This window comes from Roseateles sp. T103, from assembly GCF_057219915.1.
This window is the reverse complement of sequence record NZ_JBXVVS010000003.1, coordinates 166,429-220,596: the sequence shown is the minus strand read 5'-3', so window position 1 is coordinate 220,596 and position 54,168 is coordinate 166,429. Positions and strand designations below refer to the sequence as shown.

Here is a 54,168-nt window from a genome sequence, read left to right as displayed (position 1 = left end):
AGCTCGCGCACCTTGTCGTAGTCGGACTTGAGCTCGGCGATGAAGGCCGCAGCACGCTCGTCGGAGAGCAGCTCGGTGCACACGCCCACCGAGCGCGAAGCATCGGGCACATAGACCACCGGGCCTTCGTAGTGCGGGCTGATCTTCACCGCGGTGTGCACGCGGCTGGTGGTCGCGCCGCCGATCAGCAGCGGGATCTTCTTCATGCGGAAGTACTCGTCGCGCTGCATCTCGGCGGCGACATGCTGCATCTCTTCCAGGCTTGGCGTGATCAGGCCCGACAGGCCGATGATGTCGGCGCCTTCCACCTTGGCCTTGGCGAGGATGTCCTGGCAAGGGACCATCACGCCCATGTTCACCACCTCGTAGTTGTTGCACTGCAGGACCACGGTGACGATGTTCTTGCCGATGTCGTGCACATCGCCCTTGACGGTGGCGATGACGATCTTGCCCTTCGGCCTGACATCGCCGCCGGCGGCCTCGAGTTGGCGCTTCTCTTCCTCGATGTAGGGAATCAGCTTGGCCACCGCCTGCTTCATCACGCGGGCGCTCTTCACCACCTGGGGCAGGAACATCTTGCCCTGGCCGAACAGGTCGCCGACCACGTTCATGCCCGCCATCAGCGGGCCTTCGATCACATGCAGCGGCCGGCCGCCCTTGGCCTGCACCGCCTGCCAGCATTCCTCGGTGTCGGCATCGATGAACTCGGTGATGCCATGCACCAGCGCGTGCGAGAGGCGCTCCTCGACCGTGCCGGCGCGCCAGGCCAGGCGCGCGCTGTCGTCCTTGGCCGCGCCCTTGGCACGCTCGGCCACCTCGATCAGGCGCTCGGCCGCATCCTTGCGGCGATTCAGCACCACGTCCTCGACGCGTTCGCGCAGCTCGGCATCCAGCTCGTCGTAGACGCCGATCATGCCGGCGTTGACGATGCCCATGTCCAGGCCCGCCTTGATCGCGTGATAGAGGAACACCGTGTGGATGGCTTCGCGCACCGGGTCGTTGCCGCGGAAGCTGAAGGACACGTTGGACACGCCGCCACTCACCTTGGCGCCGGGCAGGTTCTGCTTGATCCAGCGCGTCGCCTCGATGAAGTCGACTGCGTAGTTGTCATGCTCCTCGATGCCGGTGGCGATCGCGAAGATGTTGGGGTCGAAGATGATGTCCTCGGGCGGGAAGCCGATCTCCTCGACCAAGATCTTGTAGGCGCGCGCGCAGATCTCGATCTTGCGCTCGAAGGTATCGGCCTGGCCGGTCTCGTCGAAGGCCATTACCACCGCGGCGGCGCCATAGCGACGCACCAGCTTGGCCTGGCGGCGGAACTCGGCCTCGCCTTCCTTCAGCGAGATCGAATTGACGATGCCCTTGCCCTGGATGCACTTCAGGCCGGCCTCGATCACCTCCCACTTGGAGGAGTCGATCATGATGGGCACGCGCGCAATCTCGGGCTCGGACGCGATCAGGTTCAGGAATCGCACCATCGCGGCCTTGCTGTCCAGCATGGCCTCGTCCATATTGATGTCGATGATCTGCGCGCCGTTCTCGACCTGCTGGCGGGCGACGGCCAACGCCTCCTCGAACTGACCGTTGAGGATCAGCCGCGCGAAGGCCTTGGAGCCGGTGACATTGGTGCGCTCGCCGATGTTGACGAACAGGCTGCCCTCGCCGATCTGCACCGGCTCCAGGCCGGACAGCTTCATCGGCGGCGGGGTCTGCGTGGGGCTTGCGGTGGACGACATGGCGGCGGTCTCGGCAGGAAGATACAGACAGAGGCAGCCGCGCAACTCACCGCGGCCACTGATGCAAAACGTGGATCGGCGAGCGTCGTTGTGGGGGCGGAACAGCGCCCCGGGTTCGAGCCTGGCGCCGCGGCATCTGGCCGCAGCGTCGCAACGCTCCTCGAACGTGGCGGATTTTACGCGCGCCACCCGGTCCGGATCGGCGCCGCTCAAGCCCGGCCCCCGGGACGCCGACAATCACGATGAGAGATGATGCGCCCCAGCCGGCCATCGACCGACTGATCTGCAGTAGCCGCGAGCCCCCTTGGAACTGATCCACCTCCCTCCATCCGCCCTGCGCTTCGGCCAGGTGCTGGAGTTCTCCATCTACGATGCCGGCGGCAAGCTGCTGCTGGCGCGCGGCCAGGTGCTGCGCAACACGCCGCTGGGACAGCAGCTGATCGCCAACGGCGGCTGGGTGCAGCCCCATGAAACCAAGGAGTACCAGCGCGCCGTCGCCCATCAGGCTGACACGCTGATGCACCGGGGCGCGACGCTGGGTGCAATCGCCTCGGCCCGTCCGGACTACAAGTACGAGCGGCCGCCGACGCCGCAGTTCACCGGCCTGCAGGCCTGGGCCGACCTGCAGCTGCGCGCGCACAGCCTGCTGCGCGATCCGCGGCCCGAAGACTTCCTGCGCCGCTTCGACGAACTGCTGCAGGACATGCAGGGCCGCCTGCAGCAGCAGCCGGATGCGACGCTGCTGCTGCTGATCTTCGAGGCCGGCCAGAGCTACGAGCACTACAGCGCCCGGCACGGCCTGCTGACGATGGCGCTGGCCGAGCTGTGCGCCCGCCAGCTCGGCTGGGCCGAGGATCTGCGCGAGGTGCTCGCCCGTGCCGCCTTGTCGATGAACATCGCCATCACCACGCTGCAGGACCGGCTGGCCGCACAAACGGACCGCATGAGCGAGCTGCACCGCCGCGAAGTCGCCAGCCATGGCGACCGCGGCGCCGAGTTGCTGCGCAGCCTGGGCGTGCAGGATTCGCTGTGGCTGCAGGTGGTGCGGCTGCACCACGAAGCCGGCCCAGGCCCGCTGGAGGGCCGCAGCATGCCCGAGCAGATGGCCCGCCTGCTCAAGCGTGCCGACATCTACGCGGCGCGCCTGAGCCCGCGGCGCACGCGCAAGGCGCTGTCCGCGGCGCAGGCGGCGCGCGCGGTCTATCACGACGAGATGCAGCAGCCCGATGCGGTGGGCAACACGCTGATCAAGGCCATTGGTCTGTACCCGCCCGGCGCGCTGGTGCGCCTGGCCAGCGGCGAGGTCGGCATCGTGATCAAGCGCGGCCACAGCGCCAACGAGCCCATCGTCGCCTCGCTGCTGGGCAAGAGCGGCGCGCCGTGGAGCGAACCGGTGCGCCGCGACACCCGCCTGGCCGCGCAGGCCATCACGGCCTGCCTGGCGCCTCACGAGCTCAAGCTGCTGGTCAGCCTGGAGAGGCTGCTGAAGCTCTGAACGCCCGAGCGCTCAGGCGGCGGCCGGTATCAGCTCACTGAAGAATTTGTGGCCGCAGGCCCGCGGCTTGTAGGCCGAGACGCTCTTGGCGATGGCCGCGATATGCGCCGGCGTCGTGCCGCAGCAGCCGCCGGCGATATTGAGGAAGCCCGCCTGCGCGAACTCGCCCACCAGGCGCGCGGTGACGTCCGGCGTCTCGTCGAAGCCGGTGTCACTCATCGGGTTGGGCAGGCCGGCGTTCGGATAGCAGCTGATCGCCGTGTCGCCCGCCGCCTTGGCCAGCTCCTCGATATACGGGCGCATCAGCGTGGCGCCCAGCGCGCAGTTCAGGCCCACCGCCAGCGGACGCGCATGGCGCACCGAATGCCAGAAGGCCGTCACCGTCTGGCCGGAGAGGATGCGACCCGAGGCATCGGTCACCGTGCCGGAGATGATCACCGGCAGGCGCTCGCCGCTGTCTTCCATCAGCTCGTCCAGCGCAAAGATCGCCGCCTTGGCGTTCAGCGTGTCGAAGATGGTCTCGACCAGGAACAGGTCCGCGCCGCCGTCCAGCAGGCCCTTGCCCTGCTCGTAGTAGGCGGCCTTGAGCGTGTCGAAATCGATATTGCGCGCGCCGGGGTCATTGACGTCGGGGCTGATGCTGGCCGTGCGCGGCGTCGGGCCCAGGGCGCCAGCGACGAAGCGCGGCTTGTCGGGCGTCGAGTACTTGTCGCAGGCGGCGCGCGCCAGCTTGGCGGCCGCCACATTCATCTCGTAGGCGATGCCAGCCAGGTCGTAGTCCTCCTGCGCCACCGAGGTGGCGCCGAAGGTGTTGGTCTCGATGATGTCGGCGCCTGCAGCGAGGTACTGCTCGTGGATCTCGCTGATCACCTCGGGCTTGGAGAGCACCAGCAGGTCGTTGTTGCCCTTCAGATCCTTGGGATGATCGGCAAAGCGCGCGCCCCGGTAGTCCTGCTCGCCGAGCTTGTAGCGCTGGATCATCGTGCCCATCGCGCCGTCCAGAATGACGATGCGCTGTTGCAGAATGTCGGGCAATGAGGCGCCGCGCGTGTAGCGCACGGCCGGAGGCTGGACCTGATTCATGCCTTCATTGTAGGAGGGCGGGCTGTTCCGGACCCGCCCTGCGGTGTCTCGCAACCCTTCCCGCCGATGAAGCACCTTTCGCCCAAAGAGGCTCACGCCTTTCTCTCGCAGCACCCCGAAGCGCTGTTCCTGGACATACGCATGGAGCTCGAGTACCTCTATGTCGGCCACCCGCCGGGCGTCGTGCACGTGCCCTGGTACGAGTACCCGGAGATGAAGTCCGACCCCGAGCGCTTCGTGCGCCAGGTCAGGCAGGAGGCCGGCGAAGACCTCAGCCGGCCGGTGGTGCTGCTGTGCCGCTCCGGTGCGCGCACCATTCCTGCGGGTCAGGCGCTGGAGGCTGCCGGGTTCACCGAGGTGATCAACGTGCTGCACGGCTTCGAGGGCGACCGCGACGACAACTTCCAGCGCGGCACACTCAACGGCTGGCGTCACGACGGCCTGCCCTGGGAACAGATGTAGCCGGCTCAGCTCGGCAGCGCCAGCACCACGGCCGCTGCCGGCAGCAGCGCCCAGGCCTCGCCGCGCAGGCGCAGGCCGCTGGCCGGGCCGCAGAAACCGACGACCACCTCGCCGCCGGGCAGCTTGAGCGCCACCTCGCCGCCCTCGCGCGCGCGGCTGGTCCGCTCCACCCGGCCCAGCAGGCAGTTCTCCGTCCCACCAGTCTGGTCGGCCGGGGTGGCGCTGACCTCCACCGCCGTGGCCTTGAAGAGGGCCAGCAGCCCCTGCCCCGCTGCCAGACCGAGCAGCTGCGCGCTTTCACGGGTGATGCGCGCATGCAGCAGGCTGCCATCGGCCAACGCCACGCTGGCGCGCAAGGCGCCGCGTTCGGGGTGCAGGCGGTACAGCGTGCAGGGCAGCTGGTTGCGCATGCTGGTGCGCAGCGACAGGCCTCGCGGCAGCACTGGTGCAGACTGGGCTGCAGGAGGTGCGAGCGCCGCACGGCGCGCCTGTTCCAGCCTCGCGGCCGCTTGCAGCAGCTGTTCGCCCGCCGGCGTGAGCTTGGCGCCGCCACCGCCGCTGCCGCCCACCGCCTTCTCCACCAGCGCGGCACCGGCCAGATTGCCCAACGTATCGATCGCCTGCCAGGCCGCCTTGTAGCTGACCCCGCAGTGCCGCGCCGCTGCCGAGATCGAGCCGGTCTCGCCCACCGCGCGCAGGATCTCCACGCGCTTGTCGATCAGCGGGTGGGCCAGGGCCTGGTGCAGGCTGGACGATGGTCGCTTGGGCATGGATGGGGCTGGCTATACTTTCGCTATTCCTTCCATGAATAGCGAGTTCGCGATGACGGCATTGTGGCGGATGGCGGCCGGGCTGGCGCTGTCCTTCGGCGCCCTCGCTGTGGCGCAGGCAGCTCAGGTGCGCGTCGCAGTGGCAGCCAACTTCAGCGCGCCGATGCGCGAGATCGCTGCCGCCTTCGAGCGCGACAGCGGCCACGAGGCGGTGCTCGCCTTCGGCGCCACCGGCGCCTTTGCCGCGCAGATCCGCAACGGCGCGCCTTTCGACCTGCTGCTCGCCGCCGATCAGCGCACGCCGGAGCAGCTGGTCGCCGAGGGCAACGCGGTCCCGACCAGCCGCTTCACCTATGCGATCGGCCGCCTGGTGCTGTGGAGCGCACAGCCCGGTGTCGTCGATGCGCGCGGCGAGGTGCTGAAGCAGCCTCAGCGCTTCGCGCGCCTCGCCGTGGCCAACCCCAAGCTGGCGCCCTATGGCCAGGCCGCGATGGAAACGATGGACAAGCTGGGGGTGCTGGAGGCGCTGCGGCCCAAGCTCGTGCAGGGCGAAAGCATCGCCAAGACGCTTCACTTCGTCGCCAGCGGCAACGCCCAGCTCGGCTTCGTCGCGCTCGCGCAGGTGCAGGCGGACGGCAAGCTCAGCAGCGGCTCGGCCTGGATCGTGCCCGCCGAGCTGCATGCGCCGATTCGCCAGGATGCGGTGCTGCTGCAGCGCGGTCGCGACAACGTGGCGGCCACCGCGCTGCTCAGCTATCTGCGCAGCGAGCCGGCGCGGCGCATCATCGCTGCCTACGGCTACGGGCACGAGCGATGAGCGACTGGTTCGGCCCCGATGCCTGGCCGGCGCTGGCGCTGACGCTCAGGCTGGCGACGTTGACCACGCTGCTGCTGCTGCTCATCGCCACGCCGCTGGCCTGGTGGCTGGCCAACAGCCGCTCGCGCTGGCAGGCCCTGGTGGGCGCGCTGGTGACGCTGCCGCTGGTGCTGCCGCCCACGGTGCTGGGCTTCTATCTGCTCGTCGCGCTGGGCCCGCAGGGGCCGTTGGGCCAGTTCACGCAGGCGCTGGGCCTGGGCACGCTGTCGTTCAGCTTCAGCGGACTGCTGATCGGCTCGCTGGTCTACTCGCTGCCCTTCGCGGTGCAGCCCATCCAGCGCGCCTTCGAGGCCATGGGCCCGCGGCCGATGGAGGTGGCCGCCACGCTGCGCGCCAGTCCGCTGGATGCCTTCTTCAGCGTCGCGCTGCCGATGGCGCTGCCGGGCCTGCTCAGCGCCGCGGTGCTGAGCTTTGCCCACACCATCGGCGAGTTCGGCGTGGTGCTGATGATCGGCGGCAACATCCCCGGCCAGACCCGCGTGCTCTCGACGCTGATCTACGGCCATGTCGAGGCGATGGAGTATGCGCAGGCCCATGCGCTGGCGGCGGCGATGCTGCTGTTCTCCTTCGTCGTGCTGGTGGCGCTGAATCTGCTGAACCGGCGCGGCAGCCGGGTGCTGGCATGAGCCAACGGACCGGCGAGCACGACGGTGAAGTCCGGCTGCAGCTGCAGCGGCCGGGCTTTGCGCTGGATGTCGCGTTTGCCCTGCCCGGGCAGGGCATCACCGCGCTGTTCGGCGTCTCCGGTTCTGGCAAGACCACGGTGCTGCGCAGCATCGCCGGGCTCGAGCGCGCAGCGCGCGGTCTGGTGCGCCTGGGCACCGAGACCTGGCAGGACGATATGCAGGGCCTGTTCGTGCCCACCTGGCGCCGTCCGCTGGGCTATGTGTTCCAGGAAGCCAGCCTGTTCGAGCATCTCGATGTGCAGGGCAATCTGCGCTACGGCCTCAAGCGCAGCGGCGACGCGGCGCAGGGCGAGGCGACGCTGGCCCAGGCGATAGCGCTGCTCGGCATTGCCCATCTGCTGCAGCGCCGGCCAGCCGAGCTTTCCGGCGGCGAGCGCCAGCGCGTGGCCATCGCGCGTGCGCTGGCGACCCGGCCGCGCCTGCTGCTGCTCGATGAGCCGCTGGCCGCGCTGGATGCCGCGCGGCGCCAGGAGATCCTGCCCTGGCTGGAGCGCCTGCGCGACGAGCTGGCACTGCCCATGCTCTACATCAGCCACTCCGCCGAGGAGGTGGCACGGCTGGCGCAGCAGCTCGTCGTGCTGCGCGAAGGCCGGGTGCTCGCCCAGGGCCCGGTCGGCGACGTGATGAGCGGCGACGCAGCCGGCGAGCTCTTCGGCGAGGAGATGGCCTCGCTGATCGAGGGCCGCATTGCTGCCCGCGACGCCGCCTATGCGCTGATGCGCGTGGACTTCGCCGGCGGCAGCGTCTGGCTGCGTGACCAGGCGCAGCTCGCAATCGGGCACCCGGTGCGCCTGCGCCTGCTGGCGCGCGATGTCAGCGTCACGCTGGACGAGCCACAGCGCAGCAGCGTGCAGAACCACTGGCCTGGCCGGGTCGAAGCCATCCTGCCCGACGGCCATCCCGCGCAGGTGCAGCTGCGCCTGCGCTGCGGCGACACAGCGGTGATCGCGCGCCTGACCCGGCGCGCGGTTGACCAGCTGGCGCTGTCACCGCAGCAGGCGGTCTGGGTGCAGGTGAAGTCCGCCGCCCTGGTCGGCTAGGGCCGATCGACTGCACAGCGACGGCCTGCGCCGCTTCAGCTCTTGCCGCCCGGCAGCTCGGTACGCGCCACTGCCATGCGGTTGCGTCCACCGCGCTTGGCCTCGTAGAGCGCCTGGTCGGCGGCTTCCAGCAGGGCTTGCGAATCGCGTCCGGCTTTCGGATAGACGGCGATGCCGATGCTGACCGAGAACGGCGTGCGTATGCCCTCCATCGGCTCGCGCAGCGCAGCCAGCAGGCGGCTGGCCGTTTCCAGCGCGCTGAGTTCGTCGGCATCGCAGAGCAGCACCCAGAACTCGTCGCCGCCGCTGCGCGCGGCGACATCCGATGCACGCAGCGTGCCCTGCAAGCGTCGCGCCACCCCCTGCAGCAGCTGGTCGCCGCGCGCATGGCCCTCCGCATCGTTGACAGCCTTGAAGTTGTCCAGGTCCAGGGCGAGCAGCGCCAGGCGGCCGGACTCGCGCTGCGCCCGGGCAATCTGGAACTGCAGGAGTTCCAGAAACAGCGCCCGGTTGGCTAGCCCGGTCAGCGGGTCATGGTCGGCCCGGTGACGCACTTCGGCCATCAGCTCGGCGGCCTTGAGGATGGCCTGGCCCACCGCCTCGGCTTCGCGGATCTGCACCGCCGGCAGACCCACCGGGCCACCCTGTCCCAGGGCCAGCGCGGCGGCATTGAGCTGCTGCACCGAGCTGAGCACACGACTGGCCAGGCGCCAGGCCAGCCACAGGCCGATGCCGAACAGCGTCAGCGCAGCGAGCAGGATGCCGAGCATGCGATAGAGATCGGCCTCCAGCGCCGCCCGCGGCGCCCCGACTGCAACGGTCCAGCCCGAGTACGGCCCGCGCTGGTACGAGCTCAGCACCCGCATGCCTTCCTTGGTCAGCGACTCGCCCGCGCCGCTGGCCGGGTTGGCGGCCAGGCGCGCACGCAGTTCCGCCGTGGCCTTCTGGCCGACGAAGCGCTCGGCGTCCCGGCTGCGCGCCACGATGTTGCCTGCGCCGTCGATCAGCGCCACCAGCCAGCCTTCGGGCAAAGCCTGGCGCATGAGGATCTCGTTGAGCCGTTGCGGGTCCAGGCCGATGTTGAGGCTATAGACCACCGCCCCGTCTCGAGTCACCGGCACCCCCATCGCGATCGCCGGCTTGCCGGTCAGCGGGCCGATGAACATATCGGTCAACACCGGCTGCGCCGAGGCAAAGACGCGCTGCAGCTGCGGCGGGGTGCCCTGGGCCGGCAACGGGCTGCCCCAGGGACGCAGCGTGTTGAGCAGCTGGCGCCCCTGCGCATCGGTGAGGATGTAGTTGTAGACCAGCTGCGAGGGCAGCGCATCGCGCGCCGTCTGGTGGAAGGCTGCCAGATCGCCATAGCGCAGCGACTGGGCGGTGGCCAGCACGCGCAGGCCCGATTCGATCGAGGCCAGCTCGCGATCCACCTCGGCCGAGATCTGCCGCGCCAGGCCGCCGGTCACGCCGTAAACGCGCTCCTCATGCAGGCGGTAGTTGTCCTGCACGAGATAGCTGGCCACCGCCAATGCCGGCAGCACGCACAAAGCCACCAGCCACAGCAGGCTGCTGCGCAACGAATAGCGGCGCAGGCCAGTCGCCGCGGCACTGCCGTCGCCAGGTGCGTCGGTCGCTATGGTCAAGACGGCTGCGCCTTCTTGACTTCGTGCAGCCTTGTTCTGCCTCACATCGAGCACGGCCCTGCCTCCCTGAGATGGGTACATCCGCAAGACAATGCCCCCTGCGCTGGACCGCAGGGAACCGACGTGGCCACCCCGTCTCTAGAGAACGGTGACGGCAGCCGCGCATGCCGCCGAGTCTAGCGGAGGCCGCAGCGGCCCGGGGGCCGGGCTTGTGCAAAGGCAGGGGGATTTGCGGTCAGGGCTGGCGAAGCGCGCGGGCGGCTCGCTCGGTGCGACCTCTGCCCTCCCGCTTGCAGGCGGTCGGGGCTTCGGCAGGCGTCGCACAGTGCGCAGGCACTGTGCTCGGTCCGACCTCAGTCCTCGAGCATCAGCAGGGCTTCGTCGCGCCAGTACTCGGCCGCCGAGTAATAGCCCTCCCAGACGCAGCCCGTGCAGCCGCGACCGCAGCAGCCCACCGGCTCGGGAGGCGGCTCGCGCAGCTCGACACCGCGGCTCGCAGCCTGCCGCCGCAGGTGCTCGAACACCGCGAGGGCGGTCTCGCGGTCGGTGATGGGAAAGTTCACGGCTGTATCGGTCGCATGACGGGCCGCCAGCATAGCGGCCGCGTCGAAACCCTGCAGCGGGCCGTGATCAGAGCAGGCCGCCGACAGGTCCGCTCTCGAACAGACCCTCGAAAAGCGCGGTGCTCAGGTAGCGCTCGCCCGAGTCGGGCAGCACAACGACGATGGTCTTGCCGGCGTTCTCGGGTCGCTTGGCCAGCCGTACCGCAGCGGCAGTGGCTGCACCGCAGGAGATGCCTGCCAGGATGCCCTCTTCGCGCGCGAGCCGGCGCGCATAGTCGAGCGCCTCCTCGTTGCTGACCTGCTCGACGCTATCGATCAGTGACAGGTCCAGCACCTCGGGCACGAAGCCGGCGCCAATGCCCTGGATCTTGTGCGGACCGGGTGCGAGCGCCTGCCCGGCGCGGGTCTGGCTCAGCACCGGACTGGCCTCGGGCTCGACGGCGACCGCCTGAATGGCGCGGCGCTGGCTCTTCTTCAGGTAGCGCGTCACGCCGGTGATGGTGCCGCCGGTGCCCACGCCAGCCACGAAGATGTCGATCTTGCCGCCGGTGTCCTCCCAGATCTCCGGGCCGGTGGTGGCCTCGTGAATGGCCGGGTTGGCCGGGTTCTTGAACTGCTGCAGCAGCACGTACCTGTCCGGATCGCTGGCAACGATCTCCTCGGCCTTGGCGATCGCGCCCTTCATGCCCTTGGCGCCCTCGGTCAGTACCAGCCTGGCGCCATAGGCGAGCAGCAGCTTGCGCCGCTCGATGCTCATCGTGTCGGGCATGGTCAGCGTGACCGGGATGCCGCGCGATGCGGCGACGAAGGCCAGCGCAATGCCGGTGTTGCCGCTGGTCGGCTCGACGATTTCCTTGCCCGGGACCAGCAGCCCGCGCTTCTCGGCATCCCAGACCATCGCCGCGCCCAGGCGGCACTTCACCGAATAGGCCGGGTTGCGGCCCTCGATCTTGGCCAGCACGGTCGCAGCAGCACCGCCCGTGATGCGGTTCAGGCGCACCAGCGGCGTACGGCCGATGGACAGCGAGTTGTCGTCGTAGATGCGGGTCATGCAGTCCTCGTTGCGGCCGTCAATTGCCGGCGTAAGGCTGCCGAGCGTGCCACAGCCGCGGCAGGGATCAAAGACGTTTTTCGAGATTGCTTATGCACACCAGGGGCATCGCGGCGCAGTGCGGCGACTGCCGCTGCCGCGCGGGCAGAGCGGCCCGATCGCCCGGATCACGGCTGCGGTCCTGCCGGAGCTGTCCGTCGCGGTCGTGCTCACAGGCCGCCGAAGACCTTCTTCAAGATCGCGCTGCCGGTGCCCACCGGGTCGCGGCGGATCTTCTTCTCTTCCTCGCCGATCATCAGGAAGAGCCCGTCGAGCGCGCGACGCGTCACATAGCTCTGGATATTGGCGTCCTCAGGCTTGACCAGGCCGAAGCTCATCGCCTTGCCAGCCACGGCGTTGTACTTGTCGGCCAGCGCCACCTTTTCGGTGGCCTTGCTGACGATGGGCAGGAACTTGTCGGTCAGCGGCGCGCGCGTCTTGCGCGCGAAGAACTGAGTCACCGCGTCGTCGCCGCCGCGCAGGATCTGCAGGCCGTCCTCGACGCTCATGCTCTTCACCGCATTGACCAGCAGCGGCCTGGCCGCCGGCACCGCGGACTCGGCGGCGCGGTTCATCGCGGTAACCAGCTCCTCGACCTTGTGGCCCTGGCCCATGGCCTTGAGCACCTTGGCCGCGTCCTTCAGATAGCCGGGCAGCTCGATGCGCACCAGCGGATTGCCGAGGAAGCCGTCCTGGCGGCCGAGCAGACCGACAGCGGCATTGGCGCCACGCTCCAGCGCCGCGCGTATGCCGCTGGCGGCGTCGCCTTCGGTGAGCGCCCAGGCCGGCAGCGGCGCGGCCAGCAAGGCAAGGGCGACGGAGGAAAACTGGCGGCGCCTGATGGTCGGCATGACGGGGCACTCCTCAATGCGGGGCCTCATCTTGCCACCTCGGCCACGCAGCTCAGGCCATGCGTCCGGCCGCTTCGGCAGCGGAGCTGGCGTCGGGCTCGGCCAAGGACAGCACTTCCTGATCGATCGCGCCGAACACACTCTGGCCGTCGCGGCCCTTGGCGTCAATGCGCACGGTGTCGCCGAACTTCAGGTAATCGCTGCGCGCCTCGCCGCTCTCGATGATTTCCAGGCCGCGCTTCTCGGCGACGCTGCCGAAACCACGGAGCAGATCATCGTTGCCGACCGTACCCGCTCCGACCAGGCTGCCGGCACGCAGCGGCCGCAGCCGCGCGGCCTGCGCGATCAGCTCGCCGAAATGGAACTTCAGATCGCTGCCGCCGGCATCCAGCAGGCCGACCTTGCGGCCGTTCCACATCGTCTGCACATTGAGCTGCACGCGGCCCTTGTGCCAGGCCTCGCCCAGCTCGTCGGGCGTCACCGCCACCGGCGCGAAGGCCGTGGCCGGCCGGCTGTGCAGCAGGCCCTGGCCACCAGCCAGCTCGGCCGCCTGCAGGCTGCGCAGGCTCCAAGCATTGGCCAGCATCAGCAGGCGCACACCTTCGAGCGCCTGTGCGGCCGGCACGCCCTGCGGCAGGTCGCCGGTCAGCGCCACCAGGCCGGCGCCGAAGTCGATGCCCAGCGCTTCCGACGCGAAGCGCGCGCGCTGCTCGGCGCCGAGCAACTCGTCGCTGGCGCGCTGCGCCAGCAGCGGCTCGCGCGCGTCAGCAGCCTGCAGGCCGAGCGCCGCTGCCACGCGCTGCGCATGCGCCGGATAGGCGTTGCTCGCCTCGACATGATGAAAGGCGCGCGGCAGCGGCGCCATGCACAGCTTGGGATCGAAGGCGAAGGGATGACGCAGCCGGCCATGGTTCAGTCCGGTATAGATCTCGTCGAGCTGCGGCGCGATGAAGTTCCAGTCGTCGAGCAGCTGCTGCAGACGGGTGGCGATGCCGTTGGCGAAGTGCGCCGTGCTGAGGTCGCGCGAGACGACGATCAGTTGCCCGTCGAGCGATCCATCCTTGTAGGTGGCAAGTTTCATGTCATCGTGAGTGCTGTGGGTGCGCCGCGGCGGCTGGCGCTCCAGCATTGTCCGATGATCCGCCGCCCTGACCTGCCCGATCGCTCCGGCATCGCGCTGCTGCTGCGCCGCGGCCGGCCGGCGGCGCTTGCGCTGCTGCTCGCGCTGCTGGGTCATGCGGCGCTGCTGGCGCAGTGGCGCCTGCCGCCGATCAGCGTCGGCCAGGGCCTGGCGCCGGCGGCGCTGGCGGTACGCGTGGCCACCGCGCCAGCAGGATCGATGGCGCCTCCGCCTGTGCCCTCGGCCGCTCCGGCGTCGATGCGCGGCCAGCCGTCGCCCCCTCGTCAGAACCAGCCATCCACGCCTTCGACCCATCCACTTGCCGCGCAGACCGAGACACCCGCCAGGGTCGCCGCACTGCATCCACTGCCGCCGCAGAGCTGGACCTACCGGCTGGTCGAGCGCGGCCAGCAGGGGCAGGCGCTGCTGCACTGGCAAATCGACGAGGACAGCGGCCGTTACACGCTGCGCCTGGAACGCACACTGCCCGACCGCCCGACCACAGCCTGGCTCAGCACCGGCCGTGTCGATGCGGTGGCGGGGCTGCAGCCGGAGCGCTTCGCGACGCTGCGCCACGGCCGCGAGCAGCAGGCGACCAACTTCCGCCGCGAGCAGGGCCTGCTCAGCTATTCAGCCAGCACCGCGCTGCTGCCGCTGCCGACAGGCGTACAGGACCGCCTGAGCCTGTGGCTGCAGCTGGCGGCGCTGGCCCAGGGGCGGCACCCCCTTCATGCGGGGCTGGCGATGGCGATTCCGGTGGCCGGCCTGCGCGGTGCCGAACTGCCGCATTGGCGCTTCGTCGTCGAGACCGATGAACCGCTCGCAGTACCGGGCAGCGCCACCCCGATCAGCGCATGGCGCCTGGCGGGCTCGCCGGAGCAAGTGCCCGAGCAGCGGCTGGAACTCTGGCTGGCTCCGGCGCTGCACTACCTGCCGGTGCGCCTGCGCTGGAGCTGGGAAGGCCAAGAGCGTAGCGAACTTTTGCTGCTGTTCGACGCCCAACCGTGATCTTGTGACGCTCCTGCCACAGCACGGAAGACCTTGCTCTGACGAGTCGGGGGCGTTTCTGCCAGTATTTGGCCGTGGACAAGTGCAGCGCATGCAGTTCCCGCTGCTCTTGAAAGCACGTAGCCCGACCACAGCTACCAGCCCAAGGAGTACGACGCCATGCACATGCTCTACAACTCCAGCAGCTTCATCGTGGTCCAGTTCGACGTCCCCGTTGCCGACCATACGGTCAGCGAGGAGATCAGCGAAGCCGGCCTGCTGCTCAGCCGCGAAGGCTTCGAGATCGTCGACAAGTTCGCCCGCCGCGAGATCTTCATCGAGGGCGCGCTGGCACAGCAGTTCCAGGAAGGGGTCGAGACGCTGATGGAGACGGATCCGTCGGAAGACGAACTCGACGACTTCATCGAGCGCTTTGCCAACCTTGGCCAGCAGCCGGTGATCGTGCACTGAGCGCCTGGCCGGCGACAAAGCCGGCCAAGCGTCGATTCCGCACGCATCGGCGTGCCGCGCCGCGCTTGGCCGCCGGCCCAGCCTCTTGTCAGCGCGCCGGCGCTGCGCGAAAGTCGGTCGGCGCGCGACGCAGAACAAGAAGACAGACATCCCACGCCGGGTGGCCGTCGCGCAAGGAGTCGTGCCCATGCGCAAGCGTCTCGCCGACAGCGGCAGCAGCAGTAGCAGCAGCAGTCATAGCGTCTGCAGCACGCGCGTGCTCGCCTCGCCCGGGCTGAAGGAAGCGCCGGTGCTGGACCGCATGTGCTCGCACTTCGTGCTCACCCTGACCGTCAAGCACGGCTCGCGCTTCAGTCTGCGACGCGACTTCAACGGCCTGCTGTCCTTCACCGGCCGCCATCTGGTCTGGCCGCTGCGCGTGCTGCAGCGCCTGCGCGCCTATCTGGCGCAGCGCTGTCAGGGCAACGAGCTGTGGCGGGGCCACGAGGCCCTGTCGGACGAGGCCTTCCTGAACCGCCACGGCGTGTGGAACGGACCCTTTGCCGAAGCCACGCTGTTCTTCTACCTGGACGAGTACATCAAGGACGCGCCCAAGGACATGATGGCCCTGCTGGCCACCACCTGCGACTACCTGGATCGCCAGCTCAAGCGCGAATCCACGCTGGTGGAGAAGAACATCGATGCGCTGGCCGGCCTGCTGCAGCTGAACCCCGCCGAGCGCGCGCTGCTGCTCTACGGCACGCTGGCGCGCTATCAGCGCGAGCTGCGCGGGGCGCTGGTCGAATTCAAGGTCAACACCGCACAGGAGGCCTATGCCGCGATCGCCGCGGTGGCCGGCGTCGATGCGCAGGACGTCGCCGAGGCGCTGCGCGCCGGCTCGCGGCTGGAGCGCATCGGCATGGTGGAGAACCTGGTCTCCGAGCACAACATCACCGATCTCGCCGACCTGATGAAGGTCAGCGACCAGCTGCCGCCGGTGCTGATGCGCGAGTACCGCGACCCCGACGACCTGATGGCGGTGTTCACGCGGCCGGCGCTGAAGAGCGAGCTGGCGCCGCGCGACTTCGAATTCGTCGCCGAGGACCTGCAGGTGCTGGCGACGCTGCTGCGCGAAGCCGTGGCGCGCGGCCAGGCCGGTGTCAACGTGCTGCTCTACGGCCCGCCCGGCACCGGCAAGACCGAGCTGGCCAAGGTGGCGGCCGAGGCTGCCGGCCTGCAACTCTACGAGGTCGAGTACGCCGACCGCGACGGCCACTCGCTGTCGGGCCGCGACCGCTACCGCTCATTGCAGATCAGCCAGCAGTTCCTCAAGGCCAGTCGCAGCGTGGCCCTGCTCTTCGACGAGGTCGAGGACGTATTCCCGCCGCTGTCCACCGACACGGTGCAGCTGATGGCGCGGCTCGATGCCGCGCTGGACGCGCCGGCCTCGGGCTCGGTGTCGGGCAAGGCCTGGGTCAACCAGATTCTCGAGACCAATCCGGTGCCGGTGATATGGGTGACGAATCGCATCGAGCAGATCGACCCGGCTTTCCGCCGCCGCTTCCAGTACCACCTGGAGCTGAAGTCGCCGCCGCCAGGCGCACGTGCCGCCATCGTGCAGCGCGCGCTGGCCGACATGCCGGTCAGCGCCGAGTTCGCCGCGCGCCTGGCCGAGCGCCGCGGCCTGACGCCGGCGCAGATCCGCACCGCGGTGCGCTTCGCACAGCTGGCCGGCCCGCCCGCGGCGGCCGAGGCATTGATAGCGCGCCAGCTGCTCAATGCCGACAAGGCCCTGGGTCATGACGCGCAGCCCGGCCATGGCGAACGCCGCATCGTCACCCGCTATGCGCTGGATCTGCTGAACTGCGAATCGCGCTTCGAGATCCCGCGCATCGTCGAGGCGCTGAAGCGCCGCGGCAGCGGCCTGCTGTGCTTCTACGGACCGCCGGGCAGCGGCAAGACCGCGCTGGCCGAGCACATCGCGCAATCGCTGGGCCGGCCGCTGATGGTGCGCCTGGCCAGCGACATCGCCAGCAAGTATGTCGGCGAGACCGAGCAGAACATGGCGCGGATGTTCGAAGCGGCCACGCAGGAGAACGCGGTGCTGCTGCTCGACGAGGCCGACAGCTTCCTGCGCAGCCGGCGCATGGCCGAGCGCAACTACGAGGTCAGCGAGGTCAACGAGATGCTCGCCGGCATGGAGCGCTTCGCCGGCGTGTTCATCTGCACGACCAACCTCTTCGACGAGCTCGACGAGGCGGCGCTGCGCCGCTTCGCCTTCAAGATCCGCTTCAAGCCGCTGACCGAGACGCAGCGCGAGACGATGTTCCGCGCCGAGGCTGAGGTCGAAGCCTTGAGCGCTGCCCAGCAAGAGCGCCTCGCCGCGCTGGACCAGCTGACGCCCGGCGATTTCGCCGCGGTGCGCCAGCAGGAAGAGATCCTCGGCGAGAACCTCACGCCGGACGAGTTCCTCGCCCAGCTCGAGGCCGAGCACCGGCTCAAGCCCGAGGTGCGCTCACGCAGAGGCATCGGCTTTCGCTGACCCCTGGCTGCTCAAGTTGAAAAGGCGTCCTCCAGCCTCTTGAAGCCCTTGATCTCGATCGGGTTGCCGAAGGGGTCCAGCAGGAACATCGTCCACTGCTCGCCGGGCTGGCCGGCGAAGCGGATCTGCGGCGGCATCACGAACGCCACGCCAGCGGCCTGCAGCTTGTCGGCAAGGCGCTGCCACTCGGGCAGCTCGAGGATCACGCCCAGGTGCGGCATCGGCACCAGCTTGTCGCCGACGCGGCCGGTGGCTGCGGTGGCGAAAGGCTCGCCCAGATGCAGCGAAATCTGGTGACCGAAGAAGTCGTAGTCCACCCAGGTCGGCGCGCTACGGCCCTCGCGACAGCCGAGCAGACCGCCGTAGAAGGCACGGGCCTGCTCGAGATCACGAACATTGAAGGCAAGGTGGAATAGGCTGCGCATGATCGAGGTCGTCCGGAATGGAGCGGGAGAATCGGGCCAATCCGTGGCATCGTAGCGGCATGGCTCCCAGCACCCACAAGGAATTGCCGCACACCGTCAAGCTCGTCACCATCTGGCTGCTGGTGACGCTGGCCGTCTTCCTGGGCATCAAGGCCTGGGAGCATCAGAGCGCTCAGGCACGCATCGAGCTGCACGAAGGTCGCATCGTGCTGCAGCGCGGGCCGGATGGGCACTTCCACTGGCGGGGCCGCATCAACGGCATCGAGGCCGACTTCCTGGTCGATACCGGTGCCACCGGCACGGTGCTGCCGCGCCGCCTGGCCGAGCAGGCCGGGCTGCAGCTGGAGGCGCCGGTGCGCACCCACACCGCCGGCGGCGTGGTCGAGGGCCATATGGCCCGCGCCGATCTGGAGCTGATGGGCGGCGTGCGCGCCGAGCGGCTGCCGGTGATGGTGCTGCCCGATCTGTCCAAGCCGCTGCTGGGCATGGACCTGCTGGCCAAGCTGCGTTTCGTGCAACAGGGCGGCACCTTGAGCATCGAGCGGCCGCACTGACTGACGTAGGATGCGCGCAGGCCAACCCCCTTGCAGGAGCCGCGATGTCCTCCGATAGCAGCAGCTTCGTCAAACTCGTTCCCGGTTTCGACTTTCTCCAGGGTCTGGTGAAGAGCGCCGGCGCCGCACTGCCCGGCATCGGCCAGTGGGTGGCGCCCACCATAGACCCTGACGAACTGGAAAAGCGCATCGAGGAACTGCGCACCGTGCAGTTCTGGCTGGAGCAGAACGCGCGCACGCTGGGCGCCACCATCCAGGCCCTGGAGGTGCAGCGCATGACGCTGTCCACGCTGAAGACCATGAACGTGCCGCTGGCTGATCTGCGCGATGTGCTGGCGACGCCCACCGCGATGGGCCAGGCTGCAGCGGCGGCCGCCAGCAGCATGCCCGGCCTGATGGCGGGTGCCGCGACGACTGCTGCGAAGAAGGCTGCAGCGCCAGCCCGCAAGAGCAGTCGCAAGACGCCCCCCGGCCCGGCTGCGTCCGCTGCAGTGCCGCCCGCAGCGGCCGTGGACCCGATGCAATGGTGGTCGGCGCTGAGCCAGCAGTTCACGCAGATCGCCACGCAGGCGATGAAGGACAGCGCCGCCGACACGGCGAAGAACATCGCCGGCGCCCTGGTCAAGGGTGGCGTCGATGCCGCCGGCGAGACGCTGCGCAAGGCCGCCGGTGTGCCAGGCGCCATGGTCGACGCAGCGGCGCGCACGGTGGCCGGTACCGTCGCAAGCGCCGGCACCGCGGCTGCTCGCACAGCCGCGAATGCAAGAAGCCGCAGCAGCACCGGCAGAGTCGCCAAGCCCAAGGCCAGCGCGGCGCGACGACGCTGACGCGCCGCCTGCTCAGCGCCGCCAGATGGATTGCGGACGCAGCAGCCCCTGATTGATCAGCAGCCCCAGCAGCACGGCTGCGGTGCCGACCCACTGCAGCGGCAAGGGCTGCTCGCCGAACACCGCCGCTGCGGCCCACAGACCGACCACCGGCACCAGCAACGACCAGGGCACGATGCGGCCCGGACTGTGTCGCTGCAGCAGGCGCGTCCACAGGCTGTAGGCCAGCACAGTGGCGAGCAGCGCGAGATAGAGCACGGCGCCGACGCCGCGCACGTCCAGACCGGCCAGTTGCTGCTGCAGCGCCACCGGGCCGTCCTGCCAGGCCGCCAGCGCGAAGAAGGGCACGATGGGGACCAGACTGCTCCAGACGATGAAGCCCAGCGGGTCATAGCTTCCGTGCTGCGCTGCCGCGACGCGGCTGACCAGGTTGGACACCGCCCACATCAGCGCGGCGCCCAGCGTCAGCACGAAGCCGATCAGCGTCATCTGCCCCGGCCCCTGGCCGTGCGCGCTGGCGATCGCCACCAGACCGGCCAGCGCCACCGTCAGGCCCAGCCACTGGCGTGGCAGCGCACGCTCGCCCAGCAGCGGCACAGCCAGCAACAGCGTGAAGAAAGCCTGCGTCTGCATCACGACCGAAGCCATGCCCGCCGTCATGCCCAGTTGCAGCGCGGTGAACAGCAGGCCGAATTGGCCCACCCCCTGGGCCAGGCCATAGCCGACGAGGTAGCGCATGGGCAGCTTTGGCAGCCGCACGAAGAGCAGCAGCGGCAGCGCCGCCACGCTGAAGCGCAGCGCGCCCAGCAGCATCGGCGACAGCCCCTGCAGGCCCAGCTTCATGACGACGAAGTTCAGGCCCCAGATCAGCACGACAGCCAGCACGCGGGCCACATCGCCCGCGGACATCGGCGTATGCGCGGCGCTCACAGCGGCCGGCCCTGCTGCTGGCGTGCCGCGATGAAGGACTGCAGCGCCTCGCGGCTGCTCTTGCGCGGCCGGTAGCCCAGCTCTTCCTTCAGCCGCTGGTTGGCCAGCACCGGACGGTAGCGCAGGAAATCGAGCTGCTCGGGACCGTAGCGCGAGACGCCCAGCCGCGAGCCCAGCCACAGCGCCGCGCGCAGCAGGCCCGGCGAAAACTGGCGCGTGCGCTTGCCCAAAGCGGCGGCGATCTCGTGGATGCTCAGCGCGCCGTCGCCAGCCACGTTGAAGCAGCCGGCCTTGCCCGTCTCGATGGCATGCAGGAAGGCGCCGACCACGTCCTCGTCCCAGATGAAGACGAAGGGGCTGTCACTGCCGCGGATCGCGATCAGCCGAGGTTTCTCGAACAACGCGGTGATCTGGTTGTCCACCCGCTCGCCGAGGATGGTGCCGATGCGCAGCACCGTCTGCTTCAGCTGCGGATGCGTGCGGCGGTACTCGGCCAGCATCTCCTCGACCAGGCGCTTGTGGTGCGCATAGGCGAAGACTTCGTTGCCGCGCAGCGCGTCGTTCTCGTCCAGCCAGGCCGGGTTGTCTGCGTGGTAGCCATAGGCCGCACCGCTGGAACTGACGAGGATGTGCTGCACGCCGTGGGCGACGCAGGCCTCGAGCACATGGCGCGTGCCGCCCACGTCGACCGCGTACTCGAACTCGCGATTCGAATCGCGCCCCGGCGTGACGATGGAGGCCAGATGCACCACGGTATCGAAGCCGTGGTGCGCCATGCTGGCCATCACGCCGGCGGCATCGCGCACGTCCTGCTGTTCGTAGATCACGCCGGCGATGCGGCGCTCATCGGCCACCGCGCGCACGTCCTGCGCGACAACGTAATGGCCCTGCGCGGCCAGCGCCGCCACCAGGCTGCGGCCGAGAAAGCCGTCACCGCCAGTGACGAGGATGCGTTTCGATGCGTTGGCGCTGCTCATTGCGGTCGCCCCTCGGCCGGCTTGCGCCCCCACCAGCTGGCCAGCGCCAGGCCGGCGATGATGTCCCAGAAGCCCCAGACGCCGGCCACCACCGCCATGCCGCCCAGGCCGCCGAAGAAGCCGAAGATCAGCACCAGCCCCAGACCGGCGTTGCGTATGCCCACCTCGATGGAGACGGCGCGACGCTCGTACTCCTTCAGCCCGGTGAGGCTGGCGCAGACATAGCCGATGCCGAAGGCCAATGCGTCGTGCAAGACCACGGCGACGATCACCAGACCCACGTAGTCGAGGAAGTAGCGCCAGTTGCCGGCCACCGCGGCGAGGATGAACAGCACCAGGCAGGCAAAGCTGGCGATGCGCGCCGGCTTCTTGATGCGCTCGGTCAGCGCGGGAAAGCGGTTCGCGAAGGCGATGCCGAGCACGAAGGGCAGGCCGATGATCGCAATGATGTGCCCGCCCATCTCCAGCGGGTCCAGCGCGATCGAGCGCAGCAGCGGCGCAGCCGTGGGATGCAGGCTGCCCCAGAAGGCCACGTTCAAGGGCATCAGCACGATGGCCAGCGCATTGGAGATCGCCGTCATCGACACCGACAGCGCCACATTGCCGCCGGCGCGGTGCGTCAGGATGTTGGAGATATTGCCCGGCGGGCAGCAGGCCACCAGGATCATGCCCAGCGCGATGCTGGGCCCGGGCTGCAGCAGCAGCGTCAGCACGAAGGTGGCCGCCGGCAGCACGATGAACTGCGCCGCGATGCCCACCGCCATCGCGAAGGGCATGCGCAGCACGCGCCTGAAGTCCTCGGCCTTGGTGTCCAGCGCGATGCCGAACATCAGGAAGCCCAGCACCACATTGAGCAGCACCAGCGAGGCGGGATTGAAGTTGAGGCGGACCTCGTCGACAGGCAGCATGGTGGGGGTCTCCTCCCGTGGACGTTCTTGCTTGCTTGCTGGCAGTGGCTGGGCGGACGCGCAATCAGCCCAGTTCGGCGCTGGCGGCGCGCACGGCGGCGCGGTAGGTGTCCTTGTGGACGTAATAGGCCATGCGCTCGAGCTTCAAATACTTGAAGCCGCCGCTGAGGTCAGGCGCCGGGCCGGCCTTCTTGGCGGCGAAGCGCGCGCCCTTGTCAGTGCCGCTGGCCTTGAAGGCGCGGGCGATCAGCTCGGCCTGCTCGTAGCGGCCCTGCCAGCCGATGCCGCTGGCTTCGATCATGCCCATCACCGCCAGGTTGTCGTAGCGCGGCGCGAAGATGTTCAGGTAGAGCTGCGGCGCCTGGCCTTGCCAGTTCAGCAGCTCGCGCGCGATGAAGGGGTAATGCAGCTTGTAGCCGGTGGCGGCCAGCACCAGGTCGTAGTCGCCCTGCGTGCCGTCCTTGAAGTGCACGGTCTTGCCGTCGAAGCGCGCGATGTCGGCCTTAACGCCGATATCGCCATGGCCCAGGTGGTGCAGGATCAGCGAGTTCACCACCGGGTGCGACTCGTACATCTTGTAGTCGGGCTTGGGGAAGCCGAAGCGCACCGGGTCGCCGGTGAACCACTTGAGGATGACGCTGTCGATCTTCTGCTTCAGCCAGGGCGGCAGCTTCATGCCGCCCACCGTGTCGGCCGGCTTGCCGAACACATACTTGGGCACGAAGTAGTAGCCGCGGCGCACCGAGATGTCCACCTTGCTGGCGCGGTGCACCGCATCGACCGCGATGTCGCAGCCCGAGTTGCCGGCGCCGACGATCAGCACGCGCTTGCCCTCGAACAGCGCGGCGCTCTTGTAGGCGCTGGTGTGCAGCAGCTCGCCGTCGAAGCGGCCTTCGAAGCGCGGCATGTTCGGCTCGGCCAGCGTGCCGTTGGCGATGATCACGCCCTTGAACAGCGCCTCGCGCGCCTCGCCGCCCTCGCCCTCGCTCCAGCGCACGCGCCACAGCGGCGCAGCGCCCTCGCCCACCGGCTCGACCTGCAGCACGCGGGCGTTGAAGCGGTAATGCTCGCGCAGGCCGAAGTGCTCGGCGAAGGCGCGGAAATAACCGCAGAGCTCGCGGTGGCTGGGGTAGTCGGCCACGCTGTCCGCCATCGGGAACTCGGCGAACTCGGTCATGCGCTTGCTGGAGATCAGGTGCGCCGATTCGTAGACCGTGCTGCGCGGGTTGGCGATGTTCCACAGCCCGCCGACGTCGGCATAGGTCTCGAAGCCGACAAAGGGCAGGCCCAGCTTCTGCAGATTGCGCGCCGCGGCCAGGCCCGAGGGGCCGGCGCCGATCACGGCATAGCTGTTGCGGGTATCGGAAGTGCTCATGGATGTGGAGAGTAGGGAACAGGGTCAGGTCTTGCTATCGAGACTTGTGCTGTCGTCGCGGCGTTCGGCCTCGGCAGCCAGGCCGGGAATGGCGGTGGCGCCGGCCTCGCCGACGCGCGGCTTGCGCGGCTGGCCAAGCAGGATGCGGTCGTGCCAGGCGGCGGGCAGCAGGCCCAGCGCACGCACCAGCCAGGCCATGCGCCGCGGCAGCACGATCATCTCGGCGCCGCTCGCGCTGCGCGCCAGCAGCTGGCTTGCCGCCGCGTCGGGCTCCATCAGGCCAGGCATCTTGAAGCGGTTGCCGGCGGTCAGCGCGGTGCGCAGATAGCCGGGGCAGACGGTGGCCACATGCAGGCCGCTGCCGCGCAGCTCGGCGCGCAGGCTCTGCAGGTAGGCGATCAGCCCGGCCTTGCTGGCGCAGTAGGCGCCATTGCCGGGCAGGCCGCGCCAGCCCGCCAGACTGGCCACGCCAACCAGGCTGCCGCGGCCGGCGGCGCGCATTGGCGCCAGAAAGGGGTGGAAGGTCGTGGCCACGCCGAGCAGGTTGATCTCCAGCATGCGGCGCATCACCGCCAGATCGCTGCGCTGCGCGGTGTCGAAGCCGCCGGCCACGCCGGCATTGGCAATGACTAGATCAGGCACGCCTTGCCTTGCCATCCAGTCGTCGGCCACGGCCCGCATCGCCGCCGTATCGCTGATGTCCAGCGTGTAGACGGCGCTGCGCTCCGGCGCCAGCGCGCGCAGCGCTTCGAGCTTGCTGCGGTCCAGGCCCAGCAGCGCGACGCTGGCGCCCTGCGCCAGCAGCTCGCACGCCAGCGCCTGGCCCAGGCCGCCACAGGCACCGGTGATCACGGCATTGCGATAGCCCATCCGCTTTGTCTCCTCGCCCGGCTGTTCGTGCAGCCAGATCGTCGCTTTGACCTTGGTATTTGCGCGCAGCTTAGCCAGCGCAGACAATCGTCTTGCTTTCTTTTGCTTATCTGTCTCAATTTTCGAGATTCATGCCGTCAACTGACGATTCACCGGGCCTGCGCCTGATCGAACTGCTGGAGCTGCTGGCCGCGCAGGGGCGGCCGCAAAGCCTGGCCGAGCTGCTGGCGCTGGGCCGCTGGCCCAAGCCCACGCTGCACCGCATGCTGACCCAGCTGGAGACCGGCGGCCTGCTGCAACGCGAGCCCGACGGCCGCCGCTATGCGCTGGCCGGCCGCAGCCTGCGCCTGGCCGAGGGGCTGCTGGCCGCCAGCGCGCAGCAGGGCGTGCGCCATGCGGTGCTGAAGGCCCTGGTGGCCGACATCGGCGAGAGCTGCAACCTCACCGCGCTGTCGGGCGCCGAGGTGATCTACCTGGACCGCGTGGAGACCGCCTTCCCGCTGCGCCTGGAGCTCAAGCCCGGCACGCGCGTGCCGCTGCACTGCTCGGCCAGCGGCAAGCTGTTTCTCGCCTTCGCGCCGGCCCGCCAGCGCAAGACCCTGCTAGACGGCCTGACGCTGACCCGCCACACCGCCACCACGCTGGCCGAGCGCCGCGCGCTCGACGCCGAGCTGGAGCGCATCCGCCGCGACGGCTACGCGGTGGACGACCAGGAGTTCGTCGAAGGGCTGAACTGCGTGGCCGTGCCGGTGCGCGAGCCCGGCGCGAAGGACAGCGCGCCGGCCCGCTGCGCCGTCGCGCTGCAGGCGCCAACCGCGAGGCTGCCGCTGGCGCAGGCATTGACGCTGCTGCCGAGGCTGCGCGAGGCGGCGGCGGCGCTGGGGCGCAGCCTCTGAGACCGGACCCGCCCGCATGGGGCGAGACCGCGATTCCACGCCTGCCGGTCACTAGCGTTTGAACCGGCAGACGCACTTCTGTCAGCGCCGGCGCCAGGCCTGCAGGCTACAGTAGCCCTCCAAACTTGGAGTGCCCCGCGTGAACGCCGTGCTCGCCCCCTCTACTGCCGCTGAAACCAGCACCAGCATCGACCGCGCCGCTCGGCAGGCCGAGGTCGTCGCCGCGCTGTCGGCCGCGCTGCCCGCGCATGCGCTGCTCTGGCAGGCCGAGGACACGATCCCCTACGAGTGCGACGGCCTGTCGGCCTATCGCGAGCGACCGCTGGTGGTCGCGCTGCCGGAGACCGAAGATCAGGTGGCCGCCGTGCTGCGCATCTGCCATGCGCTGCAGGTGCCGGTGGTGGCCCGCGGTGCCGGCACCGGCCTGTCGGGCGGCGCGCTGCCCAATGCGCTGGGCGTCACGCTGGCGCTGGCCAAGTTCAAGCGCATCCTCGAAATCAATGCCTATGCCCGCACGGCACGCGTGCAGTGCGGCGTGCGCAATCTGGCGATCTCCGAAGCCGCGGCGCCGCATGGCCTGTATTACGCACCGGACCCGAGCAGCCAGATCGCCTGCACCATCGGCGGCAATGTGGCCGAGAACTCCGGCGGCGTGCACTGCCTGAAATACGGCCTGACGCTTCACAACGTGCTGCGCGTCAAGGGCTTCACCATCGACGGCGAAGCGGTCGAATTCGGCTCCGAGGCGCTGGATGCCGCCGGCCTGGACCTGCTGTCGGTCGTGGTCGGCAGCGAGGGCATGCTGGCCGTCATCACCGAAGTCACCGTCAAGCTGGTGCCCAAGCCGCAGCTGGCGCGCTGCATCATGGCCAGCTTCGACGACATGCGCAAAGCCGGCGACGCGGTGGCCAACATCATCGCCGCCGGCATCATCCCCGCCGGGCTGGAGATGATGGACAAGCCGATGACTGCGGCGGTGGAAGACTTCGTCCACGCCGGCTACGACCTGACGGCCGAGGCCATCCTGCTGTGCGAGAGCGACGGCACGCCGGAGGAAGTGGCCGAGGAGATCGAGCGCATGAGCGCGGTGCTGCGCGCGAGCGGCGCCACCGGCATCGCGGTCAGCGAGAACGAGGCGCAGCGCCTGAAGTTCTGGAGCGGACGCAAGAATGCCTTCCCGGCCTCGGGCCGCATCAGCCCCGACTACATGTGCATGGACTCGACCATCCCGCGCAAGCGCCTGGCCGACATCCTGCTGGCCATCCAGCAGATGGAGAAGAAGTACGGCCTGCGCTGCGCCAACGTCTTCCACGCCGGCGACGGCAATCTGCATCCGCTGATCCTCTTCGATGCCAACGATCCGGACGAGCTGCACCGCTGCGAACAGTTCGGCGCCGAGATCCTCGAGACCAGCGTCGCGATGGGCGGCACGGTGACCGGCGAGCATGGCGTGGGCATCGAGAAACTCAACAGCATGTGCGTGCAGTTCTCGCCCGAGGAGCGCGAGCAGATGCTTTCACTCAAGCGCGCCTTCGATCCGCTAAGCCTGCTCAATCCCGGCAAGGTCATCCCCACGCTGCATCGTTGCGCCGAATACGGCCGCATGCATGTGAAGAAGGGGCTGCTGGCCTTCCCCGAGCTGGAGCGTTTCTGATGACGACGATCCAGGACTTGCAAGAGCGCATCAAGGACGCGGCAGCGGCCGGCAGGAAGCTGTGCCTCCGCGGCCACGGCAGCAAGGACTTCTACGGCGAGGCGCCGCAGGGCGAGCCCTTCAGCACGCTGGACTTCGCCGGCATCAGCGCCTACGAACCCAGCGAGCTGGTCGTCACCGCCAAGGCCGGCACGACGATCGCCGAGCTGGAGGCGCTGCTGGCCGCGCAGGGCCAGCATCTGCCTTTCGAGCCGCCGCGCTTCGGTGGTCGCGGCACCGTGGGCGGCATGGTCGCCGCCGGCCTCTCGGGCCCGGCGCGCGCCGCCGCCGGCACGGTGCGCGACCATGTGCTGGGCCTCACGCTGATCAACGGCCGCGGCGAGGCGATGAACTTCGGCGGCACGGTGATGAAGAACGTCGCCGGATACGACGTCTCGCGGCTGATGGCCGGCGCGATGGGCGTGCTGGGCCTGATTGCCGAGGTCTCGATCAAGGTGCTGCCGTTGCCGGTAGCCAGCGCGACGCTGCGCTTCGAGATGGACGCAGCCACCGCGCTGCAGGCGCTGAACCGCTGGGGCGGACAGCCGCTGCCCATCCAGGCCAGCGCCTGCTGGGACGGCGCGCTGCTCGTGCGCCTGGCCGGTGCGCGTGCCGCGGTCGAGGCGGCTCAGCGCACGCTGGGCGGCGACCTGATCCCGCAAGAGCTGGCCCTGCCCTTCTGGACCGGGCTGCGCGACCAGAGCGACGAGTTCTTCGCTGGCGCCGAGCGTGCGGTGCAGGGCGGCGCCAAGCTGTGGCGCCTGTCGCTGCCGCAGACCGCGCCGGTGCTGAATCTGCCGGGCGAGCAACTGGTCGAGTGGGGCGGCGCGCAGCGCTGGCTCACCACGCCGGCGCCGGATGCGCAGCTGCGCGAGGCCGCCGCGGCGCTGGGCGGACATGCGACGCTGTATCGCGCGCTGGACAAGCGCGGCAGCGGTGCCTTCGCGCCGCTGAGTGCACCGCTGCTGCGCATCCATCGCGAGCTGAAGAAGTCCTTCGACCCGCAAGGCGTCTTCAACCCCGGAAGGCTTTATGGCGACCTCTGACCCCAGCGCTGTTCGCTCGCAAGAAGAGCTGATGCCGCGCTACTACGCGCAGCGCGCGCAGGAGTACGAGCGCGTCTTCGCCAAGCCGCATCGCCAGGCCGACATCGCCACGATGAAGGCCTGGCTGCGCCGCCAGTTCGCCGGCCGCCATGTGCTGGAGGTGGCCACCGGCACCGGCTTCTGGCTGCCCGAGGCCACGGCCGAGGCGCTGAGCTGGCAGGGCACGGACCTGAATCCCCAAGTGCTCGAAGTCGCGCGGACCAAGCCGCTGGATTTCGGCAAGGTGCAGCTGCGCCTGGCCGATGCCTATGCGCTGGACCTCGTCGCGCCGGGTGCGGCCTCGACCTATGACGCCGGCTTCGCCGGGCTGTGGTTCTCGCATGTGCCGCGCTCGCGCCAGGCCGAGTGGCTGGCGCAGTTCCACGCCCAGCTGCAGCCGGGCGCGCGCGTGGTGCTGATCGACAACGCCTATGTCGAAGGCGACAGCACGCCGATCGCGCGCGTCGATGCCGAGGGCAACGGCTACCAGCTGCGCCAGCTCTCCGACGGCAGCACGCACGAGGTGATGAAGAACTTCCCCAGCGAGGCCGAGTTCCACGCCCTGCTCGCCGGCCACGCGCGCGACATCGCCTGGCAGCCGCTGCGCTACTTCTGGGCCCTCAGCTACACCTTGAACTGACCGATCGATCGATGCAGACCCATCTCGCCCCCGAGTTCCAAGGCACGCGCGAAGGCCAGGAGGCCGAGGAGATCCTGCGCCGCTGCGTGCACTGCGGTTTCTGCACCGCGACCTGCCCGACCTACCAGCTGCTCGGCGACGAGCTCGACGGCCCGCGCGGCCGCATCTACCTGATCAAGCAGGTGATGGAAGGCGCCACGCCGACGCGCAAGACGCAGCAGCACCTGGATCGCTGCCTGACCTGCCGCAACTGCGAGAGCACCTGCCCCTCAGGCGTGCAGTACGCCAATCTGCTGGAGATCGGCCGCAACGTCGTCGAGGCCAAGGTCGAGCGGCCCCAAGCCGAGCGCGCAGTGCGCTGGTTGCTGAAGGAAGGCCTGACCTCGCCGCTGTTCAAGCCGGCGATGAAGCTGGGCCAGCTGATGCGGCCGCTGGTGCCGGCCGGCCTGAAGGACAAGGTGCCGGCCAAGGCGCCGCCGCGCGCGCACCAGTGGCCCACGCGCACGCACAAGCGCAAGGTGCTGATGCTGCTGGGCTGCGTGCAGCCGGCAATGCTGCCCAACATCAACAGCGCCACCGCGCGCGTGCTTGATGCCGCCGGCATCCAGACCCTGGTGGCCGATGGCGCCGGCTGCTGCGGCGCGGTGCGCAGCCACCTGAACGACCATGAGGGCGGCCTCGCCGATATGCGCCGCAATATCGACGCCTGGTGGCCGCTGGTCGAGGGCCTGACCGACGCCGGCAAGGTCGAGGCCATCGTGATGAACGCCTCGGGCTGCGGCGTCACGGTGAAGGACTACGGCCGCGCGCTGGCGCATGACCCGGCCTATGCCGAGAAGGCCAAGCGCATCGCCGAAGCGACCAAGGACCTGAGCGAGCTGCTGCCCGCGCTGGTGCCGGCGCTCAAGGGCCGCCTGCCCGGCAAGCGCCGCAGCGGCAAGCTGGCCTACCACCCGCCCTGCACGCTGCAGCATGGCCAGCAGCTGCGCGGCGGCGTCGAGGCAGGCATGCGCGAGCTGGGCTTCGAGATCGAGCTGCCGCCCAGCGACAGCCATCTGTGCTGCGGCTCGGCCGGCACGTATTCGGTGCTGCAGCCCGAGCTGTCCAAGCAACTGCGCGAGCGCAAGCTCGAGGCCATCGCGCCGCTGCAGGCGCAGACCATCGTGTCGGCCAATATCGGCTGCATCCAGCATCTGCAAGCCGGCAGCGCAGCGACGCCGGTGCGCCACTGGGTGGAAGTGCTGGACGACGCGCTGGCCGGGCGCTGAAGGCCTTGCAAGGCCGGTTTATGCTCCGCCGCCTGTGCACCCCACGGGCCACTCGCGCCATGCCGACCATGCAGAACAACAAGCCCTCGCTGCTGTCCCTTGCCGCTGCTGTAGCCGCATTGCTGGCCGGCTGCGCGTCGACGCCGACGACTGCGCCGCTGCCGCCCGGCCCCGAGCGGCCCAAGCTGGTCGTGCTCTTCGTCGTCGACGGCCTGCCGCAGCGCCAGGTGCTCGGCTACCGCGACCAGCTGGCCGAGGACGGACTGCGCCGCTTCCTCGACCGCGGCGCCTGGTTCGCCAATGCGCACTATGGCTATGGCCACACCGTCACCGCGGCGGGCCACGCAACGCTGCTGAGCGGCGCCTACCCCGAGCGCAGCGGCATCATCGGCAACGAGTGGCGCGACCCCAAGACCTACGAGAACGTCTACTGCACCAGCGACAGCGCCTACCAGTACATCGGCCACAAGACCGCGCCGCTGGCCGGCACCAGCCCACGCAAGCTGAAGGTCGAGACCCTGGGCGACGTGCTGCGTACGCTGGACCCGGCCTCCAAGGTCATCGGCATCTCGGGCAAGGACCGCGGCGCCATCCTGCCGGCCGGCCACAAGGGCACGGCCTATATGTACATGGGCAGCACAGGTCAGTTTGCGTCCAGCAGCTACTACATGCAGCAGCACCCGCAGTGGGTGCAGGCCTTCAATGCGGCCAAGCCTGCCGATGCCTATTTCAAGAAGAGCTGGACGCCCTTGCTGCCCGGATATGACTGCCCCCATCCCCCCGAGGGGGACAAGCAGGCTAGGGGCGGCCCGTCGCCTGCTTGCGCCTATGCCCGCTCGGTGCCCGACGGCCAGCCCTGGCAGTACAGCGGCGGCAATGGCAACACGCTGCCGGCGGTGATCGGCGACAAGATGGACGCGCCGGGGCCGCGCTTCTACGAGAACCTCATCGCCACGCCCTTCAGCGATGCCTTGACGCTGGACTTCGCACGCGCCGCGATCGAGGGCGAGCAGCTCGGCGCCGACGACAAGCCCGACATCCTCTCGGTCAGCCTCTCGGGCCACGACTATGTGAACCACGCCTTCGGCCCCGAGTCGCGGCTGTCGCACGACCACCTGCTGCATCTGGACCGCCATCTGCAGGCCTTCTTCAACTACCTGGACCAGCGCGTCGGCGCCGGCAACTACGTGGCTGTGCTCAGCGCCGATCATGGCTTTGCCGACACGCCGGAATGGACGCAGAGCCAGGGCAAGGACGCCGGCCGTATCAACCCCAGCCAGGTGCTGTCCTGGCTGAATGCCGAGCTCGCCAAGCAGTTCGGCGCCGACAAGCTGGCGGTCGGCTACTCGGCCTCCGGCCTGCTCTTCGACGACAAGCTCATCGCCGCACGCGGCCTGGAGCCCAAGGCGGTCCACCAGGCGGCCAAGGCGCTGCTGCTGCAGGTGGACGGCATAGCGGCGGTATTCACGGCCGACCAGCTTGCCGGCAACGACACCGGCACGCCCTACCTGGCGGCGATGCGCAAGTCCTGGCACCCGCAGATCAGCGCACCGCTGCAGATCGTTGTCAGGCCCGGCTGGCTCTACAGCTCGCGCGGTGGCGGCAGCTCGCACGGCACGCCGCACGCGTACGACACCCATGTGCCCATCCTCGCCTGGGGGCCGCGCTGGGTGGGCCGCGGCGAGGTCAAGACCAGGGTCGAGGTGGCCGACATCGCGCCGACCCTGGCGGGCCTGCTGCGGGTGCCAGCACCGGCCCAATCCCAGGGTCAACCCTTGCCCTTGCCGCTGACGCGATAGGCAGTCCGACAGGCACGTTCAGCGGCGCGCGCGGCAGTTGATCACGAACCGGGCCGGCCGGATTGACAGAGCTCAGTTGCTCCCCCGGCCCCTTCGCCTCTAGCATCACGGCATGTCAAGCGCCGAGAAGGACCAATCCGGGGGTAGCCTGCGCAGCGAGCACTTCGCGCCAGGACCATTCCGGCCGCATGGCAGCGTGGAGATGTGGAAGGATGGCTCGGTCGTTCACCTGATCGCCGAGGGGCCGTTCAACCTGGAGACCGTGCATGGCGTTGGTCGCGCGATGAAGGAGTTGTTTGCGACCCAGCCGCCACAGGGCCGCTTTGTCGACATCCTCGAGATGCGCACCAGCATCATGGCGTCCATGGAAGTGATGACCGCTTTCGGCCGCTTCCTTGCGGAGATGAGCAGCGCCAAGACCGCTCCGCTGGCGGTGGCCTATGTGGTCGCGCCCGAAGTCGAAGGACGCAGCCTGATGCTGCCGATCTTTGCCCGCGTCTATGCCGAGCACGGCCGGCGCTTCGCCGCCTTCGAAACCATGGCCGAGGCGCGCGCCTGGGCGCTGGAGCAGCTGGGCAGAGACTGAGCGCACTCTCTGCCGGCGCTCAATCGTCCAGAACAGCCAGGCGGCCTCCAGGCCCCGCGCGGGACAAGGCCTCGCGCAGACGATCCTGCAAAACTTCGAAGGGCTCACCCCAGCGCGCCGCCACCAGGCCAGCCGAACAATCCGGCAGCTCGTGCTCATCTCCATCCGGCTGGCTCAGCCGGGCGAGCACGCGCTCCACCACCGCACGCCCCTGCCCGAGTCCGGCGGTGGGCAGGATCAGCAGGTACTCGTTCGGGCCGAAGACACCGCAACCGTCCTCCTGACGGATACTGGACTGCAGGCGCCGCCGCGCCTGCTGTAGGCCTGGCGCACCGGCCTGTGCGTCAAAAGACAACAGGGCCGCGCACAGCGGCCAGCACTGGTCATTGACCAAGGTGCGCTGCAGCAGCCGCAGGGTGGCCTGCCGCTCAGGAAGCACCACCGGAGCAAGACCAGCACTCGATGCGCCAGCATGCTGGCGCGGCCGCGCCACCGGTCCGTCGAGCAGCGACGTGACATCGGTCGCCACCATCAGCAGCCAGCCCTCGGCGTCGCAAGTCTCAGTCATCCAAAGGCTGCGCCCATCACAGAGCTCGACCAGATAGGCACGATAAGGCAGACGACGGCGCTGCACCCGGGCCGCCTGCACCCAAGCCGTTGGGTCATCGGCGCACAGTAGCTCGCCCTGCTGCAGCGCGTGGTTGCGCACCATCATGTCGGCCCACAACGGCATTGGCCCCGCGTCGGCCCGCCAATAGACCTGACGGAAAGCCTCATTGGCCCAGGCCAGTCGGTCGGCAGGATCAAAGACGGCCGACAGCACCCCACTGCCCTGCTGCAAGGCAAGCAGCAGGTCGGCAAATGGCGTCTGAGCATCGGCAGCTGACGGCATATGTCACGGATGTCTGCGACATCATCGAGTCGGTTTGGCACATCCTAGCGTCTTGTCTGCCCTGAGCAGCAGGGTCACGTACCGATCTCCGGCGCGTCCTGCGCCAAGTCGGCACCTGTTCCGGGGGGGGCATCAGACTACCCCACCTAGATTTTGTGTGAAACACTGCCATCCAAGTGTCAGCAGGCGCATGTAGTATCGCCCGGGCAACTGGCGTTCCCACTTGCTGCCAAGAGAGGCCGGCTTCCATGAACGAGCAACACCATACCCACGATGCAAACGCTGGCGCAGCAGCCGACTCGGCAGAGTCGGCGCGGCGTGCTGCGCGACGCCGACTGATCAAGGGCGGTCTGTCTGCTGCTCCCGTCGCCATGACGGTGGTCAGCCGGCCGGTGCTGGCCGGCACTGAGACCTGTCATGGGCCAACGGGCTTCCAGTCCGCGCCGCCCAGCCGTGTGGGCAGCACACCCTCCTGCACCATAGGCAAAGCGGGCGGCCCAGAGAGCTGGAAGAGCGTCGCGAAGAAGGACTACCCGGGCGGCTGCGGTGACCGCACATTCCAGACAGCCTTCAACACCAATGGGTTATTCCCCAATCTGACGCTTTTCAACGCGATCCAGAACACATTTAGCAGTTCTAGCTCCACCGATCGCGATGTCGCCCGGAAGGTCGCAGCAGCCTATCTGAACTCGCTAAAGATCACGGGCTTCCCGATGAGCACCACCCAGGTGCAGCAGCTCTGGCAGGGCTATATCAGCAAGAACTACCAGCCGGGCGGTTCCGGCGTGAAGTGGACTACCGCCGATCAGTTCCAGCGATATCTCAACTACGTCATGACGGCGTGAACAGCGCCGCGCGCTGGTCCTGCCTGCTGACTGAGAGTTTCCCGATCCGCCACTGGGACGACGGCTTCCTGATCTTCAATCCGCTCAATGCCAGCACGCATCTGATCAGTGCCTCTGCCCATGTGGTGCTGCAGACATTGCATGAAGCGGCGGTTCCGCTGGCGCTGCCGGAACTGGCGGCACGACTGGCGGATGCAGATCAAGTGGACGAAGACTTCTTGGCTGAGCTCGGCGCCTGTCTGCAACAGTTCGAGGACCTCGGTCTGGCCGAGTCGCTGAGCGCGTGAGGCTGGGAGCATTGCCGCCGCAGGAATTGCAGGCCAGGCTGGCCGAGGGCCGGCTCATGCTGCGTACCGGGCCATTCAGCCTGCGCCTGCAGTCAAGCCTGCCGCAGGTGGCACAAGCCCTAGGCCTGCTCTACGCCGAACATCCCCTGCTGCCCGAGGATGGGTTCTTCGACTTCCATGCCAGGGTGGACGCCCAAGCCGGGCTACGCCGATGGTTGCGGCCCCAGGCCCAGTTCGAGCTGGACGGCCACCGCCCCTTCAGCCCGATGGCGCTGGCGCAGGCAGCGCCGATGCTGGAATGGGGTCTCAACTGGTGTGTCACCGAGCACGCCCACCAATACATCGTCATCCATGCCGCCGCCATCGAGCGCGGCGGGCGTGTGGCGCTGCTGCCCGCACCACCGGGCTCAGGCAAAAGCACGCTGTGCGCCGCGCTGGTCAACCGGGGCTGGCGCCTGCTCTCCGATGAGCTGGCGCTGATCGACCCCGAACGCGGCCTGCTCCTGCCCCTGGCCCGCCCCGTCAGCCTGAAGAACCGTTCGATCGATGTGATTCGCGCCTTCGCACCGGAAGCCCGGTTCAGCGCCGTGGTGCACGACACCATCAAGGGCAGCGTGGCCCATATGAAGCCGCCTGCGGAGAGTGTCCGGCGCGACAAGGAGCCAGCTCGACTGGGCTGGGTCGTGTTCCCGCGCTTCATCGCCGACGCACCGCTGCGGGCAAGGCAGCTCAAGCGCAGTACCGGCTTCATGCAACTGCTGGATCACGCCTTCAACTACCACCTGCATGGCAGCCGTGGCTTTGAATGTCTGGCCGATCTGGTGGAGCCAGCCCTGACGCTGGACTTCTCCTATGGCAGGCTGGATGAGGCCATCCACTTCTTCGAGCGCCTCGCCAGCGACGACGTGGCCCTGGAGCCTGAGGCATGAGGAACGCGCTGCTGGTCCAGGTGTTGCGCGACCCAGGCGCTCTCGCTGCCCTGACCCCGGCAGACTGGGACCTGCTGATCCGCCAGGCCCGGCGCAGCCGCTTGCTCGCGCGTCTGGCCGTGCTGGGGCAAGACCAGGGCATCACACCGCCGAGTGGCGCCGCTGCGCATCTGTGCGCGGCCGAGCATGTGGCCGACAGCCAGCACCGCGCCGTGCTCTGGGAGGCCCGCCATATCCGCCTAGCCCTGGCCGAGCTGGGCGCACCGGTGCTGCTACTCAAAGGCGCGGCCTATGCTCTGGCCGGGCTGTCAGCCAGTCGCGGTCGACTGCTCACCGACATCGACATCCTCGTGCCCCTGGCCCGCATCGAAGCGGTCGAGACCGAGCTGATCCTGCACGGCTGGGAAGGCAGCCCGGAGCTCAGCGCGCATGATCAGCGCTACTACCGGGAATGGATGCACGAGATCCCGCCGATGCGCCACATGCGTCGCAGCAGCGTGATCGACGTGCACCACAACATCCTGCCACGCACCGCGCGCATCACCGTGGACGCCCAGCGCCTGCTGGATGCCGCCGTACCCCTGCCCAACGCACCCGGCCTGTACCGCCTTGGCGATGCCGACCTGGTGCTGCACAGTGCCTGCCATCTCTTCCTCGACGGCGAGTTCGACAAGGGTCTGCGCGACCTGGTGGACATCGATGAGCTGCTGCGCCACTTCAGCAGCATCACGCCCACCTTCTGGCATGAGCTGGCCACGCGCGCGGATGCGCTCGGGCTGAGCCGCGTGCTTTTCTATGCGCTGCGCTATGCGCAGGCGGTGCTCGGCACGCCGGTACCCGCCACGGCAACGCAGGCGCTGGCTGCCGCTGCGCCGCCACGCCTGCAGCTGGCCTGGATGGACGCTGTGTTCCTGCGCGCACTGCAGCCCGACCACCCCAGCTGCGAAGACCGCTGGAGCGGACTTGCCCGCAGCTTCCTCTACCTGCGCGCGCACTGGATGCGCATGCCGATGCGACTGCTGCTGCCGCACCTCGTGATCAAGGCCTGGAAGCGCCGTTTCGGCAAGGACGAGGACGCCACCGCCCAGGCCAAGGCGGCAGCACAGCGCTGAACGGCCGGCGCGGCTAGTGCGCCGAATCCACCGCCCCGCTGGGCTGCGGCTTCACCCGCAGCGCCCACACCACCCCGCCCACCAGCAGCGCGATGCCTAGCGCCGTCAGCGGCTGCGGCCAGGCGCCGCGCAGCAGGAAGGCATAGGCCAGCGCCGACAGCGTCTCGAAGACGATGAGTTGCCCCACCAGCGTGGTCGGCAGGCGCTGGCTGGCCTCGTTCCAGCACAGCGTGCCCAGCCAGGATGCGAACAGCCCCACCGCTGCCATCAGGCCCAGATAGGCCTCCGGCCGCGGCCCCAGCGGCAGCGCGAAGTCAGCCGCCAGCAGCGGCAGGCCCGCCGCCTGCAGCGCCAGCACCGCCGCCAGGGCGAGCCAGGCCATCGGCAGCGTCACCAGCCCCTGCGCCGTGGCCCAGACACGGGGACTGCGCTCGCTGTGCGCCCGCAGCCAGTCGGCATTGCGGATCGGATACCAGGTCCAGCAGGCCACCGCTGCCACCGCCAATAGCGCGCCCTCGGCATAACGACGCAGCGACGCGTCGTCGGCGCCGGCCAGCTGCGCCAGCTCCACCTGGTTCACGCAGGCGATGCCCGCGGCGATCAGCGCCAGCGACGGCGCCAGCCGCCGCCAAGGCAGGCGGCCGTCGCGCCGGTGGTCGCGCAGATTGGAGCTGATCGCGATCACCACCGGCAGCGTGCCGATGATCACCGTGGGCAGCGGGCCGCCGGCGCGCTGGATCGCCGCCGACAGGCACAGGTAGTAGAGGAAGTTGCCGATCGCGCTGAGCTTGGCCGCCTCCAGCCAGTCGGCGCGCTTAAGCTGGGCCAGGTCGCGGCGGTCGAACAGCAGCGCCAGCGGCAGCGCGATCAGCCCGAAGGCCAGGTAGCGGCCCACGGTGAGCAGCGCCGCCGGATAGTCCGGCAGCAGCAGGGGCGCGACGAAGACCAGGCCCCACATCAGGCCGGCCGCCAGGGCGAACAAGGTACCGCTGAACAACATGATGGGCGCCACTGTCGCCTAGGGCGAGGCGCGCCGTCTTGTACCGACTTGCTGTTGGTAGCGTCCCGGCGTCACGCCGTAGCGGCGCTGGAAGGCGCGGTTCAGATGCGCCTGGTCGGCCAGGCCCACCGCGGCAGCCACCTCGGCCGGTGCCTCGCCCACAGCCAGCAGGCGCTTGGCCTCGGCCAGGCGCAGCGCCATCAGCGCCTGCTGCGGCGTCGCATGCTGCTGCGCCTTGAAGCTGCGCAGGAAGTGAAACGGGCTCAGCCCCGCCACTGCGGCCAGCTGCTCCAGGGTCAGCGTCTGGCTCAGCTGCGCACGCATGAAGTCCAGCACCGGCGCGAAGCGCATCGCGCCTTCCGCCGCCGCATCGTCCTGTGGCGCCACGCGCGCATGCCGGCGCAGCGCCTGCACCAGCTGCAGCAGCGCACTGTCGAAGGCCAGCGGCTCGTCGCCGTGCTGCCACAGCGCGCCGATCAGCGCCGCCACCTCGGCCGAGCTGCGCGCGTCGCCCGCCACCGCCGCGTCGAACAACCAGGCCGGCTCGCCGCTGAGCTCGGCCAGCAGCGCCGGCTCCAGATAGGCCATGCGATAGCCCCAGGCGCCGTCGCTCTCCCAGCGGTCGGCGCGGCCGGTGTGCAGGTCTTCGGGGTTCATCAGCATCAGCGTGGCGCGCGGCGCCAGATGCTCGCCGCCGCGCCAGCGGAAGCGCCCCACGCCCGCGGTGATCACGCCCAGGCCGTAGGCCTCGTGGCTGTGCGTGTCGAACTGGTGGCGCAGGATGGAGGCGCGGTACAGCTCCACCCCGGCGCGGTGCGCGGGCCGGCGGTACTCGGCGCTGTCGTCGGCATGCTCGAACTGCGGCTGCTGCATGATGAGCCGCAGTCTAGGCCCACACGACAGCCCCGGCGTCTCAGCCGCCCTCGCCGTCCTTGACCAGGGTGCGATCGGCGCGGCGCTGCGCGCCCAGCGCGCGCTCGGCAGCGGCGGTCAGCTCGGTGCCGGTGAGACCGCATTCGCGGAACACGCCCATGCCCATCTGCAAAGCCAGACCCAGCGTCTGCTGCTCGATGCCGTAGGGGCCGGCCAGCACCCGCAGCAGCCGCGCGCGCACGATCTCGGCCTCGGGCCGTCCAGCGCCCATCAGCATCACCGCGAAGCGCGCTTCACCGATGCGGCAAACCACATCGGTGCCGCGCACGCGGTTCACCAGGCGCGCCCCGACCACCTGCCAGAGCAGCTCGGGCTGCCGTGGCGACGGCAGCAGTTCGGCCGACTCGGCCACGGCCTCGGCCTGCAGGAGCAGCAGCGCCATGCGGCTGCCACTGCGGCGGCAATAGCCCAGCTGGCGGTTCAGCAGCGCGGCGAAGTGCGCCATGTCCGGCACCTGCTGTGGCGGCTGGCGCAGCACCAGGCGCGAGGCGCTGCCGCCCTGCGGGCTCGACCCTGGGCTGGCAGAAGGAGAAGGAACGGCGGCGGGAGGAGGAACTCGGCTATCCATGGCTGGGGGGTGGACGATGTCGGGCAACAGCGGGGCGGCCAGCGCACGACGCGACGCGACACGGCATGGCCGGCCCACAGGCTGAGCACCCAGACCGTCGCCGCGCCTCAGCCTCCCTGTGCGCGGTCGACGGCCCGGGCCCTCATAGCTACAAAACGCAGCCCGTCGGCGAAACCCGACACGACCGTCAATGCAAGGCGCTAGAGTCCGGGCCACGCCGTTCCTCCCTGTGCTTACATGTCCGCCGAGATCACCATGCTGCTGCGCGCCGCCGGCCAGGGCGATGCGCAAGCCGCCGACCGTGTCGTCGCCCTGCTCTATGCCGAACTGCGCCGCCTGGCAGCCAGCCGCGTGCGCCAGTCCGGCGCCATCACGCTGCTGGACGCCACCGCGCTGGTGCATGAGTCCTACCTGAAGCTGCAGCGCGCCGGCGAGCTGGACTTCTCCGACCGCCGCCAGTTCCTCGCCTACGCGGCCAAGGTGATGCACAGCATCGTCATCGACGCGATCCGCGCCCGCCAGGCCGGCAAACGCGGCGGCGAGCTGGACTTCGTCACCCTCAACACCGGCATCGCCGAGATCACGCCGCAGGGCGACGACGACGTGCTGCGCGTGCACGAAGCCCTGGCCGAGCTGGCCGAGGCCGAGCCCCGCCTGGCCCAGGTGGTGGAGATGCGCTATTTCGCCGGCCTCACCGAGGCCGAGATCGCCGAGGCGCTGGACATCACCGAGCGCACCGTGCAGCGCGACTGGGCCAAGGCGCGGCTGTTCCTGGCCGTGTCGCTCAAGAACTGACCCCGGCCCGCCGACAATCCCCGCCATGGCCTCCATCGACAAGGAACGCTGGCAACGCGTTAGCCCGCTGCTGGACGAGCTGCTGGACCTGGCCGCGCCCGAGCGCGCCGCCCGGCTGGAGCAGCTGCGCGCGCAAGACCCGGCGCTGGCGGCCGAGCTGCTGCCGCTGCTGGAGCAGCAGCAGGCGCTGGAAGAACAAGGCTCGGACTTCCTGGCCGCACCGCCGCCGCTGCTGGACGAGGTGCTGTTCGCCAGCCTCGCGCCCGGCCAGCAGATCGGCGCCTACACGCTGGAGCGCGAGCTGGGCCGCGGCGGCATGGGCACGGTCTGGCTGGCGCGGCGCACCGATGGCCGCTTCGAAGGCCAGGTGGCGATCAAGCTGCTCAGCAACGGCCTGTTCGGCGGCCGCCCTGGCGAGGCCGCCCGCTTCGCGCGCGAAGGCCAGATCCTGGCGCGGCTCTCGCACCCGCATATCGCCCGCCTGCTCGACGCCGGCCTCACCGGCGAACCGGCGCGCCAGCCCTATCTGGTGCTGGAATACGTGGACGGCCAGCCGATCACGCAGTATTGCGAAGCCAGGCAGCTGGACGTGCAGGCCCGCGTCACGCTGTTCCTGGACGTGCTGGCCGCCGTGGCCCATGCGCACAACCGGCTGATCCTGCACCGCGACCTGAAGCCCTCCAACATCCTGGTGGACCAGGGCGGCGCGGTGAAGCTGCTGGACTTCGGCATCGCCAAGCTGCTGGGCGACGCCACCCAGGCCGAGCAAGGCGCCGCCGCCACCGAGCTGACGCGCCAGGCCGGCCGCGCCTTCACGCCGCAATACGCCGCGCCCGAGCAGGTGCAGGGCGGCGACGTGACCACCGCCACCGATGTCTATGCGCTGGGCGTGCTGCTCTATGTGCTGCTCAGCGGCGCCCACCCCACAGCCGGCAAGGCCACGCAGACCGGCCAGGCCTCGGCACTGGAGCAGATGCGCGAGCTGGTCGAGGTCGAGCCCCGCCGCCTCTCCGACCAGGCCGCACGCAGCGAACAAGCCGCCGTCAGCGCCTGCGCCCGCCTGCTGCGCGGCGACCTGGACACCATCGTCGCCAAGGCGCTGAAGAAAGCACCCGCCGAGCGCTACGCCAATGCCGAGGCGCTGGCCCAGGACCTGCGCCACTGGCTGGCGCACGAGCCCATCAGCGCGCGGCCCGACAGCCGGCTCTATGTGCTGGGGCGCTTCCTGCGCCGCCACCGCCTGGCGGTGGGCGCCGGCAGCGCCGCCGTGATTGCCATCGCCGCCGGCGCCGGCATCGCGGTGTGGCAGGCCAAGGAGGCGCACGAGCAGCGCATCGAGGCCGAGGGCCTGATCGAGTTCATGCTGGGCGATCTGCGCAAGAAGCTCGACCCCGTCGGCCGGCTGGACGTTCTGGACGCCGTGGGCGACAAGGCCCTGGCCTACTACTCACGCCAAGACCTGGCCCGCAGCGACGCCGACTCGCTGGGCCGCCGCGCCCGTGCGCTGCACCTGATGGGCGAGATTGCCGAGAAGCGCGGCAAGATGAGCGAAGCCGAGCAGCGCTTCCAGGAAGCCGCCGACACCACCGCCGAACTGCTGGCCCGCGATCCGAAGAACACCCAGCGCCTTTTTGACCATGCGCAGAGCAGCTACTGGGTGGGTTACGCGGCCTGGCAACAGCGAAAGCTGCAACAGGCCTCTGCGAGCTTTTCGCGCTACCTGGAACTCTCCAATGAGCTGGTGCGACTCGAGCCAGGCAAGCCTGAGTGGCTCGCGGAGCAAGCCAGCGCGCATAGCAATCTTGGCGTGGTGAAGCTGCGCAGCGGAGCACCGCAAGACGCTCTGGAGCGATTCAAGCAGGCGCGAACGATCTGGGAGGCGGCACTGCCGCAACGACCCAAGCTGCAAGCAGAGTTGGCCACCACCTTGGGCTGGCAGGCTGAGGCTGAGGAACGCCTAGGCCTCTACGATGCCAGCATCGCCAGCCAGCAGGCTAAGCTGGTCCTCATTGCCCCGAGTGCCGGTCAGTCAGGTGCCGATCGCATCACCCAACAGCGCCATGGCGATACGCTAAGTGCGCTGGGTCGCCTGCACTTGGCTGCGGGCCGGATTGATGAAGCCCTGACATACACGGTGAGGGCGACAGACCTCTACGCGGTACTGACAGACATCGATACGGCGAACCTCAGGCCTCTGGAGAGACTGACCTTCGTTCGTCAGCAGCTTGCCGAGATCCTGGTCTTGCGAGGCGAGACGTTGGCAGCGCGTGCCGAGTTGGATCGCGTCGAAACGGCAATAGAACGGCTTACTGCTGCATACGAACGCAAGCCCGAGACGAAGGTGATGCTGGTCGGTCGATGGCTGTTGACCCACATCGCCGTCGCCCGCGCGGATGCCGAACGGGTGCCTCGTCTGAAGGCGCTGGCGGACTTCCTGGCAGCCGACCTTGTCAAAGCCGTGCAGGAAACGCGGGATGCGGAGACGCGCTGGGTACTTGCCCAGTCCCTTCTGATCCTCGGCGACGCCAAATCCGATGGGGCATCCGACGGTAGTCCGCACTGGCTCGCTGCGCTGACGGTTCTCGCACCGTTGGAAGCTTCCGGCGACCCGCGCGTGAATTGCTTACGCGCTCTTGCGTTGCTGCGTTTGCGGCGCACTCAAGAAGCCATTGATCTGGCCGAGAAGGTAAAGACCTCAGCCTACCGTCACCCACTGTATGGCGAGCTGGTCCGGCGTCTGGGCGCTTCGAAGCACTGACTTGTCAGCGTGGCGTGCTAGGCCGGCTTTGTCTTCATCACGGAGGGAGCACCTAATCCATGCCCAGCAACCAGCCCACCCCTATTCAGAACAACGTCTTCGCCGTAAGCGTCACGGTCGATGCAGCCGGCAACAGCCTGGTCTTCAGTCCCGACCCCGTCCAGGTGTCGCATGCGCCCAATGCGTTGATCGTCTATTACCTGATGAGCCCTGGCTACTACTTCCCGACTGACGGATCGGCGCTGGTGATCAACTGCCAGGACGCTCAGGCAGAGTTTCCCGTCGCCTGGTACATCAATGCTGCCACGCTGGCCCTCGGGGACTACAACAACAATGTTGCGAGCTACGAGTACACGATGACAGTCGTCAGCGCACAAACTGGTCAACGCATCACGACGGACCCGCAAATCGAGAACGGTGAGCCGTGAACCCTGCAAGATGCGCTGTCGATACCCACTGTCGATCAGCCCAGCTCCGACAAGGCCGGCGACAATGCCGGCCTTGTCGTTTCTGCTTGGCATAGCCACCGCCGGGCGCTCACCCATGTCCTTTGCTTCCCTCGGCCTGATGCCGGCCCTGGTGCGCGCCGTCGCCGAGCAGGGCTATGCGCAGCCTTCGCCCATCCAGGCCCAGGCCATTCCGGCCGCGCTGCGCGGCGAGGACATCCTCGCCACCGCGCAGACCGGCTCGGGCAAGACGGCGGCCTATGCGCTGCCCTTGCTGCAGGCGCTGCTGAGCCAGCGTGCCGAACCACCGCCGCGGCGCACGCGCGCCCTGGTGCTGGTGCCCACGCGCGAACTGGCGCAGCAGGTGGGCGAGCTGCTGCGCGCACTCGCTCAGACCAGCGCGGCGCTGCCGCCGCGCGTGGCGGTGCTGTTCGGCGGCGTGTCGATCAATCCGCAGCTGATGGGCCTGCGCGGCGGCGCCGAGATCGTCGTCGCCACGCCGGGCCGGCTGCTCGATGTGGTCGAGCACAACGCGCTGTCGCTGGGCCAGGTGCAGACCCTGGTGCTGGACGAGGCCGACCGCCTGCTGGACCTGGGCTTCTCCGATGAACTGGCGCGCGTGCTGGCGCTGCTGCCGGCCAAGCGGCAACAGCTGCTGTTCTCGGCCACCTTCGCGCCGGCCGTGCAGGCGCTGGCCGCGCAGCTGCTTCAAGCCGATGCGCTGCGCATCGCGCTGGACGAGCAGCATCAGGCCGCGCCCGACATCGTGCAGCGCGCCATCGCGGTGGACGAGCCGCGCCGCACGCAGCTGCTGCGCCACTTGATCGTTAGCGAAGGCTGGCCGCGCGTGCTGGTGTTCGCCGCCACGCAGTACGCCACCGAGTTGGTGGCGCACAAGCTGGCGCGCGCCGGCATCCATGCCGCGCCGCTGCACGGCGACATGAGCCAGGGCGCGCGCACCGAAGCGCTGGACGCCTTCAAGGCCGGCGAGTTGCAGGTGCTGGTGGCCACCGACGTGGCTGCGCGCGGCCTGCACATCGCGCGGCTGCCGGTGGTCGTCAACTACGACCTGCCGCGCGCCGCGGCCGACTACACCCACCGCATCGGCCGCACCGGCCGCGCCGGCGAGCCGGGCCTGGCAGTGAGCTTCGTCAGCGCCGCGACCGAGCCACACTGGCGCCTGATCGAAAAACGCTGCGGCCTGCCGCGCATCGCGCGCGAGCAGATCGCCGGCTTCGAGCCCACCGAAGTGGCCACGCCCGCCCAGGCCGTGGGCGGCGTGAAGAGCACGACGCGCAAGAGCAAGAAGGACAAGCTGCGCGAGGCGCAGGCGGCGGCAGGCGTGAAGCTGAGAAGCTGAACGGCGCTCTTCAGTCCTTGTCGCTACCCCACGGTAACGAGGCAGCCTTGCGGCCGGCGTTCTTGCGCGTGCGCTGCACGGCCTCGAAGGCATCGCGCCCGCCGGTGTTGATGCTGACCAGCAGGCTGACCATGTCGGCCACGCTGTAGGCCTCGGCATCGGGGCGAAACTGCTTGATCGCCTGTGCCAGGATCTCGCGCGCCACACCGGGGTGCGTGGCCGCGACGGCGAACATCGCGGCGAAGAGATCGCCGTGGCCCTCGCACAGCGCGCGTATGCGGCGCAGCGCCTGGGCCGGCGCATTGCGCGCCCCCGGCAGCGCCCAGGAGACATCGTCGACCTCGGCCGACGAGGCTTCGTTGCTCTCGGGCCGCTGGTCGGGATCTACTGCCTGCGCGGGCGTGTCATCGGGATCGGCCATCACAGCTCGCCTTCCTGCGTCTTCGCTTCGCCGTCGATCATGGCAGCGATCGGCGCGGCGCGGTGAACGGAATGTGCCAACTCCTGCGGCCGAACCCGTGCAGGGCGCTGCTGATGCGCGCGGCGAGCCAGAAGCCAAGCTCCCACGACCATCGGACCCGGGCGCCGAGCTTGATACAGGACAAGCCCCTACTGGCAAGAGCTCACTACCTTGCCTATTGCACAGCTGCCGAGCCGCAGCCCGGCGCTATGACCAGAACGGATGGCACTTGGCTCGCCCAGGCAGGGCTGTGGAAACCGACCGAAGTCATGGCAAAGGAGTCCCCCATGTCCAAGATTGCTGCGAAGCGTGTGATCTCGATCAGGCCCTTGCTGGGTGTTGCGGCCGTATCGCTGTGGCTGCTGGCTGGCGTGTCCACGGCCCAGGCCCAGGGCCCTGGCCCTGGAGCAGGCCCCGGCCCCGCGGCCAGCGCGCCCGGCATGGGTCCCGGCGGCGGACGCCATATGAGCGGCCGCTGGGGTTCGCGCTACACGCCGGGCTGGTCGATGATGACACCCGAGGAGCGCGCCACCCACCAGCAGCAGATGCAGGCGGTGAAGAGCTACGAGGAATGCACGGCACTGCGCGACCAGCACCGCGAGCAGATGGCCGCGCGCGCCAAGGACAAGGGCCTGGCCCAGCCTCCGGCTGCACCGCGCCGCGACGCCTGCGCGGCGCTGCGGCCCCAGGCGCCAGCCAGCAAGCCTTGAGACAGCGCGGATGGCGCAGTTCTTTCGGAGTTCGTGCACCTGGGTGGTCGACTTCAGATACCAGGGACGTCCGCGCCGTTGGTTCCGCACGGCGCCATCCGATGCAGTCGACGTGAAGGCACAGATGCTCGCCTTGCTGGCCGAGCTGTACGGCGACGACGCGCAGCTCCTTGCCGTGCGACCTGCCAGCGACGAGGAGGAGCTTCAGTACCTGCGCGGCGAGGAGCCGAAGAACGTCTTGTGCCCCACCGGGCGCAGCCCGCGCTCGACGCCAGACGGCTGAGCGTTGCAGCCGTTCAGCGCCGGCGCTGCGGCATCACCTGAGTCTCGGCAAAGCCGTCGGCGGGTGGACGCGACGGCGTGGGGTCGACGCCAAGGATGGGCATCTCCACCGGCGCGGGCGACTGTGGCGCGGCCTGTCTAGGCGCTTGGGCCTGCTGCTGATTGAACTGCTGGCGCAGGTCGCCCAGCTCCTTCTGCAGCGCCTCGATCTGGCGCCGCGCTTGCGAGGCCTGCTGGGCAGCGAACTCGCGGGCCTTGTCCACCTTGTCCTGCTTGGCATGCGCCGCCTTGAGCTGACGGCCGAACCACCAGACGGCAGCACCCCAGGCGGCACCTGCGCCGATCACCAAGCCCGCCACCGCCATCAACCACTGCTGTGTGTTCATTGCCTACCACCTTGCGCGCGTGAACAGCGATGGTGCGCGCCCATCTGTCGAATGTACAGAAACATATTGCACGCCTGGCGCAAAGGCCGCCCAGGCTCGTCAATGACTGTATCGACCGCTGGCGGCGGCGCTGTCTGTGCGCTCTAGGGGGAGGACGGCGCATTCCGTGCAGGATTGCGCGTCAGCGCAGCAAACGCAGCGCAGCCACGGCCAGCCAGCCCAGCACGAAGTTGGCCACGACCAGCTTGTGCATCTGCGCAGCGGCCGCGGCGGCCAGCGGCCACTGCTCGGCCGCGACCGCGCGCCGGTAGCGCGCGAAGCCGGCGAAATAGATGTGGCCGAAGATCAGCACCATCAGCACGCCGATCACCAGCATGGCCTGCCAGCCCAGCGGCACGCTGCCGCTGCCCAGCGCGGCCGAGGCCGAGCGCCAGGCGAAGCCGTACATATGGCCGCCGCTGGCCAGCAGCACGACGACGGAGACCCAGACGGCGATGAAGAAGCGCTGCCAGATGCGCGCCATCAGGCGCGCGCGCACCGGGCCCTCGAGCAGAGCTTGCGCCGCCGGGCGCAGCGCCAACAGCATGAACGTCATGCCGCCCAGCCAGACGATGGCGGCGGCGAGGTGGAGCAGGCGGAGGATGTCGTACATGGTGACGCGGATTGTGCGCCCGCCGGATAATTTCCAGCCACCCCGACATGCCTTGCGCCGCACGACGATGGAGATGATTCGCTCTGCACGCCCCAATGCCCTCGCCCGCCGCTTGGCCGGAGTGGCGCTGCTGCTGGCGCTGAGCGGCTGTGCCTCGCTGGACCACGACGCCCGCCTGCTGCCGGGCCGCAGCGACGCGGCGCAGGTGATGGCGCTGTATGGCCAGCCCAAGCGCGTCTGGCCCGAGGCCGATGGCGGCCGGACGCTGGAGTACTCGTCGCAGCCTTTCGGCCAGAGCTGCTACATGGTGCGGCTCGATGCCGCCGGCCGCTTGGTCTCGGTGGAGGACACGCTGCGCGACGAGACGGTGCGCTTCGCCGCCATCCAGCCGGGCATGACGCCCGAGCAGGTCAGCCGACGGCTGGGCAGCGAGCGCAGCCGCGTTTTCTTCGCGCTCAGCGGCGAGGAGGTGTGGGACTGGAACGTGCCCAACGGCCAGCGCGGCCATCTGCTGCGCTTCAATGTGCACTTCAAGGACGGCCGCGTCGTGCGCGCCACCGAGACGATGGTCTTTCCGGAGCGCGAAGGCCTGCTGTTCGCGCGCTGAGCCGAACGCAGCCGTTCAGCGTCCCGGCGTCGCGGCCCAGCCGGCGACCGCCTGCGCCAGCTGCCACAGCGCCGCGCGATGCGCGGCGGCCAGTGCATCCGGGCTGGCATCGGCAGTGGCCACCTCGAGGCGCGTCTCGCCGACGCGCGCCGGCTGCTTGCCCGTCGGATCGGACAGCACCCAGCGTGCCGCCAGCACGACGCGCCTCATCTGCGCATCGATGGCCTCGAACTGGCGCAGCTCCACGCGCAGCTGGCGGTCGATCGCCACACCGGGCGGCACTGGCGCGCGCCAGACCTGCTCGACGCCGCGCAGCGTGGCCAGGTCCTGCAGCAGCAGGCGCGGCACCGCGTCGCGCAGCGGCTCGGCCCAGCGATGCCCCGACAGCGCCTGCAGCCCGGCACGTCCGCTGGGCACGACGATCGCATCACGATCCAGATAGTCGGGCAGCTGCACTGCGGTCAACACCCAGCGCTCGGCCGCCATCTGCTTGGCCGGTGCGGCAGCCGCTGGTGGGTCGGCGCGCAGCTGGTAGAGCTGCACCGGCGGCGAGCTGCCGCAAGCGGACAGTAGCGCGGCGGCGCAGGCGATCAGCAGGGCGGCGCCCGAGATTCGGCTTGGCACGGCATTCATCGCTTCTCGCTCCTCGTCCTCACTTGCTGTCGCCACGGCGGCCCTTGAGCACAGACTCGGGCTGCTGCTCCAGCGTCTCGGCCAGCTCGCGCAGCGCGCGCGCGGCGCGCGCCAGATCGCCCAGGCTGCGCTGCAGGTTCTGCTGCAGCGGCGCCTCGTCCGCCGCCATGCCGCGCAGCTGCGCGGCACCAGCGGCCAGCTCGTCGGCGGCGCGGCGCATGCTCAGCACCAGCGGCGCATCCGGTGCCACGGTTTCCGCCACGTTCTTGGTGGCGGCATCGATGCGCTGGAAGGTCTCGTCCACCCGGGCGGCAGCGCGGCTCACATCGCCCATGGCCTCGCGCATCGCATCGGCTGCCTCGCGGGCGCTGCCGAGCGTGGGCTCGGCCTGCTTGTTCAGCTTGCCCATCACGCTGCGCATCTCGCTGCTGGCCTTGGCGATGTCGCGCAGCGTCTGCTGCAGCTCGGGGCTGGCCAGCAGCGCGCGCGTCGAGCTGGCGATCGCCGAGATGTCGGCCACCAGGCGCTTGATGTCCAGCTCCTCGACCTGGCTGCGCAGCTCCTGGAAGGGCATCGCGATGGTCGGAATCTCGTTGGCCGCCTCGGGGTTCACGCGCAGGCTGCGCTTCTCCGGATGAAAGTCCAGGTCCACATAGAGCTGGCCGGTGAGCAGGCTCTGCGTGGCCAGCTGCGCGCGCAGGCCGCGCTCGACCAGCGATGGGATCGCGCGGCCCAGGTCCGGCACGTCGCCGGCCACGCTGCGCAGCATCTTGCGGTCCAGCTCGGCGGTGACCGGGATCACCACGCGATGGCCGCCGCGGTCGTAGGCCAGGTCGATGTCGGCGATGCTGCCGACGCGCACGCCGCGGAACACCACCGGCGCGCCGACCTGCAGGCCGTAGATCGAGCCGCCGAAGTGCATCACCGCCAGCTGCTTGCGCGTCCACAGCTGCCCGCCGGCCAGCACGACCACGGCGATGAACAGCAGCGTCAGCGCACTGACGACGAACATGCCCAGCAGCGCCGGGTTGGACTTGCGGCGGCTCATGTAGGTCGCACTCCCCGGCGCAGGAACTCGCGCACGCTCTGCGGCCCGTGCTCCAGCAGGGCTTGCGGACTGTCCAGCGCAGTCATGGTCTTCTCCTTGGCGTCCAGAAACAGCGCGCGGTCGGCCACCGCGAAGATGCTGTCCAGCTCATGGCTGACCAGCACCACCGTCGTGCCCAGATGATCGCGCAACTGCAGGATCAGTTCGTCCAGCCGCGCCGATGTGAGCGGGTCCAGGCCGGCCGAGGGCTCGTCCAGGTAGAGCAGCGGCGGGTCCAGCGCCATCGCGCGGGCGATCGCGGCGCGCTTCTTCATGCCGCCGCTGAGGTCCGAGGGCATCAGCTCGAAAGCACCGTCCAGCCCCACCAGCGCCAGTTTGAAGCGCGCCACGGTGGCGATCTCCTGATCGCTCATCGACGTCGATTCGCGCAGCGGCAGCATCACGTTCTCGCCCACCGTCATCGAGCTCCACAGCGCGCCGGCCTGGAAGGCCACGCCGAAGCGGCGACGCAGCTGCTCGAGCTCGGCCTCGTCGGCCTCGGCCAGGTCGAGCTCGCCGTAGCGGATGCTGCCCGCCGCGGCCGGCTGCAAGCCGATCAGCGCGCGCAGCAGCGTGCTCTTGCCGCAGCCGCTGCCGCCCATCAGCACGAGGATCTCGCCAGGCCGCACCTCGAAGTTCAGGCTCTGCATCACCAGCTTGTCGCCATAGGCCAGCGTCAGGTCCTGCACACAGATCAGCGGCTCCTGGCTTGCGGTGGCGGCTGCGTTCAGTTCCATCACCAGTCCAGCTTCTGGAAGATGATCGTCAGCATCGACGCCGCGACGGTGATCCACACGATGGCCTGCACCACCGCGGCCGTCGTCGCCTCGCCCACCGCCTGTGCGCTGCGGCCCGCATAGATGCCCTGACGGCAGCCGGCCAGCGCCACCAGCATCGCGTACACCGTGCCCTTGAACAGGCCGATCGCCAGATGCTTGAGCTCCAGCGCGTCGCGCGTGCGGCTCAGGTACTCGAAGGTCTCGAGGTCGAAGACGAACACCGCCACCAGCAGGCCGGCGATGCAGCCGACCAGCGCGGCGTAGGCGGTCAGCAGCGGCGCCATCAGCGTCATCGCCAGCACGCGCGGCAGCACCAGGTTCTCGATCGGATTGAGGCCGATGGAGCGCAGCGCATCGACCTCCTCGTTGGCCTGCATCGTTCCCAGCTGCGCAGCAAACGCCGCACCGACGCGGCCGGCCAGGATCACGCCCGTCATCAGCGCCGCGACCTCGCGCACCACGCCGATGGCCACCAGATCGGCCATGTAGATCTGCGCGCCGAAGCGCTGCAGCTGCGCCGCGCCCATATAGGCAATGATCAGCCCGACCAGGAAGCACACCAGCGAGACGATGCCCAGGCTGCCCGGCCCGGTGACCTGCAGCTGGAAGAGCAGATCGGCGCCGCGCATCGCGCTCTTGCCGCGCAGCAGATGGCCCAGGCCATAGAGCACCTCGCCGACAAAGGTGAGACTTTCGCGCGCGCGCACGACGCGCTCCTGCATATGGCGCCCCACCGCCGCCAGCGCGGTCTCGCGCAGCGGCGGCCCGGCGGGGCGGCCGGCGCCCGCCAGCGCCAGCACCTCGCGCAAGCCTTCGGGCAGGGCGGCGGTGTCCAGCGCGCGATTGCTCTCGGCGGCCAGCGACCACAGCGCCGCCGCCAGCGCGCTGTCGTAATGACTCAGGCCGGCGTCGACGGCGCGCAGCAGTGCGGCTTCGGGCGCCGCCGCCGGCAGCGGCGGCAGGCTGGCCTTGCCGCGCCAGTCGCCCGACAGATGCAGCAGCAGCACCCGCCCTTCCCCGACGGGCAGCTCCCAGCGCGCTTGCGGCAAGGCCGGGTCGGCAGTGGCGTTGGTCCTCATGCCCTGTTGTTCTTGTTCCTCTCGGCCATCCAGTGTGCCACCGCCTCGTGCTGTGCCGGGCCATAGTGAAGGCCGAGTTTGGAACGGCGCCACAGCACGTCGTCGGCCTCGCGCGCCCACTCTTCGCGGCACAGGTAGTCGAGCTCGGCTTCGTACAGGCCGGCAGCCACCTCGCGGCCGAGCTCGGCGGCCAAATTGGCGCCACCGACGATGCGGTCGATGCGACTGCCATAGGCATGGCACAGGCGTCGCAGCAGCACCAGCGGCATCCAGTCCCAGCGCTGCCGCGCCGCGGTGACCAGGCGCTCGAAGTCGGTGTCAGGTCTTGCCGGCTGGCCTATCCAGCGGTCCAGGTCGCCGCCGGGCAGGCAGGCCTCGGCGGTCCAGGCCTCGCGCGGCTCGCCCAGCATCTCGCCCAGCGCATCGGCGGCCTCCTCGGCGAGGCGGCGGAAGGTGGTGATCTTGCCGCCCCAGACATTGAGCAGCGGCGCAGCGGCGGTGTCGCGCTCCAGCAGATAGTCGCGCGTCACCGCCGAGGCGCTGCCGCTGGCATCGTCGAGCAGCGGGCGCACGCCGGCATAGCTCCAGCGCACCTCCTCCGGCCGCACCGGCCGCGCGAAGTAGCGGCTGGCCTGCTCGCAAAGATAGGCGATCTCGTCGGGCGCGATCTGCGCCTTGGCCCGCCCGGCCAGCTCGGCCGCCGGGACTTCCATGTCGGTGGTGCCGATCAGCGTGAAGGCATGCTCGTAGGGAATCGCGAAGATCACCCGGCCGTCAGGGCTCTGGAACAGATAGGCATGGTCGTGGTCGAAGCAGCGCGGCACGACGATATGGCTGCCCTTGACCAGACGCAGGCTCTTGCTGGCCAGCGGCTCGCCGGCCGCAGGCCGCGCGATCTCGCGCAGAAAGCTCTCCGCCCAGGGGCCGGCGGCATTGACCAGCGCGCGGGCGCGCACGCGGCGCGGCCCGGCAGGTGCGGCGATCTCGACATCCCAGCCCTGGGCATCGCGGCGCGCTGCGGTGACCGGGCTGCGCGTCAGCACCTCGGCGCCGCGCTCGCGCGCATCCAGCGCGCACAGCAGCACCAGGCGCGCGTCGTCCACCCAGCCGTCCGAATAGACGAAACCGCGCCGGTAGCCGGCCTTCAGCGGTGCGCCAAGCGGGCTGTCGGTCAGGCGCACGCCGGCAGAGTCGGGCAAGACCTCGCGGCGCGCCAGATGGTCGTAGAGAAACAGGCCCAGACGCACCATCCAGGCCGGCCGCATCGAGGCGTCGTGCGGTACGACGAAGCGCAGCGGCCACATGATGTGCGGCGCGCTGCGCAAGAGGCGCTCGCGCTCCTGCAGCGCCTTGCGCACCAGGCCGAACTCGTAGTACTCGAGATAGCGCAGCCCGCCATGGATCAGCTTGGTCGAGGCCGACGAGGTGTGGCTGGCCAGATCGTCGGCCTCGGCCAGCAGCACGCGCCAGCCGCGGCCAGCGAGGTCGCGCGCGATGCCGGCACCGTTGATGCCGCCACCGACGACGACGACGTCGTAGGCCGCGCTGGGCTGGGCATTCGGTGCGGACATCCTGTGGCGTGGCGGGCAGGCGCGATGCGGTGCCTGCATTCTCTGCCGGAATCGTGACGCCAGTCAGCACCCTAAACTCGGCGCACAAATCGCCATAGATCGCCATCGAGCGGCCGTCTCGGAGACCAGCCATGACCCAGCCCACGCACCTGCTCGCCCTGGACCAGGGCACCTCCAGCTCGCGCGCCATCGTCTTCGCCGCCGACGGCGCCATCGTCGCGATGGCGCAGCGCGAATTCCGCCAGATCTATCCGCAGCCTGGCTGGGTGGAGCACGACCCGCTGGAGATCTGGCAGACCCAGCTCGACACCGCGCGCGAGGCGCTGCAGCGCGCCGGTCTGGCCGCGCGCGATATCCGCGCCATCGGCATCACCAACCAGCGCGAGACCACGGTGCTCTGGGACCGCCGCACCGGAGCGCCGCTGCACAACGCCATCGTCTGGCAGGACCGCCGCACCGAGCCGAGCTGCGCCGCGCTGCGCGCGCAAGACCTGAGCCCGCTGGTGCGCCAGACCACCGGCCTGGTGATCGACCCGTATTTCTCCGGCACCAAGCTGAAGTGGCTGCTCGACCATGTGCCCGGCGCGCGCGTACGTGCCGAGGCCGGCGAGCTGGCCTTCGGCACCGTGGACAGCTGGCTGCTCTGGCAGCTGACCCAGGGCGCCGTGCATGCCACCGACGTCAGCAATGCAGCGCGCACCATGCTGTTCGACGTGCGCCGCAACGACTGGAGCGAGGAGCTGCTGGCGGTGCTGGACATTCCGCGCAGCCTGCTGCCGGCGGTGCATCCGTCGGCCCATGCCTACGGCCAGGCGGCGGCCGCGCTGCTCGGTGCCGAGATCACTATCGGCGGCATCGCCGGCGACCAGCAGGCCGCCCTGTTCGGCCAGGCCTGCTTCAAGCCCGGCATGGCCAAGAACACCTACGGCACCGGCTGCTTCATGCTGATGCACACCGGCGAGCGCTTCGAGACCTCGGCCAACGGACTGATCACCACCAGCGCCGCGCAGACGCGCAAGACTCCAGAGTTCGCGCTGGAAGGCAGCGTCTTCATCGGCGGCGCGGTGGTGCAGTGGCTGCGCGACGGACTGCATGCGATCAAGGCCAGCTCCGAGGTCCAGGCGCTGGCCGAGAGCGTGCCCGATGCCGGCGGCGTGATGTTCGTACCCGCCTTCACCGGCCTGGGCGCGCCGTACTGGAAGGCCGATGCGCGGGGATCAATAGTCGGCCTGACGCGCGGCAGCACGGTGGCACACATCGCCCGCGCCGCGCTGGAGAGCATCGCCTTCCAGAGCGCCGCACTGCTGCAGGCGATGAGCAAAGACGCCGTCGCCGCTGGCGGCCAGCCGGTCTCCGAGCTGCGCGTGGACGGCGGCGCCTGCGTCAACGACCTCTTGATGCAGTTCCAGGCCGATCTGCTGGGCATCCCGGTGGTGCGCCCCCAGGTGATCGAGACCACCGCGCTGGGCGCCGCCTATCTGGCCGGACTGAGCAGCGGCCTGTATCGCAGCCTTGACGAGCTGGCCGCGCAGTGGCGGTCGGAGCGCGTCTTCACGCCGACGCTGCCGCGCGAACGCGCTGCCGAGGCAATGGCGCGCTGGGAGCACGCGGTGCGGCAGGCCGTGGCCGATTGAGTCGCACGACTGCCGGCGCGGCCGACGGAACTGGGGATACCGGCCAGCAGGCCGGAGGCCTAGCATCCGCGGCCGGCAGTGCCCGTGGGGCGTCGTGCCACACAGCGCTTCCAAGGAGATCTCGATGCGTCGACC

At 69.5% G+C, this 54,168-nt stretch carries 56 protein-coding genes and 1 riboswitch (2 of these 57 cut by a window edge); of the genes, 30 read left to right on the top strand and 26 right to left on the bottom strand.

Annotation, left to right across the window (positions count from 1 at the left end):
• Positions 1-1,736, bottom strand: the 5' portion of a protein-coding gene (metH, locus tag AC2EBS_RS11290) for a methionine synthase (protein ID WP_484728519.1). It extends 1,006 nt beyond the left edge of the window; 1,736 of the gene's 2,742 nt are visible here — the first part of the coding sequence; its start codon is at positions 1,734-1,736; its stop codon lies off the left edge, out of view.
• 73 nt (positions 1,737-1,809) lie between these two features.
• Positions 1,810-1,904, bottom strand: a riboswitch (S-adenosyl-L-homocysteine riboswitch).
• A gap of 136 nt (positions 1,905-2,040) precedes the next feature.
• On the opposite strand from metH, the gene AC2EBS_RS11285 reads away from it, so the two are divergent.
• The gene (locus AC2EBS_RS11285; protein ID WP_484728518.1) at positions 2,041-3,231 is read left to right on the top strand and encodes an HD-GYP domain-containing protein; all 1,191 of its coding nucleotides are present in this window, start codon (positions 2,041-2,043) and stop codon (positions 3,229-3,231) included.
• A gap of 12 nt (positions 3,232-3,243) precedes the next feature.
• Here the strand turns inward: AC2EBS_RS11285 and AC2EBS_RS11280 are convergent, their stop codons facing one another.
• A complete protein-coding gene (locus AC2EBS_RS11280; RefSeq protein WP_484728517.1) occupies positions 3,244-4,314 on the bottom strand; it encodes a homocysteine S-methyltransferase family protein in 1,071 nt (356 codons plus the stop codon).
• Positions 4,315-4,380: 66 nt separating this feature from the next.
• Here AC2EBS_RS11280 and AC2EBS_RS11275 point away from each other — a divergent pair, with 66 nt between their 5' ends.
• A complete protein-coding gene (locus tag AC2EBS_RS11275) occupies positions 4,381-4,776 on the top strand; it encodes a rhodanese-like domain-containing protein (RefSeq protein ID WP_484728516.1) in 396 nt (131 codons plus the stop codon).
• 5 nt (positions 4,777-4,781) lie between these two features.
• On the opposite strand, the gene AC2EBS_RS11270 is transcribed toward AC2EBS_RS11275, so the two are convergent.
• Positions 4,782-5,546 carry a TOBE domain-containing protein gene (locus tag AC2EBS_RS11270; protein ID WP_484728515.1) on the bottom strand — a complete coding sequence of 255 codons (765 nt, stop codon included), beginning with the start codon at positions 5,544-5,546 and terminating at the stop codon, positions 4,782-4,784.
• Positions 5,547-5,598: 52 nt separating this feature from the next.
• Between AC2EBS_RS11270 and modA the strand changes: the two genes are divergently transcribed.
• Genes modA through modC form a run of 3 tightly spaced genes read left to right on the top strand, consistent with a single transcriptional unit; the run spans position 5,599 to position 8,149 of the window.
• Positions 5,599-6,363, top strand: coding sequence for a molybdate ABC transporter substrate-binding protein (modA, locus tag AC2EBS_RS11265; protein ID WP_484728514.1), 765 nt, complete (start codon positions 5,599-5,601; stop codon positions 6,361-6,363).
• Positions 6,360-7,049 (top strand): molybdate ABC transporter permease subunit, encoded by a 690-nt coding sequence (gene modB, locus AC2EBS_RS11260; protein WP_484728513.1) that lies wholly within the window; start codon positions 6,360-6,362, stop codon positions 7,047-7,049. The genes modA and modB overlap by 4 nt, the downstream gene beginning before the upstream one ends.
• Positions 7,046-8,149 carry a molybdenum ABC transporter ATP-binding protein gene (modC, locus tag AC2EBS_RS11255; RefSeq protein ID WP_484728512.1) on the top strand — a complete coding sequence of 368 codons (1,104 nt, stop codon included), beginning with the start codon at positions 7,046-7,048 and terminating at the stop codon, positions 8,147-8,149. Before modB ends, modC begins: the two co-directional genes overlap by 4 nt.
• Before the next feature lie 35 nt (positions 8,150-8,184).
• On the opposite strand, the gene AC2EBS_RS11250 is transcribed toward modC, so the two are convergent.
• The 5 genes from AC2EBS_RS11250 to AC2EBS_RS11230 all read right to left on the bottom strand — a co-directional run bounded on the left by AC2EBS_RS11250 (position 8,185) and on the right by AC2EBS_RS11230 (position 13,377).
• Positions 8,185-9,792 (bottom strand): diguanylate cyclase domain-containing protein, encoded by a 1,608-nt coding sequence (locus tag AC2EBS_RS11250; protein WP_484728511.1) that lies wholly within the window; start codon positions 9,790-9,792, stop codon positions 8,185-8,187.
• A 353-nt stretch (positions 9,793-10,145) separates the two neighbouring features.
• Positions 10,146-10,355 carry an oxidoreductase-like domain-containing protein gene (locus AC2EBS_RS11245; protein WP_484728510.1) on the bottom strand — a complete coding sequence of 70 codons (210 nt, stop codon included), beginning with the start codon at positions 10,353-10,355 and terminating at the stop codon, positions 10,146-10,148.
• A 67-nt stretch (positions 10,356-10,422) separates the two neighbouring features.
• Positions 10,423-11,406 carry a cysteine synthase A gene (gene cysK, locus AC2EBS_RS11240; RefSeq protein WP_484728509.1) on the bottom strand — a complete coding sequence of 328 codons (984 nt, stop codon included), beginning with the start codon at positions 11,404-11,406 and terminating at the stop codon, positions 10,423-10,425.
• 209 nt (positions 11,407-11,615) lie between these two features.
• On the bottom strand, positions 11,616-12,287 hold the full coding sequence (locus AC2EBS_RS11235) for a DUF4197 domain-containing protein (RefSeq protein WP_484728748.1): 672 nt from the start codon (positions 12,285-12,287) through the stop codon (positions 11,616-11,618).
• Between the two features lie 61 nt (positions 12,288-12,348).
• Positions 12,349-13,377 carry a fumarylacetoacetate hydrolase family protein gene (locus tag AC2EBS_RS11230; protein ID WP_484728508.1) on the bottom strand — a complete coding sequence of 343 codons (1,029 nt, stop codon included), beginning with the start codon at positions 13,375-13,377 and terminating at the stop codon, positions 12,349-12,351.
• 54 nt (positions 13,378-13,431) lie between these two features.
• Here AC2EBS_RS11230 and AC2EBS_RS11225 point away from each other — a divergent pair, with 54 nt between their 5' ends.
• The 3 genes from AC2EBS_RS11225 to AC2EBS_RS11215 all read left to right on the top strand — a co-directional run bounded on the left by AC2EBS_RS11225 (position 13,432) and on the right by AC2EBS_RS11215 (position 17,395).
• Positions 13,432-14,424 (top strand): DUF3108 domain-containing protein, encoded by a 993-nt coding sequence (locus AC2EBS_RS11225; protein ID WP_484728507.1) that lies wholly within the window; start codon positions 13,432-13,434, stop codon positions 14,422-14,424.
• Between the two features lie 159 nt (positions 14,425-14,583).
• Positions 14,584-14,874, top strand: coding sequence for a BTH_I0359 family protein (locus AC2EBS_RS11220; RefSeq protein ID WP_484728506.1), 291 nt, complete (start codon positions 14,584-14,586; stop codon positions 14,872-14,874).
• A gap of 187 nt (positions 14,875-15,061) precedes the next feature.
• Entirely contained in the window at positions 15,062-17,395 is a 2,334-nt protein-coding gene (locus tag AC2EBS_RS11215; RefSeq protein ID WP_484728505.1) for an ATP-binding protein, read from the top strand.
• 11 nt (positions 17,396-17,406) lie between these two features.
• On the opposite strand, the gene AC2EBS_RS11210 is transcribed toward AC2EBS_RS11215, so the two are convergent.
• Positions 17,407-17,820: a VOC family protein gene (locus AC2EBS_RS11210; protein WP_484728504.1), complete on the bottom strand. Its 414-nt coding sequence runs from the start codon at positions 17,818-17,820 to the stop codon at positions 17,407-17,409.
• 59 nt (positions 17,821-17,879) lie between these two features.
• On the opposite strand from AC2EBS_RS11210, the gene AC2EBS_RS11205 reads away from it, so the two are divergent.
• Together AC2EBS_RS11205 and AC2EBS_RS11200 are read left to right on the top strand one after the other, a co-directional pair.
• On the top strand, positions 17,880-18,374 hold the full coding sequence (locus AC2EBS_RS11205) for a retropepsin-like aspartic protease family protein (protein ID WP_484728503.1): 495 nt from the start codon (positions 17,880-17,882) through the stop codon (positions 18,372-18,374).
• Between the two features lie 44 nt (positions 18,375-18,418).
• Positions 18,419-19,201 carry a PhaM family polyhydroxyalkanoate granule multifunctional regulatory protein gene (locus AC2EBS_RS11200; protein ID WP_484728502.1) on the top strand — a complete coding sequence of 261 codons (783 nt, stop codon included), beginning with the start codon at positions 18,419-18,421 and terminating at the stop codon, positions 19,199-19,201.
• 12 nt (positions 19,202-19,213) lie between these two features.
• Here AC2EBS_RS11200 and AC2EBS_RS11195 read toward each other — a convergent pair whose 3' ends face one another.
• From AC2EBS_RS11195 to AC2EBS_RS11175, 5 genes are all read right to left on the bottom strand, one after another.
• A complete protein-coding gene (locus AC2EBS_RS11195; RefSeq protein ID WP_484728501.1) occupies positions 19,214-20,110 on the bottom strand; it encodes an EamA family transporter in 897 nt (298 codons plus the stop codon).
• A gap of 17 nt (positions 20,111-20,127) precedes the next feature.
• Complete coding sequence (locus tag AC2EBS_RS11190; protein ID WP_484728500.1) at positions 20,128-21,108, bottom strand: SDR family oxidoreductase; 981 nt, start codon at positions 21,106-21,108, stop codon at positions 20,128-20,130.
• Positions 21,105-22,016: a bile acid:sodium symporter family protein gene (locus AC2EBS_RS11185; RefSeq protein WP_484728499.1), complete on the bottom strand. Its 912-nt coding sequence runs from the start codon at positions 22,014-22,016 to the stop codon at positions 21,105-21,107. Before AC2EBS_RS11185 ends, AC2EBS_RS11190 begins: the two co-directional genes overlap by 4 nt.
• Positions 22,017-22,080: 64 nt before the next feature.
• A complete protein-coding gene (locus tag AC2EBS_RS11180) occupies positions 22,081-23,391 on the bottom strand; it encodes a flavin-containing monooxygenase (protein WP_484728498.1) in 1,311 nt (436 codons plus the stop codon).
• A 24-nt stretch (positions 23,392-23,415) separates the two neighbouring features.
• Positions 23,416-24,261 (bottom strand): SDR family oxidoreductase, encoded by an 846-nt coding sequence (locus AC2EBS_RS11175; protein WP_484728497.1) that lies wholly within the window; start codon positions 24,259-24,261, stop codon positions 23,416-23,418.
• A gap of 131 nt (positions 24,262-24,392) precedes the next feature.
• Here AC2EBS_RS11175 and AC2EBS_RS11170 point away from each other — a divergent pair, with 131 nt between their 5' ends.
• The 7 genes from AC2EBS_RS11170 (at position 24,393) to AC2EBS_RS11140 (ending at position 32,228) form a co-directional block, all read left to right on the top strand.
• The gene (locus AC2EBS_RS11170) at positions 24,393-25,157 is read left to right on the top strand and encodes an IclR family transcriptional regulator (protein ID WP_484728496.1); all 765 of its coding nucleotides are present in this window, start codon (positions 24,393-24,395) and stop codon (positions 25,155-25,157) included.
• Positions 25,158-25,296: 139 nt separating this feature from the next.
• The gene (locus tag AC2EBS_RS11165; protein WP_484728495.1) at positions 25,297-26,811 is read left to right on the top strand and encodes an FAD-linked oxidase C-terminal domain-containing protein; all 1,515 of its coding nucleotides are present in this window, start codon (positions 25,297-25,299) and stop codon (positions 26,809-26,811) included.
• Entirely contained in the window at positions 26,811-27,896 is a 1,086-nt protein-coding gene (gene glcE / locus AC2EBS_RS11160; RefSeq protein ID WP_484728494.1) for a glycolate oxidase subunit GlcE, read from the top strand. Before AC2EBS_RS11165 ends, glcE begins: the two co-directional genes overlap by 1 nt.
• Complete coding sequence (locus tag AC2EBS_RS11155; protein WP_484728493.1) at positions 27,883-28,575, top strand: class I SAM-dependent methyltransferase; 693 nt, start codon at positions 27,883-27,885, stop codon at positions 28,573-28,575. Before glcE ends, AC2EBS_RS11155 begins: the two co-directional genes overlap by 14 nt.
• Positions 28,576-28,586: 11 nt before the next feature.
• On the top strand, positions 28,587-29,843 hold the full coding sequence (gene glcF / locus AC2EBS_RS11150) for a glycolate oxidase subunit GlcF (RefSeq protein WP_484728492.1): 1,257 nt from the start codon (positions 28,587-28,589) through the stop codon (positions 29,841-29,843).
• 68 nt (positions 29,844-29,911) lie between these two features.
• Positions 29,912-31,642, top strand: coding sequence for an alkaline phosphatase family protein (locus AC2EBS_RS11145; RefSeq protein ID WP_484728491.1), 1,731 nt, complete (start codon positions 29,912-29,914; stop codon positions 31,640-31,642).
• Positions 31,643-31,754: 112 nt separating this feature from the next.
• Positions 31,755-32,228, top strand: coding sequence for a hypothetical protein (locus AC2EBS_RS11140; RefSeq protein ID WP_484728490.1), 474 nt, complete (start codon positions 31,755-31,757; stop codon positions 32,226-32,228).
• 19 nt (positions 32,229-32,247) lie between these two features.
• Here the strand turns inward: AC2EBS_RS11140 and AC2EBS_RS11135 are convergent, their stop codons facing one another.
• A complete protein-coding gene (locus AC2EBS_RS11135; RefSeq protein ID WP_484728489.1) occupies positions 32,248-33,051 on the bottom strand; it encodes a nucleotidyl cyclase domain-containing protein in 804 nt (267 codons plus the stop codon).
• A 317-nt stretch (positions 33,052-33,368) separates the two neighbouring features.
• Between AC2EBS_RS11135 and AC2EBS_RS11130 the strand changes: the two genes are divergently transcribed.
• Genes AC2EBS_RS11130 through AC2EBS_RS11115 form a run of 4 tightly spaced genes read left to right on the top strand, consistent with a single transcriptional unit; the run spans position 33,369 to position 36,293 of the window.
• On the top strand, positions 33,369-33,965 hold the full coding sequence (locus AC2EBS_RS11130) for a hypothetical protein (RefSeq protein WP_484728488.1): 597 nt from the start codon (positions 33,369-33,371) through the stop codon (positions 33,963-33,965).
• The gene (locus AC2EBS_RS11125; protein ID WP_484728487.1) at positions 33,962-34,252 is read left to right on the top strand and encodes an HPr-rel-A system PqqD family peptide chaperone; all 291 of its coding nucleotides are present in this window, start codon (positions 33,962-33,964) and stop codon (positions 34,250-34,252) included. Before AC2EBS_RS11130 ends, AC2EBS_RS11125 begins: the two co-directional genes overlap by 4 nt.
• A complete protein-coding gene (locus AC2EBS_RS11120) occupies positions 34,249-35,181 on the top strand; it encodes an HprK-related kinase A (protein WP_484728486.1) in 933 nt (310 codons plus the stop codon). Before AC2EBS_RS11125 ends, AC2EBS_RS11120 begins: the two co-directional genes overlap by 4 nt.
• A complete protein-coding gene (locus tag AC2EBS_RS11115; protein WP_484728485.1) occupies positions 35,178-36,293 on the top strand; it encodes a nucleotidyltransferase domain-containing protein in 1,116 nt (371 codons plus the stop codon). Before AC2EBS_RS11120 ends, AC2EBS_RS11115 begins: the two co-directional genes overlap by 4 nt.
• A 13-nt stretch (positions 36,294-36,306) precedes the next feature.
• Here the strand turns inward: AC2EBS_RS11115 and AC2EBS_RS11110 are convergent, their stop codons facing one another.
• The 3 genes from AC2EBS_RS11110 to AC2EBS_RS11100 are packed head-to-tail and all read right to left on the bottom strand — an operon-like array spanning position 36,307 to position 38,671.
• Positions 36,307-37,290, bottom strand: a complete 984-nt coding sequence (locus AC2EBS_RS11110; protein ID WP_484728747.1) for a DMT family transporter — start codon at positions 37,288-37,290, stop codon at positions 36,307-36,309.
• A gap of 21 nt (positions 37,291-37,311) precedes the next feature.
• A complete protein-coding gene (locus tag AC2EBS_RS11105) occupies positions 37,312-38,166 on the bottom strand; it encodes an AraC family transcriptional regulator (protein ID WP_484728484.1) in 855 nt (284 codons plus the stop codon).
• A gap of 40 nt (positions 38,167-38,206) precedes the next feature.
• Positions 38,207-38,671: a diguanylate cyclase domain-containing protein gene (locus AC2EBS_RS11100; protein WP_484728483.1), complete on the bottom strand. Its 465-nt coding sequence runs from the start codon at positions 38,669-38,671 to the stop codon at positions 38,207-38,209.
• Between the two features lie 360 nt (positions 38,672-39,031).
• Between AC2EBS_RS11100 and AC2EBS_RS11095 the strand changes: the two genes are divergently transcribed.
• The 4 genes from AC2EBS_RS11095 (at position 39,032) to AC2EBS_RS11080 (ending at position 44,153) form a co-directional block, all read left to right on the top strand.
• Entirely contained in the window at positions 39,032-39,589 is a 558-nt protein-coding gene (locus tag AC2EBS_RS11095) for an ECF-type sigma factor (RefSeq protein ID WP_484728482.1), read from the top strand.
• Between the two features lie 25 nt (positions 39,590-39,614).
• A complete protein-coding gene (locus AC2EBS_RS11090) occupies positions 39,615-42,347 on the top strand; it encodes a protein kinase domain-containing protein (protein ID WP_484728481.1) in 2,733 nt (910 codons plus the stop codon).
• Positions 42,348-42,406: 59 nt separating this feature from the next.
• Positions 42,407-42,775, top strand: a complete 369-nt coding sequence (locus AC2EBS_RS11085; RefSeq protein WP_484728480.1) for a hypothetical protein — start codon at positions 42,407-42,409, stop codon at positions 42,773-42,775.
• Between the two features lie 115 nt (positions 42,776-42,890).
• Positions 42,891-44,153 carry a DEAD/DEAH box helicase gene (locus AC2EBS_RS11080; protein WP_484728479.1) on the top strand — a complete coding sequence of 421 codons (1,263 nt, stop codon included), beginning with the start codon at positions 42,891-42,893 and terminating at the stop codon, positions 44,151-44,153.
• Positions 44,154-44,163: 10 nt separating this feature from the next.
• Here AC2EBS_RS11080 and AC2EBS_RS11075 read toward each other — a convergent pair whose 3' ends face one another.
• Positions 44,164-44,574 (bottom strand): hypothetical protein, encoded by a 411-nt coding sequence (locus tag AC2EBS_RS11075; protein ID WP_484728478.1) that lies wholly within the window; start codon positions 44,572-44,574, stop codon positions 44,164-44,166.
• A gap of 326 nt (positions 44,575-44,900) precedes the next feature.
• Here AC2EBS_RS11075 and AC2EBS_RS11070 point away from each other — a divergent pair, with 326 nt between their 5' ends.
• A complete protein-coding gene (locus AC2EBS_RS11070) occupies positions 44,901-45,323 on the top strand; it encodes a hypothetical protein (protein WP_484728477.1) in 423 nt (140 codons plus the stop codon).
• Positions 45,324-45,333: 10 nt separating this feature from the next.
• Complete coding sequence (locus AC2EBS_RS11065) at positions 45,334-45,606, top strand: hypothetical protein (RefSeq protein ID WP_484728476.1); 273 nt, start codon at positions 45,334-45,336, stop codon at positions 45,604-45,606.
• A gap of 13 nt (positions 45,607-45,619) precedes the next feature.
• Here AC2EBS_RS11065 and AC2EBS_RS11060 read toward each other — a convergent pair whose 3' ends face one another.
• On the bottom strand, positions 45,620-45,991 hold the full coding sequence (locus tag AC2EBS_RS11060) for a hypothetical protein (RefSeq protein ID WP_484728475.1): 372 nt from the start codon (positions 45,989-45,991) through the stop codon (positions 45,620-45,622).
• Positions 45,992-46,172: 181 nt separating this feature from the next.
• Positions 46,173-46,643 carry a hypothetical protein gene (locus AC2EBS_RS11055; protein WP_484728474.1) on the bottom strand — a complete coding sequence of 157 codons (471 nt, stop codon included), beginning with the start codon at positions 46,641-46,643 and terminating at the stop codon, positions 46,173-46,175.
• Between AC2EBS_RS11055 and AC2EBS_RS11050 the strand changes: the two genes are divergently transcribed.
• Positions 46,642-47,250, top strand: a complete 609-nt coding sequence (locus tag AC2EBS_RS11050) for an outer membrane protein assembly factor BamE (protein WP_484728473.1) — start codon at positions 46,642-46,644, stop codon at positions 47,248-47,250. The genes AC2EBS_RS11055 and AC2EBS_RS11050 overlap by 2 nt on opposite strands.
• Positions 47,251-47,265: 15 nt before the next feature.
• Here AC2EBS_RS11050 and AC2EBS_RS11045 read toward each other — a convergent pair whose 3' ends face one another.
• Genes AC2EBS_RS11045 through glpD form a run of 5 tightly spaced genes read right to left on the bottom strand, consistent with a single transcriptional unit; the run spans position 47,266 to position 52,399 of the window.
• Entirely contained in the window at positions 47,266-47,883 is a 618-nt protein-coding gene (locus tag AC2EBS_RS11045) for a PqiC family protein (protein WP_484728472.1), read from the bottom strand.
• Positions 47,884-47,902: 19 nt separating this feature from the next.
• On the bottom strand, positions 47,903-48,931 hold the full coding sequence (locus AC2EBS_RS11040; RefSeq protein ID WP_484728471.1) for an MlaD family protein: 1,029 nt from the start codon (positions 48,929-48,931) through the stop codon (positions 47,903-47,905).
• The gene (locus AC2EBS_RS11035; RefSeq protein WP_484728470.1) at positions 48,928-49,707 is read right to left on the bottom strand and encodes an ABC transporter ATP-binding protein; all 780 of its coding nucleotides are present in this window, start codon (positions 49,705-49,707) and stop codon (positions 48,928-48,930) included. The genes AC2EBS_RS11040 and AC2EBS_RS11035 overlap by 4 nt, the downstream gene beginning before the upstream one ends.
• Positions 49,707-50,828, bottom strand: a complete 1,122-nt coding sequence (locus AC2EBS_RS11030) for an MlaE family ABC transporter permease (protein ID WP_484728469.1) — start codon at positions 50,826-50,828, stop codon at positions 49,707-49,709. The genes AC2EBS_RS11035 and AC2EBS_RS11030 overlap by 1 nt, the downstream gene beginning before the upstream one ends.
• On the bottom strand, positions 50,825-52,399 hold the full coding sequence (gene glpD, locus AC2EBS_RS11025) for a glycerol-3-phosphate dehydrogenase (RefSeq protein ID WP_484728468.1): 1,575 nt from the start codon (positions 52,397-52,399) through the stop codon (positions 50,825-50,827). The genes AC2EBS_RS11030 and glpD overlap by 4 nt, the downstream gene beginning before the upstream one ends.
• Positions 52,400-52,530: 131 nt before the next feature.
• On the opposite strand from glpD, the gene glpK reads away from it, so the two are divergent.
• Positions 52,531-54,033, top strand: coding sequence for a glycerol kinase GlpK (gene glpK / locus AC2EBS_RS11020; RefSeq protein ID WP_484728467.1), 1,503 nt, complete (start codon positions 52,531-52,533; stop codon positions 54,031-54,033).
• Between the two features lie 124 nt (positions 54,034-54,157).
• Positions 54,158-54,168, top strand: the 5' portion of a protein-coding gene (locus AC2EBS_RS11015) for a c-type cytochrome (protein WP_484728466.1). Its footprint extends 541 nt past the window's final position; the window shows 11 of its 552 coding nt (coding positions 1-11); the start codon lies at positions 54,158-54,160; the stop codon falls past the right edge of the window.

What these genes read in the sequence shown, in the direction of transcription:
- AC2EBS_RS11075 (WP_484728478.1), bottom strand. Translation starts at nt 44,574, where the DNA reads ATGGCCGATCCCGATGACACGCCCGCGCAGGCAGTAGATCCCGACCAG.
- glcE (WP_484728494.1), top strand. Translation starts at nt 26,811, where the DNA reads ATGACGACGATCCAGGACTTGCAAGAGCGCATCAAGGACGCGGCAGCG.
- AC2EBS_RS11100 (WP_484728483.1), bottom strand. Translation starts at nt 38,671, where the DNA reads ATGGCGCACTTCGCCGCGCTGCTGAACCGCCAGCTGGGCTATTGCCGC.
- AC2EBS_RS11185 (WP_484728499.1), bottom strand. Translation starts at nt 22,016, where the DNA reads ATGCTGCCTGTCGACGAGGTCCGCCTCAACTTCAATCCCGCCTCGCTG.
- modB (WP_484728513.1), top strand. Translation starts at nt 6,360, where the DNA reads ATGAGCGACTGGTTCGGCCCCGATGCCTGGCCGGCGCTGGCGCTGACG.
- glcF (WP_484728492.1), top strand. Translation starts at nt 28,587, where the DNA reads ATGCAGACCCATCTCGCCCCCGAGTTCCAAGGCACGCGCGAAGGCCAG.
- AC2EBS_RS11195 (WP_484728501.1), bottom strand. Translation starts at nt 20,110, where the DNA reads ATGTCCGCGGGCGATGTGGCCCGCGTGCTGGCTGTCGTGCTGATCTGG.
- modA (WP_484728514.1), top strand. Translation starts at nt 5,599, where the DNA reads ATGACGGCATTGTGGCGGATGGCGGCCGGGCTGGCGCTGTCCTTCGGC.
- AC2EBS_RS11055 (WP_484728474.1), bottom strand. Translation starts at nt 46,643, where the DNA reads ATGTACGACATCCTCCGCCTGCTCCACCTCGCCGCCGCCATCGTCTGG.
- AC2EBS_RS11205 (WP_484728503.1), top strand. Translation starts at nt 17,880, where the DNA reads ATGGCTCCCAGCACCCACAAGGAATTGCCGCACACCGTCAAGCTCGTC.
- AC2EBS_RS11115 (WP_484728485.1), top strand. Translation starts at nt 35,178, where the DNA reads ATGAGGAACGCGCTGCTGGTCCAGGTGTTGCGCGACCCAGGCGCTCTC.
- AC2EBS_RS11180 (WP_484728498.1), bottom strand. Translation starts at nt 23,391, where the DNA reads ATGAGCACTTCCGATACCCGCAACAGCTATGCCGTGATCGGCGCCGGC.
- AC2EBS_RS11095 (WP_484728482.1), top strand. Translation starts at nt 39,032, where the DNA reads ATGTCCGCCGAGATCACCATGCTGCTGCGCGCCGCCGGCCAGGGCGAT.
- modC (WP_484728512.1), top strand. Translation starts at nt 7,046, where the DNA reads ATGAGCCAACGGACCGGCGAGCACGACGGTGAAGTCCGGCTGCAGCTG.
- AC2EBS_RS11280 (WP_484728517.1), bottom strand. Translation starts at nt 4,314, where the DNA reads ATGAATCAGGTCCAGCCTCCGGCCGTGCGCTACACGCGCGGCGCCTCA.
- AC2EBS_RS11175 (WP_484728497.1), bottom strand. Translation starts at nt 24,261, where the DNA reads ATGGGCTATCGCAATGCCGTGATCACCGGTGCCTGTGGCGGCCTGGGC.
- AC2EBS_RS11190 (WP_484728500.1), bottom strand. Translation starts at nt 21,108, where the DNA reads ATGAGCAGCGCCAACGCATCGAAACGCATCCTCGTCACTGGCGGTGAC.
- AC2EBS_RS11200 (WP_484728502.1), top strand. Translation starts at nt 18,419, where the DNA reads ATGTCCTCCGATAGCAGCAGCTTCGTCAAACTCGTTCCCGGTTTCGAC.
- AC2EBS_RS11060 (WP_484728475.1), bottom strand. Translation starts at nt 45,991, where the DNA reads ATGAACACACAGCAGTGGTTGATGGCGGTGGCGGGCTTGGTGATCGGC.
- AC2EBS_RS11040 (WP_484728471.1), bottom strand. Translation starts at nt 48,931, where the DNA reads ATGAGCCGCCGCAAGTCCAACCCGGCGCTGCTGGGCATGTTCGTCGTC.
- AC2EBS_RS11155 (WP_484728493.1), top strand. Translation starts at nt 27,883, where the DNA reads ATGGCGACCTCTGACCCCAGCGCTGTTCGCTCGCAAGAAGAGCTGATG.
- AC2EBS_RS11080 (WP_484728479.1), top strand. Translation starts at nt 42,891, where the DNA reads ATGTCCTTTGCTTCCCTCGGCCTGATGCCGGCCCTGGTGCGCGCCGTC.
- AC2EBS_RS11275 (WP_484728516.1), top strand. Translation starts at nt 4,381, where the DNA reads ATGAAGCACCTTTCGCCCAAAGAGGCTCACGCCTTTCTCTCGCAGCAC.
- AC2EBS_RS11170 (WP_484728496.1), top strand. Translation starts at nt 24,393, where the DNA reads ATGCCGTCAACTGACGATTCACCGGGCCTGCGCCTGATCGAACTGCTG.
- AC2EBS_RS11130 (WP_484728488.1), top strand. Translation starts at nt 33,369, where the DNA reads ATGAACGAGCAACACCATACCCACGATGCAAACGCTGGCGCAGCAGCC.
- AC2EBS_RS11030 (WP_484728469.1), bottom strand. Translation starts at nt 50,828, where the DNA reads ATGAGGACCAACGCCACTGCCGACCCGGCCTTGCCGCAAGCGCGCTGG.
- AC2EBS_RS11215 (WP_484728505.1), top strand. Translation starts at nt 15,062, where the DNA reads ATGCGCAAGCGTCTCGCCGACAGCGGCAGCAGCAGTAGCAGCAGCAGT.
- AC2EBS_RS11050 (WP_484728473.1), top strand. Translation starts at nt 46,642, where the DNA reads ATGGTGACGCGGATTGTGCGCCCGCCGGATAATTTCCAGCCACCCCGA.
- AC2EBS_RS11230 (WP_484728508.1), bottom strand. Translation starts at nt 13,377, where the DNA reads ATGAAACTTGCCACCTACAAGGATGGATCGCTCGACGGGCAACTGATC.
- AC2EBS_RS11145 (WP_484728491.1), top strand. Translation starts at nt 29,912, where the DNA reads ATGCAGAACAACAAGCCCTCGCTGCTGTCCCTTGCCGCTGCTGTAGCC.
- AC2EBS_RS11035 (WP_484728470.1), bottom strand. Translation starts at nt 49,707, where the DNA reads ATGGAACTGAACGCAGCCGCCACCGCAAGCCAGGAGCCGCTGATCTGT.
- AC2EBS_RS11070 (WP_484728477.1), top strand. Translation starts at nt 44,901, where the DNA reads ATGTCCAAGATTGCTGCGAAGCGTGTGATCTCGATCAGGCCCTTGCTG.
- AC2EBS_RS11105 (WP_484728484.1), bottom strand. Translation starts at nt 38,166, where the DNA reads ATGCAGCAGCCGCAGTTCGAGCATGCCGACGACAGCGCCGAGTACCGC.
- AC2EBS_RS11140 (WP_484728490.1), top strand. Translation starts at nt 31,755, where the DNA reads ATGTCAAGCGCCGAGAAGGACCAATCCGGGGGTAGCCTGCGCAGCGAG.
- glpD (WP_484728468.1), bottom strand. Translation starts at nt 52,399, where the DNA reads ATGTCCGCACCGAATGCCCAGCCCAGCGCGGCCTACGACGTCGTCGTC.
- AC2EBS_RS11085 (WP_484728480.1), top strand. Translation starts at nt 42,407, where the DNA reads ATGCCCAGCAACCAGCCCACCCCTATTCAGAACAACGTCTTCGCCGTA.
- AC2EBS_RS11225 (WP_484728507.1), top strand. Translation starts at nt 13,432, where the DNA reads ATGATCCGCCGCCCTGACCTGCCCGATCGCTCCGGCATCGCGCTGCTG.
- AC2EBS_RS11270 (WP_484728515.1), bottom strand. Translation starts at nt 5,546, where the DNA reads ATGCCCAAGCGACCATCGTCCAGCCTGCACCAGGCCCTGGCCCACCCG.
- AC2EBS_RS11045 (WP_484728472.1), bottom strand. Translation starts at nt 47,883, where the DNA reads ATGAATGCCGTGCCAAGCCGAATCTCGGGCGCCGCCCTGCTGATCGCC.
- AC2EBS_RS11220 (WP_484728506.1), top strand. Translation starts at nt 14,584, where the DNA reads ATGCACATGCTCTACAACTCCAGCAGCTTCATCGTGGTCCAGTTCGAC.
- AC2EBS_RS11210 (WP_484728504.1), bottom strand. Translation starts at nt 17,820, where the DNA reads ATGCGCAGCCTATTCCACCTTGCCTTCAATGTTCGTGATCTCGAGCAG.
- glpK (WP_484728467.1), top strand. Translation starts at nt 52,531, where the DNA reads ATGACCCAGCCCACGCACCTGCTCGCCCTGGACCAGGGCACCTCCAGC.
- AC2EBS_RS11090 (WP_484728481.1), top strand. Translation starts at nt 39,615, where the DNA reads ATGGCCTCCATCGACAAGGAACGCTGGCAACGCGTTAGCCCGCTGCTG.
- cysK (WP_484728509.1), bottom strand. Translation starts at nt 11,406, where the DNA reads ATGACCCGCATCTACGACGACAACTCGCTGTCCATCGGCCGTACGCCG.
- AC2EBS_RS11065 (WP_484728476.1), top strand. Translation starts at nt 45,334, where the DNA reads ATGGCGCAGTTCTTTCGGAGTTCGTGCACCTGGGTGGTCGACTTCAGA.